Annotated in this window: 51 protein-coding genes and 1 pseudogene (2 of these 52 running past the window's edge); 39 read left to right on the forward strand and 13 right to left on the reverse strand. The window is 57.0% G+C overall.

The annotated features are described in order from the left end of the window. The 3 genes from O3C79_RS08320 to O3C79_RS08330 all read left to right on the forward strand — a co-directional run. Positions 1 to 314, forward strand: the 3' end of a protein-coding gene (locus O3C79_RS08320; protein ID WP_494385549.1) for a site-2 protease family protein. 1,834 nt of this gene lie to the left of the window's left edge; only the last 314 of its 2,148 coding nucleotides appear in the window; its start codon lies off the left edge, out of view; the stop codon is at positions 312 to 314. Between the two features lie 188 nt (positions 315 to 502). After that, entirely contained in the window at positions 503 to 2,131 is a 1,629-nt protein-coding gene (locus O3C79_RS08325) for a hypothetical protein (RefSeq protein ID WP_494385550.1), read from the forward strand. 10 nt (positions 2,132 to 2,141) lie between these two features. Further along, entirely contained in the window at positions 2,142 to 2,969 is an 828-nt protein-coding gene (locus tag O3C79_RS08330; RefSeq protein WP_494385551.1) for an efflux RND transporter periplasmic adaptor subunit, read from the forward strand. A gap of 11 nt (positions 2,970 to 2,980) precedes the next feature. Here the strand turns inward: O3C79_RS08330 and O3C79_RS08335 are convergent, their stop codons facing one another. Beyond that, positions 2,981 to 4,960: a methyl-accepting chemotaxis protein gene (locus O3C79_RS08335; protein ID WP_494385552.1), complete on the reverse strand. Its 1,980-nt coding sequence runs from the start codon at positions 4,958 to 4,960 to the stop codon at positions 2,981 to 2,983. Positions 4,961 to 5,375: 415 nt separating this feature from the next. Here O3C79_RS08335 and O3C79_RS08340 point away from each other — a divergent pair. Then, positions 5,376 to 7,181: pseudogene (locus O3C79_RS08340) on the forward strand (methyl-accepting chemotaxis protein); the annotation flags it as partial. Between the two features lie 93 nt (positions 7,182 to 7,274). Here O3C79_RS08340 and O3C79_RS08345 read toward each other — a convergent pair. Next, positions 7,275 to 9,530 (reverse strand): Orn/Lys/Arg family decarboxylase, encoded by a 2,256-nt coding sequence (locus tag O3C79_RS08345; RefSeq protein WP_494385553.1) that lies wholly within the window; start codon positions 9,528 to 9,530, stop codon positions 7,275 to 7,277. A 167-nt stretch (positions 9,531 to 9,697) separates the two neighbouring features. Here O3C79_RS08345 and O3C79_RS08350 point away from each other — a divergent pair, with 167 nt between their 5' ends. The 9 genes from O3C79_RS08350 to O3C79_RS08390 all read left to right on the forward strand — a co-directional run bounded on the left by O3C79_RS08350 (position 9,698) and on the right by O3C79_RS08390 (position 19,245). Then, positions 9,698 to 10,093, forward strand: coding sequence for a hypothetical protein (locus O3C79_RS08350; protein ID WP_494385554.1), 396 nt, complete (start codon positions 9,698 to 9,700; stop codon positions 10,091 to 10,093). Positions 10,094 to 10,142: 49 nt separating this feature from the next. Next, entirely contained in the window at positions 10,143 to 10,880 is a 738-nt protein-coding gene (locus O3C79_RS08355) for a UTRA domain-containing protein (protein WP_494385555.1), read from the forward strand. A gap of 87 nt (positions 10,881 to 10,967) precedes the next feature. Then, positions 10,968 to 12,200, forward strand: a complete 1,233-nt coding sequence (locus O3C79_RS08360) for an NAD(P)/FAD-dependent oxidoreductase (RefSeq protein ID WP_494385556.1) — start codon at positions 10,968 to 10,970, stop codon at positions 12,198 to 12,200. A gap of 114 nt (positions 12,201 to 12,314) precedes the next feature. Continuing rightward, positions 12,315 to 13,331, forward strand: a complete 1,017-nt coding sequence (locus O3C79_RS08365; protein ID WP_494385557.1) for a putative 2-aminoethylphosphonate ABC transporter substrate-binding protein — start codon at positions 12,315 to 12,317, stop codon at positions 13,329 to 13,331. A gap of 69 nt (positions 13,332 to 13,400) precedes the next feature. Next, positions 13,401 to 14,564 carry a putative 2-aminoethylphosphonate ABC transporter ATP-binding protein gene (locus O3C79_RS08370; RefSeq protein ID WP_494385558.1) on the forward strand — a complete coding sequence of 388 codons (1,164 nt, stop codon included), beginning with the start codon at positions 13,401 to 13,403 and terminating at the stop codon, positions 14,562 to 14,564. Next, positions 14,564 to 16,258, forward strand: coding sequence for a putative 2-aminoethylphosphonate ABC transporter permease subunit (locus O3C79_RS08375; RefSeq protein WP_494385559.1), 1,695 nt, complete (start codon positions 14,564 to 14,566; stop codon positions 16,256 to 16,258). Before O3C79_RS08370 ends, O3C79_RS08375 begins: the two co-directional genes overlap by 1 nt. 90 nt (positions 16,259 to 16,348) lie before the next feature. Continuing rightward, a complete protein-coding gene (locus tag O3C79_RS08380) occupies positions 16,349 to 17,491 on the forward strand; it encodes a 2-aminoethylphosphonate--pyruvate transaminase (protein ID WP_494385560.1) in 1,143 nt (380 codons plus the stop codon). A 36-nt stretch (positions 17,492 to 17,527) separates the two neighbouring features. Next, entirely contained in the window at positions 17,528 to 18,364 is an 837-nt protein-coding gene (gene phnX, locus O3C79_RS08385; protein ID WP_494385561.1) for a phosphonoacetaldehyde hydrolase, read from the forward strand. Further along, complete coding sequence (locus O3C79_RS08390) at positions 18,316 to 19,245, forward strand: EamA family transporter (RefSeq protein ID WP_494385562.1); 930 nt, start codon at positions 18,316 to 18,318, stop codon at positions 19,243 to 19,245. The genes phnX and O3C79_RS08390 overlap by 49 nt, the downstream gene beginning before the upstream one ends. Before the next feature lie 24 nt (positions 19,246 to 19,269). On the opposite strand, the gene O3C79_RS08395 is transcribed toward O3C79_RS08390, so the two are convergent. Further along, a complete protein-coding gene (locus O3C79_RS08395) occupies positions 19,270 to 19,602 on the reverse strand; it encodes a DMT family transporter (RefSeq protein WP_494385563.1) in 333 nt (110 codons plus the stop codon). 105 nt (positions 19,603 to 19,707) lie between these two features. Continuing rightward, positions 19,708 to 20,619: a porin gene (locus O3C79_RS08400; RefSeq protein ID WP_494385564.1), complete on the reverse strand. Its 912-nt coding sequence runs from the start codon at positions 20,617 to 20,619 to the stop codon at positions 19,708 to 19,710. A gap of 563 nt (positions 20,620 to 21,182) precedes the next feature. Here O3C79_RS08400 and O3C79_RS08405 point away from each other — a divergent pair. From O3C79_RS08405 to O3C79_RS08430, 6 genes are all read left to right on the forward strand, one after another. Further along, positions 21,183 to 22,439, forward strand: a complete 1,257-nt coding sequence (locus tag O3C79_RS08405) for an alkaline phosphatase family protein (protein ID WP_494385565.1) — start codon at positions 21,183 to 21,185, stop codon at positions 22,437 to 22,439. A gap of 55 nt (positions 22,440 to 22,494) precedes the next feature. Then, positions 22,495 to 23,970 carry an ABC transporter substrate-binding protein gene (locus tag O3C79_RS08410; protein ID WP_494385566.1) on the forward strand — a complete coding sequence of 492 codons (1,476 nt, stop codon included), beginning with the start codon at positions 22,495 to 22,497 and terminating at the stop codon, positions 23,968 to 23,970. 142 nt (positions 23,971 to 24,112) lie between these two features. Next, the gene (locus O3C79_RS08415; protein ID WP_010323905.1) at positions 24,113 to 25,060 is read left to right on the forward strand and encodes an ABC transporter permease; all 948 of its coding nucleotides are present in this window, start codon (positions 24,113 to 24,115) and stop codon (positions 25,058 to 25,060) included. Between the two features lie 10 nt (positions 25,061 to 25,070). Then, the gene (locus O3C79_RS08420) at positions 25,071 to 25,964 is read left to right on the forward strand and encodes an ABC transporter permease (protein ID WP_494385567.1); all 894 of its coding nucleotides are present in this window, start codon (positions 25,071 to 25,073) and stop codon (positions 25,962 to 25,964) included. Further along, positions 25,961 to 28,021 (forward strand): dipeptide ABC transporter ATP-binding protein, encoded by a 2,061-nt coding sequence (locus tag O3C79_RS08425; RefSeq protein ID WP_494385568.1) that lies wholly within the window; start codon positions 25,961 to 25,963, stop codon positions 28,019 to 28,021. The genes O3C79_RS08420 and O3C79_RS08425 overlap by 4 nt, the downstream gene beginning before the upstream one ends. A gap of 88 nt (positions 28,022 to 28,109) precedes the next feature. Continuing rightward, positions 28,110 to 28,757 (forward strand): HAD family hydrolase, encoded by a 648-nt coding sequence (locus O3C79_RS08430; RefSeq protein ID WP_494385569.1) that lies wholly within the window; start codon positions 28,110 to 28,112, stop codon positions 28,755 to 28,757. Position 28,758: 1 nt separating this feature from the next. On the opposite strand, the gene O3C79_RS08435 is transcribed toward O3C79_RS08430, so the two are convergent. The 3 genes from O3C79_RS08435 to hmgA form a co-directional block, all read right to left on the reverse strand. Beyond that, positions 28,759 to 29,673, reverse strand: coding sequence for a LysR substrate-binding domain-containing protein (locus O3C79_RS08435; protein ID WP_494385570.1), 915 nt, complete (start codon positions 29,671 to 29,673; stop codon positions 28,759 to 28,761). 249 nt (positions 29,674 to 29,922) lie between these two features. After that, positions 29,923 to 31,233, reverse strand: coding sequence for a fumarylacetoacetase (gene fahA / locus O3C79_RS08440; RefSeq protein ID WP_494385571.1), 1,311 nt, complete (start codon positions 31,231 to 31,233; stop codon positions 29,923 to 29,925). Positions 31,234 to 31,237: 4 nt separating this feature from the next. Beyond that, positions 31,238 to 32,536: a homogentisate 1,2-dioxygenase gene (gene hmgA / locus O3C79_RS08445; protein WP_494385572.1), complete on the reverse strand. Its 1,299-nt coding sequence runs from the start codon at positions 32,534 to 32,536 to the stop codon at positions 31,238 to 31,240. A gap of 172 nt (positions 32,537 to 32,708) precedes the next feature. Here hmgA and O3C79_RS08450 point away from each other — a divergent pair, with 172 nt between their 5' ends. Beyond that, complete coding sequence (locus O3C79_RS08450; RefSeq protein ID WP_494385573.1) at positions 32,709 to 33,509, forward strand: IclR family transcriptional regulator; 801 nt, start codon at positions 32,709 to 32,711, stop codon at positions 33,507 to 33,509. Positions 33,510 to 33,540: 31 nt separating this feature from the next. On the opposite strand, the gene maiA is transcribed toward O3C79_RS08450, so the two are convergent. Continuing rightward, positions 33,541 to 34,179, reverse strand: coding sequence for a maleylacetoacetate isomerase (gene maiA / locus O3C79_RS08455; RefSeq protein ID WP_494385574.1), 639 nt, complete (start codon positions 34,177 to 34,179; stop codon positions 33,541 to 33,543). Between the two features lie 264 nt (positions 34,180 to 34,443). On the opposite strand from maiA, the gene O3C79_RS08460 reads away from it, so the two are divergent. Then, positions 34,444 to 36,807: a cytochrome P450/oxidoreductase gene (locus O3C79_RS08460; protein ID WP_494385575.1), complete on the forward strand. Its 2,364-nt coding sequence runs from the start codon at positions 34,444 to 34,446 to the stop codon at positions 36,805 to 36,807. A gap of 128 nt (positions 36,808 to 36,935) precedes the next feature. Then, positions 36,936 to 37,973: a TRAP transporter substrate-binding protein gene (locus tag O3C79_RS08465; RefSeq protein WP_494385576.1), complete on the forward strand. Its 1,038-nt coding sequence runs from the start codon at positions 36,936 to 36,938 to the stop codon at positions 37,971 to 37,973. Positions 37,974 to 38,026: 53 nt separating this feature from the next. Here O3C79_RS08465 and O3C79_RS08470 read toward each other — a convergent pair whose 3' ends face one another. Continuing rightward, positions 38,027 to 38,704, reverse strand: coding sequence for an IclR family transcriptional regulator (locus O3C79_RS08470; RefSeq protein WP_494385577.1), 678 nt, complete (start codon positions 38,702 to 38,704; stop codon positions 38,027 to 38,029). 368 nt (positions 38,705 to 39,072) lie between these two features. Here O3C79_RS08470 and phnG point away from each other — a divergent pair, with 368 nt between their 5' ends. Genes phnG through phnP form a run of 9 tightly spaced genes read left to right on the forward strand, consistent with a single transcriptional unit; the run spans position 39,073 to position 46,246 of the window. Then, positions 39,073 to 39,543, forward strand: coding sequence for a phosphonate C-P lyase system protein PhnG (phnG, locus tag O3C79_RS08475; RefSeq protein ID WP_494385578.1), 471 nt, complete (start codon positions 39,073 to 39,075; stop codon positions 39,541 to 39,543). Then, positions 39,543 to 40,166: a phosphonate C-P lyase system protein PhnH gene (gene phnH / locus O3C79_RS08480; RefSeq protein ID WP_494385579.1), complete on the forward strand. Its 624-nt coding sequence runs from the start codon at positions 39,543 to 39,545 to the stop codon at positions 40,164 to 40,166. Before phnG ends, phnH begins: the two co-directional genes overlap by 1 nt. After that, entirely contained in the window at positions 40,166 to 41,311 is a 1,146-nt protein-coding gene (locus tag O3C79_RS08485; protein WP_494385580.1) for a carbon-phosphorus lyase complex subunit, read from the forward strand. The genes phnH and O3C79_RS08485 overlap by 1 nt, the downstream gene beginning before the upstream one ends. Next, the gene (locus O3C79_RS08490) at positions 41,308 to 42,195 is read left to right on the forward strand and encodes an alpha-D-ribose 1-methylphosphonate 5-phosphate C-P-lyase PhnJ (RefSeq protein WP_494385581.1); all 888 of its coding nucleotides are present in this window, start codon (positions 41,308 to 41,310) and stop codon (positions 42,193 to 42,195) included. Before O3C79_RS08485 ends, O3C79_RS08490 begins: the two co-directional genes overlap by 4 nt. Further along, on the forward strand, positions 42,195 to 43,013 hold the full coding sequence (gene phnK / locus O3C79_RS08495; RefSeq protein WP_494385582.1) for a phosphonate C-P lyase system protein PhnK: 819 nt from the start codon (positions 42,195 to 42,197) through the stop codon (positions 43,011 to 43,013). Before O3C79_RS08490 ends, phnK begins: the two co-directional genes overlap by 1 nt. A gap of 9 nt (positions 43,014 to 43,022) precedes the next feature. After that, positions 43,023 to 43,718: a phosphonate C-P lyase system protein PhnL gene (gene phnL / locus O3C79_RS08500; RefSeq protein ID WP_494385583.1), complete on the forward strand. Its 696-nt coding sequence runs from the start codon at positions 43,023 to 43,025 to the stop codon at positions 43,716 to 43,718. A gap of 40 nt (positions 43,719 to 43,758) precedes the next feature. Next, positions 43,759 to 44,910, forward strand: coding sequence for an alpha-D-ribose 1-methylphosphonate 5-triphosphate diphosphatase (locus O3C79_RS08505; protein WP_494385584.1), 1,152 nt, complete (start codon positions 43,759 to 43,761; stop codon positions 44,908 to 44,910). Continuing rightward, complete coding sequence (phnN, locus tag O3C79_RS08510) at positions 44,910 to 45,497, forward strand: phosphonate metabolism protein/1,5-bisphosphokinase (PRPP-forming) PhnN (protein ID WP_494385585.1); 588 nt, start codon at positions 44,910 to 44,912, stop codon at positions 45,495 to 45,497. The genes O3C79_RS08505 and phnN overlap by 1 nt, the downstream gene beginning before the upstream one ends. Further along, a complete protein-coding gene (gene phnP / locus O3C79_RS08515) occupies positions 45,494 to 46,246 on the forward strand; it encodes a phosphonate metabolism protein PhnP (protein ID WP_494385586.1) in 753 nt (250 codons plus the stop codon). Before phnN ends, phnP begins: the two co-directional genes overlap by 4 nt. On the opposite strand, the gene O3C79_RS08520 is transcribed toward phnP, so the two are convergent. Beyond that, on the reverse strand, positions 46,240 to 46,848 hold the full coding sequence (locus tag O3C79_RS08520) for a glutathione S-transferase family protein (protein WP_494385587.1): 609 nt from the start codon (positions 46,846 to 46,848) through the stop codon (positions 46,240 to 46,242). The genes phnP and O3C79_RS08520 overlap by 7 nt on opposite strands. 52 nt (positions 46,849 to 46,900) lie before the next feature. Next, complete coding sequence (locus tag O3C79_RS08525) at positions 46,901 to 47,116, reverse strand: DUF2798 domain-containing protein (RefSeq protein ID WP_494385588.1); 216 nt, start codon at positions 47,114 to 47,116, stop codon at positions 46,901 to 46,903. 95 nt (positions 47,117 to 47,211) lie between these two features. Between O3C79_RS08525 and O3C79_RS08530 the strand changes: the two genes are divergently transcribed. Then, a complete protein-coding gene (locus tag O3C79_RS08530; protein ID WP_494385589.1) occupies positions 47,212 to 48,120 on the forward strand; it encodes a LysR family transcriptional regulator in 909 nt (302 codons plus the stop codon). 106 nt (positions 48,121 to 48,226) lie between these two features. Here the strand turns inward: O3C79_RS08530 and O3C79_RS08535 are convergent, their stop codons facing one another. Both O3C79_RS08535 and O3C79_RS08540 read right to left on the reverse strand, forming a co-directional pair. Then, positions 48,227 to 49,150 carry a porin gene (locus O3C79_RS08535; protein ID WP_494385590.1) on the reverse strand — a complete coding sequence of 308 codons (924 nt, stop codon included), beginning with the start codon at positions 49,148 to 49,150 and terminating at the stop codon, positions 48,227 to 48,229. A 44-nt stretch (positions 49,151 to 49,194) separates the two neighbouring features. Next, positions 49,195 to 49,857: a YccT family protein gene (locus O3C79_RS08540; RefSeq protein ID WP_494385591.1), complete on the reverse strand. Its 663-nt coding sequence runs from the start codon at positions 49,855 to 49,857 to the stop codon at positions 49,195 to 49,197. A 213-nt stretch (positions 49,858 to 50,070) separates the two neighbouring features. On the opposite strand from O3C79_RS08540, the gene O3C79_RS08545 reads away from it, so the two are divergent. The 7 genes from O3C79_RS08545 to O3C79_RS08575 form a co-directional block, all read left to right on the forward strand. Next, positions 50,071 to 52,245, forward strand: a complete 2,175-nt coding sequence (locus O3C79_RS08545; RefSeq protein ID WP_494385592.1) for an esterase-like activity of phytase family protein — start codon at positions 50,071 to 50,073, stop codon at positions 52,243 to 52,245. A gap of 203 nt (positions 52,246 to 52,448) precedes the next feature. Then, a complete protein-coding gene (locus O3C79_RS08550) occupies positions 52,449 to 52,733 on the forward strand; it encodes a hypothetical protein (RefSeq protein ID WP_494385593.1) in 285 nt (94 codons plus the stop codon). A 100-nt stretch (positions 52,734 to 52,833) separates the two neighbouring features. After that, entirely contained in the window at positions 52,834 to 53,754 is a 921-nt protein-coding gene (locus O3C79_RS08555; RefSeq protein ID WP_494385594.1) for a bestrophin family protein, read from the forward strand. Further along, on the forward strand, positions 53,751 to 54,395 hold the full coding sequence (locus O3C79_RS08560; RefSeq protein ID WP_494385595.1) for a class I SAM-dependent methyltransferase: 645 nt from the start codon (positions 53,751 to 53,753) through the stop codon (positions 54,393 to 54,395). The genes O3C79_RS08555 and O3C79_RS08560 overlap by 4 nt, the downstream gene beginning before the upstream one ends. 197 nt (positions 54,396 to 54,592) lie before the next feature. After that, positions 54,593 to 55,354: an SDR family NAD(P)-dependent oxidoreductase gene (locus O3C79_RS08565; protein ID WP_494385596.1), complete on the forward strand. Its 762-nt coding sequence runs from the start codon at positions 54,593 to 54,595 to the stop codon at positions 55,352 to 55,354. 44 nt (positions 55,355 to 55,398) lie between these two features. After that, on the forward strand, positions 55,399 to 56,550 hold the full coding sequence (locus O3C79_RS08570) for an acyl-CoA dehydrogenase family protein (RefSeq protein WP_494385597.1): 1,152 nt from the start codon (positions 55,399 to 55,401) through the stop codon (positions 56,548 to 56,550). Positions 56,551 to 56,622: 72 nt separating this feature from the next. Next, on the forward strand, positions 56,623 to 57,671 hold the 5' portion of the coding sequence (locus O3C79_RS08575; RefSeq protein ID WP_010323947.1) for a thiolase family protein. 133 nt of this gene lie beyond the right edge of the window; only the first 1,049 of its 1,182 coding nucleotides appear in the window; its start codon is at positions 56,623 to 56,625; the stop codon falls past the right edge of the window.

Below are 57,671 nucleotides of genomic sequence, written 5' to 3' on the forward strand. Positions count from 1 at the left end.
TGATGTCGGATAACCTGCAGCAGGAGTACGGTGCGCGTATGGTGCGTCAGACGCCTGCCGCAACGGACCAGCTGCCATCACCGGTGCTGTCTACTCAGGGTGGAGGACAAGTGGTATTGAGGCCGGATGCCACCGAGGGGGATGCCCGCGCCATGAACACCCTGTTTCATGTCGAGCTGGCTTTCGAGCAAATGCCTGTCAGGCCCAAGGTGGGACAGCGTGTACATGTGAAGTTTCTTCTGGGGTATGAGCCGGTGGGCTACCAGTTGCTGCGGCGTGCCCGTCAGCTGTTTTTGTCACGGTTCCAGTTGTGAGGTGAGTGATGAAGGTGCGCAGTGCCATTCTGTATCCCGAGCGACAGGCATTAGAGCCTCACCCGCCTCTTCTGGAGAGGCTGGGAGCGCTCTGGCAGGGGCGGAGTAAGCAGCTCGTAAACGATAGGGCTGACGTGTCGGTTTTAAAGAATCTCAAGGCATCCGCGGATCAAAAGGGACTTCAAACTTTGTTACTTGAGCAGGCCGATACGCCCGATCAGCGGGCGCAATTGGCATTGCAGGTGCTTTCGCCAGCACTGAATCAGCTGGACCCTGATAGCTCTGTAACCACGCCTGAACTGGCGCTGGCAGAGCAACTGTTGAATGGAGAATGTCTGGCCTGGCCTGGTGTAGAAAGCCGTTGGCGGGTGGCGATCATGGCTGCTGCAGCGCTCACCCTCTCTGGAACGCCTGTTCAGGTAGTGCATGCGACTCAGGCCGGTGCTCAGGAAACCTGGTTACTGGCAGAGCCTTTCTATCGTCAGCTGGAGGTGCAGGCGGGGTTGATCCAGCCACGAATGAGCGCGAGCCAACGCACTGCTCTGTATGCCGACGGGATCACACATGTATCGATCAGTGAACTCATGCTGGATTATCTACGTGATCGTCGTCTCCGAGACGCATACGAAGGCGAGCAAACCCGGCGCATCAAGCGTTGTCTCACTCATTCGGGCATCAGTCGGTCACTGATTCTACCCGGCTTGAATCATGCCATTTTGGTGGATGGCCGTAGCCTGTTGTGTGAGTCGGCAATGACCTCTGTTGTAGCCAGCGATCGCATGGAACTCAATGAAGAAGAAATGCTCACCTATGCACTGGCAGGTATTGCCGGACAGCTGGCCGATTCGCGGGACTACAATCAGGAAAACGGGGCTGTAGAGCTGACGGCCGAAGGGCGGCAGCGCCTGTTGTTATTGAGCGAAACCCTGCCACAGGGCCTGCGTCAGCAGGTCGGCTTGGAACAGCAGATTGTGCTGGCGCTTACCGCATTCAAATGTCTGCAGCCAGAGCAGGATTATCAGTTTCATGATGGGCAGCTGATATTGCGAGAAGGGCTTTTTCCCGGAGGAGAACACGCCGCTTTAAAAGCCTATCTGGCCGTTCGAGAAGGGTATCGGCCAGGACAAAATCTGTCCCTGTCGGGACGCCTGAATTACAGGCGTTTCCTGCAGCGCTACCGCCACCTTTATGCACTGGTTGACCGGGCAGACGATATCGCTGCTGAAATTCAGGAGCACTATCACCTCAGGGTTAAGGCTCACACCAAAACTGATCTACCCCTGCCCTCAGTGATTTATGATACCTCTGCCGAGGCGATTACCCATCTGCTGGAGCAGGTAAAACAGCAAGCGCAGACATCAGGCGTGGTGATCTATGCCGGGCGCACGGCTGATGAGGCACTTCCAGTGTTAGCAGCGCTGGATGAGTCAGGTTTGGCCTTCGATGAAATGAATGAAACCAGCACAGCCAGCCCGCTATCAGATATCGGGGTACTGACTGCCAGCCACGATTGTCTCGACAAACTCAAACAGGGCGTTTTGGTTGATTGGACAGTTTATAGCCTCCAGCCCCTGTTTGTTCGGGACTGCCATTGGTTAGCGGCCTGGGATGCACGACCCTTGTCATTGCTGTCACCGCTGCAAAAAAGCCTGATGAATCCGCGATCGGAGCATAAGGCTGTCAGTGGGTGGTCGCTTCGGTTGCTGAAGTCTGCCTTTCATCGTGAAGCAAAAGAGCAGCGTGCATTAAGGCACTCCATGATGGCCGCCGATGAACACTACCGTCACTTGTTGAGCTTTACCGGCAACGAGGAATAGGAGCTGAGCCATGCTTAGAACAGTCGCAACAGTGTTGGTGCTGATGGGATCCATGTCGTTAATGGCACAGGAGCCGAGTTTCGAGTGCCTGATTGAGCCCTGGGTGGAAGTGCGTCTGGGGGCTGAAACGCAGGGAATACTGCAAGAGGTTGATGTTGAGAGGGGGGATCAGGTTGCCAAGGGACAGCTGGTTGCAAGGTTGGTGACTGATGTTCAGGAAGCGACGCTGGCGCTGGCCAAGGCCAGGGCTGAAAATCGCCTGCCGATTGAAATTGGGCGTGCCCGTGCGCGCTATGAGGCGGTCTCATTGGGACGCAAGCAGGAGCTGCATGGCAAGCAGATGATTTCGGATCAGGAAGTGGATGAGGCCCGCATCACGACCCGTCTGGCGCGGCTGCAAACACAGGATGCCGAGGTGCAGCACCAGTTGCAGCAGTTGGAGTTGGGAAGGGCCGAAGCCCTGGTGCGTCAGCGGGAAATTCGTAGCCCCATTGATGGCCTGGTGGTCGATCGGACACTGGTACCGGGCGAGTATGTCACTGAAGGTGAAAAGGTGGTGGCGCTGGCGCAAATCAATCCGCTACGGGTTGAGGCTTATTTGCCACTGTCCATGATCGGTAAGGTTCATAAAGGCAGCAGCGTGACAATCTATCCATCGCCCCCGGTAGGCGGAGAGTATGCGGCTGTGGTGCATGTGGTCGACCGCGTGGTGGATGCAGCCAGCGGCACTCTTGGGGTAAGCATTCGGCTGGAAAATCCAGACCAGCTGACACTGGCAGGTGTTGGCTGTCGGGTGCGTTTTGAGCCTGCACAAGGGGCTGCTTTGGCAGCCCACTGAGCAGAATGAGGTTAAAGTGAAAAGCGCTGCAGCAAGGCTTGCTGTTCGCGTGCATATTCCAGCAGTTCGCGGCTGCTGCTGGATGCCTGTCGGGCACCTTCGGTGGTTTCCTGAGCGGTATCGTTCAGCCCGTTCAGAGTCTGGCTGACTTCTTCCACAGCATCGGTCTGCTGACGGGCAGCTTCGGTGATTTGGGTACTCAGACTGCCGATATGGGCAATGGCACCGTTCAGTGATTCCAGCGACTGCTTCGACGTATTGGCGTGTTCTACACACTGCTGCGTCTGGCCGTAGCTGGACTTCATCACCGTTACCACACGCGAAATGCTGGTTTGCATATTCTCCACCATGGACTGGATTTGGCCCGTGGAGTTTTGCGTCCGGCTTGCCAGTTCGCGCACTTCATCAGCTACCACGGCAAAGCCTCGGCCGTGCTCACCGGCGCGTGCAGCTTCGATAGCAGCGTTCAGCGCCAACAGGTTGGTTTGTTCGGCGATATCTCGGATGGTGGACAGAATGCTGTCGATCTCGCTGCTGTAACTCGCCAGCTGATCGCTGACACTAACGGCCTGCTGGATGCCTTCTGCCTGGGTGTTAATGCTGGTCAGCGTTGCCTGCAGGTTATCCGTCAGGCTGTGACTCAGGCCCTCACACTCGTGTACGGCACTGAGGGTAGTTTGGCTGTGACTGGCTACCTCCGCCACGCTGCTGGAGATTTCGGTGGCTGCCGAGGCTGTCAGTTGCAGCTGATCGCTCTGGTGTGACATGGCCTGGGTAGTCTGCTCGCTAACGGCAGAGCTCTGGCTGGCAACACTGGCCAGATGCTCGGAGCCGCGCGTAATGGTAGTCACCATCTCCCTCAGCCCGGCAACAACGTCGTTGAGTGACTGGGCCAGCTCGCCGAATTCATCCTTGCGCTGGTCATCAAAGCTGACGCGGAGATCCCCGTCACGCAGGGCAGAGAGCTGCTGGCGAATGGCGCTCAACGGCTTGCGCAGGGCCTGAATGGTCAGCAGGGCAATAATGGAGGCCAGCAAAATGGCAGAGCCGGTCACCACAAGGATGATCAGATTGCTGAAAGACTGGGTCTGCTGGCCCTTGTCCCGTGCTTCGTTAGCGCTGGTTTTTGCGTGGGAAACCAGCGTTTGAGAGGCCTGGGTAAATTCATCCACCAGGGTGGAAAGTGCCTGGAGGGTTTCGCTCAATTGGGCGCGGCTGTCGAAGACGCGGTTGTGCAGGGCAATCACACCCTCATCGCCAAAGAGCATGGATTCCAGGCGTTCTGCCAGAGGTGCAATCTGTTTGGCACGGGGCGAAACCTGGGCAAACTTTTCCAGTACTTCAGGCAGGCTGCCCTGATTGTTGGCGGCATCGGCGTTCAGACGTTCCAGCTCACCATGACGCTGGAAGTTAAACAACATGAAACGGTAGCTGTTGGCCGTGCGTGTAACCTGGCGGATGCGCTGAATACCGTCACTGTTTTCTGAAGACGAGAGGTAGTTGCGTGCCCAGCTGGTAAGCGCATCGTTCTGGGTGAAGAACTGGATGGACTGCTGCGATACCTGCTGGCTTAGCTGACGTTCTTCTTCATGCAGCTGAAAAAGGGTCGATGCCAACTGGTCCAATTCAACCGCTTGCTGCTGCATCTGCTTCAACAGTTTTTGTTCTTCACCCTGCGACTGGAGCTGCGTTGCGAAGCTGTCCAGCTTTTGGGTCAGCACTTTGTAGCTGTCCTGATAGTCGGAACGATAGGATTCGAAGGATGCCTGCTCGCGCTGTGCCAGTGTGCCATAGAGGTTGGTTGTGGCCGTTTTCAAGGCCTCGGTTTGCTCGTAGCTGTTTTCGGTGAGGGGTAAAACCCGGTCCGTGACCAGGCTGAGTCCATTACCCAGGGTGCGGCTGGCATACAAGCCGGCAGCACCAACCAGAATGATGAATAAGACGAGGAGTGCGAATCCGAGCATGATTCGCTGGGTAATATACAGCTTCATGGCAACCCTGCAGTTATTGTTATTAAAGGGTGTTCTTATGGATTAAGGGTATTTGCTTACGCCGGTGGTGTAAATAGCTAATAGACTGTCGCAAGCTTCTATCACTTATGGGGTGGATCAATGATCACGCATTTTTCCCCTTCAAGGCCAGCTTTACACTGGTCATCGCTGTACATGGCGATTATTCTTCGTGATTAAGCTGTTACTTAATTAACCTGGGACAGGTCTGATGTTCAAGTACACACCGGATAAGAGATCAATCCGCTTTCGTATCGGCAAGGCACTGGAAAAAAGCCTCGAAATGATAGGTATGCGCACCCTCGATGCGCAGTTCATGTTTTCCTACATCCTGATTTTCGTACTGACAGCCCTGATTGGTGTATCGGTGTGGATGACCGGCAGCGACGATGCCACCGCGATCAACGTGGCGGGTAAGCAGCGCATGCTGAGTCAACGACTGGCCAAAGAGGCCTTGTTGATTCAGCAGGGCGCAGTGGATACAGGTTTGGCCCAGGCGACCATTCGCAGCTTTGAAACGGCCCATAATGCACTGCTGAACGGAAATGCCGATATGGGGATCAAGGCCGCTTCAGAGGTCGATATTCGCAAACAACTAGAACATGTGGGTACGTTGTGGCGTGACTACCGTGCCACAGTGGAACAGCTGGTGAGCGGTGCCGATGGCAATACGGAAGCTCTGGGGCGCTTGCAGAAACAGTCTCTCTCGGTGCTGACTGAAATGAATAAGGCCGTGGGCATGATGGAACAGCGCTCCATCGCCGAACAGGCTCTATTGCAGCACATATCCCTTGCAGTGACTGCAGTGGTGCTGATCCTGATTGTGATGGGACGCATGTTCGGTTTGACCGTGATGTTCCGTCAGATCAAAAACCTGCGCGACCACCTCAGAATACTGGCGGAAGGCAACTTCTCTGTCCCCATTGAAGTGGATAACCCCAATAATGAGGTGGGCCAGAACTACAGTGCCTATAACGGTATTATCCTGGAAATTGGTGAACTGCTTCACAAGGTAGGCCAGACTTCCGGCCGCATCAGTACCGGTGTCAGCCAGATCAACTCGGCGCTGGGGGATACCGACCGAGGCGTCAGCGATCAGCAGGCGCAGGTGGAGCAGGTTGCAGCCGCCATTACAGAAATGGCCTCTACCGTGCAGGAAGTGGCACAAAGTGCCGCCAATGCGGCCACGTCCGCCGAAGCCGCCAATGAATCGGCGAAGGGCGGTCAGCAGCTGGTGGGGACGGTCAGTGACCAGATCGGCAGTGTGGCCGACCAGGTACGCCAGTCCGGTCAAGTGATCCATGAACTGGCTCAGGGCAGTGAGGAAGTCAGCCAGATCCTGGATGTTATTACCGGCATCGCCGAGCAAACCAACTTGCTGGCACTGAATGCGGCTATTGAGGCGGCGCGTGCAGGTGAGCAGGGGCGTGGCTTTGCGGTGGTGGCGGATGAGGTTCGTACCCTGGCGCAGCGTACCCAGGAGTCCACCAGCAATATTGCCCGTATTGTTGAGCGTCTGCAGCAGCATTCTTCTTCTGCGGTGCACTCCATCGAGACCAGTCAGAAGATGGCCGAAGAGAGTGTGGCTAACGCCGAAGAGGCGCGCAGTGTGATTCTGCGTATTGTTGATGCAGTCTCCGTGATCAACGATATGAACACCCAGATCGCAACGGCTGCAGAAGAGCAGAGCCAGGTGGCCCAGGATATGGACCGTCATATCACCGGCATTGCGGATCAGGCACGCAGAACATCCACCTTCTCGCAGCAGAGTGTTCATGTAACACACAGCATCAACCATCATGTAGATGCCCTGATGGAGGAAGTAAACCGCTTTGAAACCAACGTGCAGGGAGTGGATCTGAGTGCGGCCAAGTCAGCGCACCTGTCCTGGAAAACACGTCTGCGCAGCTACCTGGATGGCAAGGCGACGCTGAGAGAGAGCGAAGCGGTCTCCCACATGGACTGTAAATTCGGCAAGTGGTATTACAGCGAAGGCAAGGAAAAGTATGGTCAGATGAACGAGTTTCGTGCGATTGAGGCGCCACACGAACGCCTGCATGCCAAGGTGCGCGAAGCTATTCAATACCAGAGTGCCAAAGACTTTGCAGCGGCTGAACGTTGCTACGATGAAGTGGCCGCTATCTCCGGCGATATCGTAGACAAATTGACCGAGCTGGAAGACCGTGTGCAGCAAGCTGGCTAGGTCGAGTGGCAGCTTGACCTGAAACGCGTACACAAAAAACGGGTGGCCTTGGCCACCCGTTTTACGTTGAGCATCACCTGTCAGCAGATAGGCTCAGTCCTTGACCACATCCACGAAGTAGGCATCTTTGCCGTTCACATCCCCACGTACCAGTCCGTGTACATCGGTCTCGAAACCGGGGAAACGTGAGTTGAAATCACGGGCAAACTGCAAATAGCGGACGATGGTTCGGTTGAAGCGCTCACCCGGCACAAGCAGCGGGATGCCCGGCGGGTAGGGCGTTACCAGCATGGCGGTAACGCGGCCTTCCAGAGCATCAATGGAGACACGCTCAACTTCGCGGTGCGCCATCTTGGCCCAGGCATCCGCCGGCGTCATGGCAGGCTCAATGTTGGAGAGGTACATCTCGGTGGTGATGCGTGCAACGTCGTACTGCTTGTAAACGTTATGGATCTCGGTACAGAGGTCACGCAGGCCAACCCGCTCGTACTGCGGGTAGTGTTTGGCGAATTCCGGCATTACACGCCAGACTGGCAGGTTATGGTCGTAATCATCCTTGAACTGCTGCAGCTCGGTTACCATGGAATTCCAACGGCCTTTGGTAATGCCGATGGTGAACATGATGAAGAAGGAGTACAGGCCGGTCTTCTCGATGATAATGCCATGCTCGGCCAGGTATTTGCTGACAATGGCCGCAGGGATACCGACTTCATCAAACTCACCCTGAAGGTTGATCCCCGGGGTGATAATGGTGGACTTGATCGGGTCCAGCATGTTGAAGCCGGAGTCGATTTTGCCGAAGCCATGCCAGTCGTCATCATCGTGGATGATCCAGTTATCGCGGTCACCCAGGCCTTCCTCGGCTTGCACATCCGGGCCCCAGACTTTGAACCACCAGTCGTCTGCACCGAACTCTTCATCAACCTTGTGCATGGCACGGCGGAAGTCGATCGCTTCCATCAGCGATTCCTCAACCAGAGCCTTGCCGCCCGGCGGCTCCATCATCGCCGCGGCGACATCACAGGACGCAATGATGGCGTACTGGGGGCTGGTGGAGGAGTGCATCAGGTAGGATTCATTGAACCGATGCGTATCCAGTTTACGGTTGCTGCCGTCCTGCACCAGAATCTGGGATGCCTGTGACAGGCCCGCCAATAGCTTGTGGGTCGACTGAGTAGCAAACACCAGTGTTTCATCGGAGCGCGGGCGTCCCTCACCGATGGCGTGCATGTTGTGGTAGAAATCATGGAAGCTTGCATGCGGTAGCCAGGCTTCATCGAAATGCAGGGTATCAATGGTGTTGCCCAGCATCTCCTTGATGGTTTCCACGTTGTAGACGATGCCGTCGTAGGTACTTTGAGTAATGGTCAGAATACGCGGCTTCTTGTTCTTGGCTTCACGGGCGAAGGGGTTGGCTTCGATTTTCTTACGGATGGTTTCCGGATCGAATTCGCTCTTGGGAATCGGCCCAATGATGCCGTAGTTGTTGCGCGTCGGCATCAGGAATACCGGGATCGCGCCGGTCATGATGATCGAGTGCAGGATTGACTTGTGGCAGTTACGGTCCACTACCACGATATCGCCCGGTGCCACCGTCGAGTGCCAGACCACCTTGTTGGATGTTGAGGTGCCGTTGGTGACGAAGAACAGGTGATCGGCATTGAAGATGCGCGCTGCATTGGCTTCACTGGCCGAAACGGGGCCGGTGTGATCCAGCAGCTGACCCAGCTCTTCTACCGCGTTACATACGTCAGCACGCAACATGTTTTCACCAAAAAACTGGTGGAACATTTGGCCGACAGGGCTTTTCAGAAACGCCACGCCGCCGGAATGACCGGGGCAGTGCCAGGAGTAGGAACTGTCACTGGCATAGTCCATCAGCGCGCTGAAGAACGGCGGCGCCAGGCTTTCCAGATACTTGGTGGCCTCTCGAATAATATGCCGGGCCACAAACTCCGGGGTATCTTCGAACATGTGAATGAAGCCGTGCAGCTCGCGCAGGATATCGTTGGAGATATGGCGTGAGGTGCGGGTCTCGCCGTACAGGAACACGGGAATATCGGCATTGCGCTTGCGTACTTCACCGATGAACTGGCGAATGGATTGCAAAGCCTTGTTTACGTCTTCGTCAGCACCAGAGCCGAACTCCTCGTCATCAATGGATAAAATGAAACAGGAGGCGCGGCTGGCCTGTTGGGCAAATGCGGTCAGGTCACCGTAGCTGGTGAAACCGATCACTTCCATACCCTCACTGCTGATCGCTTCAGCGAGGTTACGGATACCGGAGCCAGAGATGTTTTCGGAGCGGTAATCTTCGTCGATCACGACGACTGGAAAACGAAATTTCATTAACACAGTCCTGCAAATTAGGGCGAGTTCCAAGCACCTTGGAATGGCCGCAATTGTAGCAGTGGCGGGGGGCGTGTAAAGCAAACCCTGCGTTGCCACTGCACTGTATGTCACACGCTTGTCATGGAATAAGCCTAGCCTGACTACACAGTAAAGAATGAAAGAAGATGATGCTACCCAGCAGAACCTATCCATGCCAGACAGCCGAAGAACGCTACGCTCTGCCCGTGAAGGTGGATGCTTCGGGGTGTGTCTGGAGTGGTGGTTCAGAGCTGCCTTGCCCGCTTGATTTGCCGCTGGGCAAGCGTGGATTTCTGCTGTTCGAGCCACAGCATGCGGTATTGCTGCTGGGTCCCTGGGGGCCTGACCCTCGCTCCAATTTGCTGCTCTCAGCTCGGGTGAGTCATGCGGAGCCTCAGGGCCTGTTGCACCTCTGGTTGGGAGCGGGCTTGCCAGAGCTGGTTTTGGAGCGCCGTCCTGAAGCACAATCCATGCTCAGCGCTCGAACCGGCCAGAAAGTCTGGCTGGCGGTATCCTCTCAAGCCCTCGCATTTAGCCTTTGATCCCTTTTCTGTCATGATAGGCCCGGCCTGTTGCCAGAACCTTTGATGCATGAGTGACCCATTGATGTCCCGCGCCGAATACCCCGTTTATCTGCAACTACGTGATCGCCTCTGGACCTGGATTGAGCAGGAACAATTGTGCAGCCAGCAGAAATTGCCATCCGAGCGCGAGTTGTCAGAACGCTTCGGCACGACCCGCGTTACCATCCGTCAGGCTCTGTCACAGCTGGAAGCCGAAGGGCTTATTTTTCGTTCCAACCGCCGTGGCTGGTACATCACGCCGGAGCGTCTGCGTTATGACCCCAGCCGTGATATTGGTTTTAACCACTACGTGACCGAGCAGGGCTTCAGTCCTCGCACAGAAACGCTGTTCAAGGAACTCACGGAAATGCCACCCTGGCTCAGTGAGATTACTGGACTACCTGTCGGGACGCCTATCTACCACGTGTTTCGCCGCCGTTACGTCAATGAACGCGGGCTGCTGGTGGAACATAACTTCATTAATCCCGCCAAGTGTCCGGGCTTATTGGCCGAGAGTACGGATCTGTCGATCTGGAGAATGCTCAAGGAGCAGTACAACCTGGTGCCGGACCATCGTGATATCGAAATCTTCCCGCTGGCGCTGAAAGGTCAGGAAGCCGAGTCGCTGAATGTGAACCAGGGCACCGCCGGCTTGTACATTCAGCGCCTGAGTTATGATCAGGAGGGTGAGTTTCTCGAGCTGGACCGGGAGTACTGGCTGCATGACGCCCTGAAAATTTCGGTTCATGTCGGTAGCCGCCATTAATCACTAACTTTCCCGGCAATAAATCTGTCACTGCACTGTCATTTTACCACTCCATAATCTGGTATATACCAGATTGGAGCAGAGATAATGCAGTTCCCATCCTCAGATTATCTAATTATCGGTGGCGGCATCCTGGGTGCCGCTACCGCCTGGTCATTGGCGCAGCAGGCCCCGGCAGGTACTCGTATTCGCCTGGTCGAGGCTGGACTACTGGCCAGCGCCACCACCAGCCAGGCGGCCGCGCTGCTGACCCGAGTACGACCGGATCCGGCCATGGCCGCACTGGTCGCCGAGACCTTCAGCGCCATTGATCAGCTTGATCAGGTGCTGGAGCAGTCTTTGCCCTTGCGCCAGGTCGGCAGTCTGCACCTGGCGACGGCAGAAACAGGCAAAACTTACCTGCAGGACACTGAGGCTACGGCCGCATCTTTGGGCCTTTCACCTGAACGTCTCGGCCCCGAGCAGATCAAGCAGCGTGCACCCTGGCTGGCACCTGATCAGCATAGCGAAGCGCTGTTTGTGGCAGATGATGGCTATATGGATCCGGTACAGCTGGCACAGGGCTATGTGTCGGCGGCCCGTAGGCTTGGCGTTGAGGTGGTGCAGAACTGCCGTGTCGAGTCCCTGATCATGGAGCAGGGAAAGATTGTGGGTGCTCACACCAGCCAGGGCCCCATGCCGGCAGGCACCCTTATCTGCTGCGCAGGCCCCTGGGCGACAAGGCTGTTGGCAGAGCAGGGTGTTCATCTGGCCATGGCTCCGGTGCGCAGTCATTACTGGATTACTGAAGATAATACAGAGCTTTTTCCCACTGATTCGCCCATGGTCATCCTGCCGGATATTAACGCCTATGCACGCCCGGAAGTGGGCGGGCTGCTGTTTGGTTTGCGTGACCAGCAGGCGGTATACGGTGACCCTGCCAACCTCCCCAAGGATATCCATGGCTATCTGTTCAACTGTGACCCGGATGGCTGGGAGTGCCTGGAAGCGGGTTGGGGGGATCTGGCAGCCGTATTTCCGGCCATCGAGCATCTGGGTGTCGCGCATTACCTGACCGGTGTTTCCAGTTATACCCCGGACGGCAAGCCCCTGATCGATACCACTCATATTCCCGGTCTGTTGGTCGGCACCGGCTGTTCCGGTGGCGGCATCGCGTTGTCGGGCGGTATCGGTCGTTTACTGGCGGAGCTGGCACTGGGGCGCGATACCTTCTGTGATGCTGCGCCGTTCAAGCTGGACCGATTCGGTTCCGTCGATCCCTTCGCTGAAGAATTTCGCGTGCGCTGTGCCCTGGCGCGCAGCCAAAAAAAGTCCGGTTAAAAAACATGCAACATTTCATTCATTGTTCTGCAACAGAGCGCTGTAAGAATTGTTTGGTATAGACCAGTTGAAACACGCACTCTCTACGCATCTATCAAGTAAAAGGACCGCACGATGAAACTGAAAAAGACTCTGCTGGCTGCTGCCGTTGCTCTGACTGCTACCGGTGCCCAGGCTGCAACAGAACTGACTGTTTACACTGCGCTGGAAGCGGATCAGCTCAAGTCCTACGCCAAAGCCTTTGAAAGCGCCAACCCGGATGTGAAGATCCGTTGGGTACGCGACTCCACCGGTATTATCACTGCGCGCCTGCTGGCCGAGAAAGACAACCCTCAGGCCGACGCTGTTCTGGGTCTGGCAGCCACCAGTCTGCTGGTTCTGAAAGGCGAAGGCATGCTGCAGCCGTACAAACCGGCCGGTGTTGAGCAGCTGAGCACTCAGTTCGTCGACAAGGATGACACTCCGTCCTGGATCGGTATGGATGCCTGGGTTGCATCCGTTTGCTACAACCGCATCGAAGCCGAAAAGCACGACCTGCCGATGCCGACCAGCTGGAAAGACCTGACCAAGCCGGTATACCAGGGCCATCTGGTCATGCCGAACCCGAACTCCTCCGGTACCGGTTACCTGGACGTAGCCAGCTGGCTGCAGACCTTCGGTGAAGAAGACGGCTGGAAGTTCATGGACGACCTGCACCAGAACATCGACCGTTACACCCACTCCGGTTCCAAGCCCTGCAAAATGGCCGCCGCCGGTGAAACCCCGATCGGTATCTCCTTCGCCTACCGTGGCGCCAAGCTGATCAACAAGGGCGCGCCGATCGATCTGGCATTCCCGTCTGAAGGCCTGGGCTGGGATATGGAAGCGGCTGCCATCATCAAGGGCAGCGACAAAATGGATGCCGCCAAGACCCTGATGGACTGGGCGGTCACCAAGGATGCCAACACGCTTTATAACGGCAGCTACGCCGTTGTGGCCATGCCGGGTGTTGCCAAGCCGGTACCGAACTACCCGAGCGATATTGCCGATCGCATGATCGACAACGATTTCGAATGGGCTGCCGTAAACCGCTCACGCATTCTCAAGGAATGGCAGCAGCGTTACGACGGCAAGAGCGAACCGAAAAACTAAGCCGCCACGGTTCGTTACACACGGAGGGTTGCGACAGCAGCCCTCCCGCTTTTTTTACGGAGACTGAACATGACGCATTCAACCCACTACCTGCAGATCGAGCATCTGCGCAAGTCCTTTGGCAGCTTTACCGCACTGGATGATATTTCACTGGCGATCAAGGAAGGCGAGTTTGTCTGCTTCCTGGGCCCGTCCGGTTGCGGCAAAACCACCTTGTTGCGAGCCATTGCCGGCCTTGAGTTGCAGGAAGAGGGGCGCATTGTTCAATCTGATCGCGATATTTCCACATTGCCGCCGCAGCAGCGAGATTTCGGCATTGTGTTCCAGTCTTATGCACTCTTTCCCAACCTGACCGTGAGCGAAAACATCGCCTACGGTCTGGCCAATATGAAAATGCCGCGCAGTGAGCGTCAGCAGCGAGTAAAAGCCCTGCTTGAGCAGATCGACCTGCCGGATATCGGCAACAAGTATCCCGGTCAGCTCTCCGGTGGTCAGCAGCAGCGTGTCGCACTGGCGCGTGCATTGGCCACCGAACCGGGTTTGCTGTTGCTGGATGAACCGCTCTCCGCCCTGGATGCACGTGTGCGCCTGCACCTGCGCCAGGAGATCTGTGCCCTGCAACGTAAACTGGGCATCACCACCATTATGGTGACCCATGATCAGGATGAAGCCTTGACCATGGCGGACCGCATTGTGGTCATGGATCATGGTCGCATCGCCCAGATCGGTACACCTGAAGAGATCTACCAAAAGCCGGCCACCGAGTTCGTCGCCCGTTTCGTCGGTAGCATGAACCTGATGCCGGCACGTGTGCTTGGTCCGCGCAGCCTGATGCTGGGCCGTAAGGAGGTGCAGACACCGATGGTTCTGCCGGCCTGTGATGAGGGTACGCTGGGCTTCCGCCCCGAGAGTGTCCAGCTGCTGGATGGCCCCTGGGGCGTGAACCGTGATGAAAACCTGCTGTTTGAAGCGCGTCTGGATCAGATCCAGTTCATGGGACCCTTTGTTCGTCTGGAAATGTGTCTGGATGAAGAGCTGCCCTGCGTTCATGTCGATGTGGCGGTTGAACAGCATGCACAGCTGAACGCCAGCATTGGCCAGTCACTCTGGTTAAGCATTCCGGAAAAGGATCTGAAGTTCTACCCGGCACAGCACCTGAACCAGAGCAAGCCCAGTGTTAGCCGTTCGGCACCGGATATGGGCCTGGCTGCGATGCAGGTGGCAGGAGCCTGATGATGTCGAACACCCTGACAATGGCAGCCCGTCGCAGTTTTGATTCCGAGAGCTGGTTGCAGCGGCTCGTGATCAGCCTGGGCGTCCTGTTTCTGCTGCTTGCCCTGCTGGCGCCGCTGCTCACCATGCTGGTGAAAAGCCTGCAAAATGGTGCCGGCGAGTTTATCGGCCTGCACAATTTTATTGCCTACTTTGATAACCCGGCGCTGACCCAGTCGATTCTGAACTCGATTACCATCGCGCTCTGGACCACCTTTATCGTGGTCTCCATTGCCTTTGTTTTTGCCTACGCACTGACCCGCAGTGATATGGCGGGCAAGAAGACGTTCCGTCTGGTCACCATGCTGCCGCTGTTTGCACCTTCACTACTGCCGGCACTGAGCATGATCTACCTGTTCGGTAACCAGGGCATTCTCAAGGACTGGTTGCCGGTCGAGAGTATCTACGGGCCTGTCGGTATTGTGATCGGCTTGAGCTTCTGGGCCTTCCCGCATGCGCTGATGATCCTGATCACGGCGTTCAGTAACAGCGACGCACGCCTGTACGAAGCCGCCAAATCGATGAAAACACCGCCCTGGCGGGTATTTCTGACCGTGACGCTGCCGTCGGTGCGTTATGGCCTGATCAACACCATCTTCGTGATCTTCACCCTGACCATCACCGACTTCGGTGTCGCCAAGGTGATTGGTGGGCAGTACAACGTGCTGGCTACTGATATCTACAAACAGGTAGTGGGGCAGCAGAACTTCCAGATGGGTGCGGTAGTGAGCGTGGTGCTGCTGTTGCCGGCACTGATCTCCTTTGCCGTGGAACGCCGTGTGCAGCGTCGCCAGTCCGCATTGCTGACCTCCCGTGCGGTGCCCCTGCAACCGCATAAATCGCCGCTGCGTGATGCGCTGCTGACACTGTTCTGTGCTCTGGTATGCGGCTTCCTGCTGCTGGTGATCGGTATGGCAGTCTACGCCTCCTTCATCACCTTCTGGCCCTACAACATGGAGTTGTCACTCAATAACTACCGCTTTGACATGATGGATGGCGGTGGTTGGGCGTCCTATTTCAACTCCCTGCAGATGTCGGCCTGGACAGCGGTGATTGGTACCGCCGTGGTATTCCTGGTGGCGTACATGAACGAAAAGATCAAGCTGATGCCGTTTGCACGTCGTCTGTTGCAGTTGTTGGCCATGCTGCCAATGGCGGTACCGGGCATCGTACTGGGCCTGGCCTATATCTTCTTCTTCAATCACCCCGACAACCCGATGAACGGCATCTACGGCACCATGGCGATTCTGGTGCTCAATACGGTGGTGCATTTCTATACCGTGTGTCACCTGACTGCCACGACCAGCCTGAAGCAGATCGACAACGAGTTCGAGGCGGTATCGGCGTCCCTGAAAGTGCCGTTTTACACCACCTTGCGCCGGGTGACCCTGCCGCTGGCACTGCCATCGGTACTGGATATTTCGGTATACCTGTTTGTGAACGCCATGACCACGGTATCAGCCGTTGTGTTTCTCTACTCATCGGATACGACCCTGGCATCGGTTGCGGTCATGCATATGGATGAGGCAGGGGATATCGCGCCGGCAGCCGCCATGGCGGTACTGCTGATGCTGACTTCACTGGTTGCCAAAGGCCTGCACTGGATGATCAGCCACCAGATTTTGCAACGCACCCAGCGCTGGCGTCAGCGCTGATCAGACGGGGCGCTTCACGGCGCCCATATAACTGACAGACGAAAAAATTTTGCTTTGAAATACTGGTCTATACCAGAAAGAGAGAACGAGATGAAAACTGAACAGCCCTATCTGCTGACTCCCGGACCGATCACCACCACCCTGAGCGTAAAACAGGCGATGCTGCAGGACTGGGGGTCCTGGGACGGTGACTTCCGTGCCATGACGGCGCAGCTGTGCCAGCGTCTGGTCGAGCTGATTGATGGCGAAGACAGCCACGTCTGCGTGCCCATGCAGGGGTCGGGTACCTTCGCCGTGGAAGCGACTCTGGCGACGCTGGTCCCGAAGGACGGCAAGCTGCTGATCCTGATGAATGGTGCCTATGGTCAGCGCATGGGCAAGATCATGGACTACCTTGGCCGTGAATACGTGGCGCTGGACAAGGGTGACTATGAGCCCCCGCGCGCCTCTGAAGTGGAAGCGATACTGGCCGCGGATCCCGCAATCACACATGTGGCTGTGGTTCATTGTGAAACCAGCTCCGGCATCCTCAACCCGGTGGAAGAGCTTGCCGAGGTAGTGGCGCGCCAGGGGCGTCGCCTGATCATCGACTCCATGAGTGCCTTCGGTGCGGTACCGATCAGTTCCAAAAGGGTTCAGTTTGATGCCCTGATTTCGTCGGCCAACAAATGCTTTGAAGGTGTGCCCGGTTTCGGCTTCAGTCTGATCCGTCAGAGCGCGCTGGAAGCGTCCAAGGGGAATGCCCACTCGTTGAGCATGGATCTGCTGGACCAGTGGCAGTACCTGGCCAAGACCGGCCAGTGGCGCTACACGCCGCCGACACACGTGGTGGCGGCATTCCTGCAGGCGCTGAAAGAGCACGCGGAAGAGGGCGGTATTGCCGGTCGCCATGCGCGCTATCAGCGTAACCAGCAACGTCTGGTGGCAGGTATGCGTCAGCTCGGTTTCGAGACCCTGCTCAGTGATGAATGGCTATCACCAATCATCATTACTTTCTTCTCGCCGGGTCATGAAAACTTCGATTTCCAGGCCTTCTACGACCGCATGAAAGCGCGTGGCTTCATCATCTACCCGGGCAAATTGACCGAAGCGGAAAGCTTCCGCCTGGGCTGTATTGGCCAGCTTTACGATGAACAGATTGATGCCGTGCTGGCCGCTGTCGAAGCGGTACTCGCCGAGATGAAGATTGCCGATGGTACACCGGCGCATGCACTGGAAGCCGTGCCGGCCTGATCAACGTCTGACTTACCAGCTAACTGGAGCAACCCGATGACCCCGAAATATCAGTTTGAACGCCGCTATGTCGGCCCCATTGAAGCCGTGATCATGGACTGGGCCGGAACCACCGTGGACTTTGGGTCCATGGCGCCAATCCGAGCCTTCCAGCGCCTTTTCGCCGAAGAAGGCCTGCCGATCAGCGAAGCTGAAGCCCGTGGTCCCATGGGAACCGAGAAGCGTGAACATATCCGTCAGCTGTGTGCTCACCCGCGTATTCGTGATGCCTGGAAAGAGGTGAAAGGGGAGTACCCGACAGCAGCGGATATCGACCGCATGTACGATGACTTCGTACCCCTGCAGATTGATGCCATCGCCCAGACCGCGGATCTGATTCCCGGGCTGACCGAAGCACTGGACTGGATGCGTGCCAACGAGATCCGCATTGGTGGCAACACCGGTTATGCCTCGACCATGATTGAAGGGCTGTTGGCGCGAGCTGCCGAGCAGGGCTACACACCGGACAGCAATGTCTGCGCCACTGAAGTGCCCAAGGGCCGTCCATACCCGCACATGAGCCTGAAAAATGCCATGGACCTGGGCGTGCAGCACCTCTGCGCCTGCATCAAAATCGACGATACCCTGACCGGTATTGAGGAAGGTCTGAATGCGGGCATGTGGACCATAGGCGTTGCTGTCAGCGGTAACGAAGTCGGCATGAGCCTGGAAGATTGGCAGGCGCTGAGCACCGAGGAGCAGGAGCTCCGCCGTACTGCAGCCTACCAGCGCATGATCGGCAGCGGTGCCCACTACGTCATCGACAGCATCGCTGATGTGATCCCGTGTCTGGAAGAGATCGCCGCGCGCCTCGCCATGGGCGAGAAGCCGTGACACCCACTGCCATTGGCTTGATTCTGGTTTCAGCTCTGCTGCATGCGGGCTGGAACCTGATCGGAAAACGCACCGCTCAGACGGTGCGTTTTTATGCCTGGGCCATGGGGCTGGGTATGCTGGTGTTCAGCCCGTTGCTGCTGCTGACCTGGACGGATATCAGCCATTTACCGGCTGACTTCTGGTACCTGCTGTTGGCTTCAGGTTTGTGCCAGACCCTCTATATGACTGGGCTGGCCAAAGCGTATGGCCGTGGCAACCTGAATATTGTGTACCCCCTTGCCCGAGCCTTGCCCGTGTTGATTGTGCCGCTGGTGGTGTTCCTGAGTTATGGGAAGAGCCAGCTCATGACCCAGGATCTGGTCGGGATGGCCTTGATCATGCTGGGGTCGCTGGCCCTGCCGCTGAGCCGTTGGCGAGACTGGCACTGGCGGGACTATTCTACCCCCGCGATTCGCTGGGTCTTGCTGGCCGCCTGTGCGACCGCCGGTTACTCGGTGTTGGACAGTGCCGCGATTCAGCTGATGAAACAGCAGGGCATGAGCGCCTTTGCAGCAGGCAGCAGCTTCGTCGTTCTGCAGGCCGCCGCCTGTCTGCTGTGGATGTTGCCGCTGATCCGCTGGGGCTTTGGCGAGTCGCTGAGAGCCGTGCCTGACTTCGGCTGGACCCTGCTGGCAGGCAGTTTCATCATCGGCACCTACCTGCTGATTCTGGTCAGCATGTCCATGGTGAGCGAAGTCAGTTATGTGGTAGCCCTGCGCCAGGTGAGCATCCCGTTGGGTGTACTGATCGGCGTGTTCTGGCTGCGTGAGAGTATCAGCCTGCCTCGGTTACAGGGGCTGGGTGTTATGTTGCTGGGTCTGGTGTTGGTTTCGCTGTGATGGCAGCAACGGTGGCCAGATTGCTCAGTGCCCGCCCGAGGTGGAAAACAGGTTGATCACCGCCACGCCGGCCAGAATCAACCCCATGCCGATAATCGCTGCCAGATCTAGTTTCTGGCCATAAAGCCACCAGCCTACCAGCGCGATCAGTACGATCCCGATACCGGCCCAGATGGCGTACGCGATCCCGATCGGAATGGCTTTTAGCGTCAGCGACAGGAAGTAGAACGCCAGCAGGTAGCCGAACACGACGACTGCAGAAGGCACGAGGCGAGAGAAACCTTCGCTGGATTTGAGTGCTGAGGTCGCAACGACTTCAGACACGATGGCGATGGATAAGAAGAGCCAGTACTTCATGTTCAGAGGGGCCTTGTTGGGTGTGTGGCTGCGGAATTATACCTTTAGATCTTGGGCGGTAGACATAGAAAGGAGGCGTTAGCCTCCTTGTAAAAACCAGACGGGTTAGAAATTAAAGTTCATACCCAGGTTAATGACATTGGAATCTTCAGTGCCATACAGGCTTCCATCCCAGGCCATGGCTTCAACCCAGATCAGCACGTCTTTATGCAGGTTGCGCTGGAAGGCCAGGATAACGGCATCGAAGTCAGCGTTGGCGTCGTCATCCAGGCTGGAGAGGCCGAGGGTGAACAGGTTCTTGCCGGCAGGCACACCGATAAGAGCATCAAAACCGGAGCCTGTGTCTTCGCGGTCCATCCAGGCACCGTTGATGTAGTAGCCATTGCCGGACCAGGCCGCTGACAGGCCGAAGATATCCTTGTCGTTGGCGGCGTCGGTATAAGCGGCGCCCAGTGTCAGGTTGCCCAGGCTGTAGTTGGCGCCGAGCTGATGCTGACCTTCTTCACCATTATCGTCGTCATCAATTTGCACCAGGGCTTTCAGCTTCAGACCGGCCAGGTCAGGGCTTTCATACAGGGCTGACTGTCCGATACGAGAACCGCCATCCAGGGTGTAGTACACCGGCGCGGAATCCCACCACATGTAATCGCCGTAGTAGCCGACTGCATCATAAAAGGGTGAAGCAACCTTGCCACCTGAGATGGCACCCCAGTCACCGCTCAGGCCCAGATAGCCGTAGCGCATGTCGCCGAGGGTATCGCCTTCGTTGTCCAGGTTTACCGCAACCTCATATTTGGCAAATGCCTTGAGGCCATCACCGAGGTCGCGCTCGCCCTTAAGCCCGATACGGGAGGAGGCATCCTTGTATTCGGTGTCATCAGCGTATTCGGCATGCTCCAGCATAATGCGCAGGCTGCCGTAGAAGTCGACGCCGGTATCGGCGATTTCGACCGCCTGCGCTGTCATTGGAGCCATTACTGCGCTTGCGATTGCCAGGCTGATCAGTTGTTGTTTCATCGTTGTCATTCGCTCGGTTGGTCAAAATGTCGTTTGGAATCCGCGATACCTTGTGTCAGGTATCCGTTGGGAGTCAGGTTGAAAAAAAGCGGCCGCTGGGCCGCTTGAGAATGAAGAGGAGGTCTCGCTTCAGGCCTGACTCGGGGCGCATTCTTGAGCTGGGAAGGCAGGTTTGAAAACGGAGAAAAACGAAATGATGTAATAGAAAAACTCGGCCTTTACTGAATTCACCGAGAAATATGAGGTTCCGCCGTTAAAACAGTACCGGAGGTACAAAAATAAATATTTTCGACATTTTTGTGCAATATTAATTTAATGTTTGAGCGCTAAGCGCTCTGCATAGAGGGATTCGAAAAGGCAGGGAAGAAGCATGGCCAGCAGACATAATCGTTTGATTATTCAGTGACTTATTTGGTGCCCGAATCGTTCGAATAGAGGTGGTATTAGATTTTCTAATCCAAAGCCCTGAAAAACTCCCGCATATTACCGTTTTTTATCATCTTTTTGACACAGCCCATTCCTAACCTTGCCGCATCCAATTTCAAGCACCCGGAAGCAGCATTATGGGCAAACTTATTATGATCATGATCGACGGTATCAGCGCCGATCATTTTGAACACTATCGCAAGCACCTGCCTAACCTGGACCGCTTGGCCAATACGGGCACCCAGCTGTCCGCGTTGCGCCCAGAGATGTGCGGTACCTCCTGCCCCGGACGCACCTCGATGATTGCCGGCGTAGCCCCGGCCGATCACGGCATCTATGGCAACCAGATCTGGAGCGAAGACGGCTTCCGCTGGGCCAACCCCTATGACGTACGGGTCGACACTTTGCCCGCTCTCGCCCGGAAACAAGGGCTGGATGTGGCCAACCTGGGTTATGGCATGGTGCGTCCCGAAGACTGCAGCCTCCATGTTGGCCCCTGGTGGGCAGACGAAATGCTGATGCGCGGCAAGGACGCGACGCCGGAACCGGCCGATGAAGGCTGGCTGCGCGCCGCCGGTACCCATGACCCTGAAGGCCGCCTGGCGGCGCTCAATGCCGAAACGGTGGTAGCGCCCAACCACTCCGAAGCACACAAGCTGCAGCTGGGCATGCTGGCGGATCAGCAACTGCTGGATCTGGCTGCCGGCCTGGCGACTTCCGAGCAGGCACCGGACTTCATCTTGCTGGAGATCGCCATCACCGACTATTACCTGCACAAGTACGGCGCCGATCACGACCTGACCCGCTGGTCACTGCGCACCGCCGACGCCCAGATCGGTACTTTGCTGACGCGACTGGAACAGTCAGGTGTGCTGCAGCATTACAACTTCGCCATCTGCAGCGATCACGGCCACGCGCCTATGCCCAAGGGGCTATATGTAGACCGCCTGCTCGGTGACGGAGTGGTCTGGTCCAGCGAAGGCGCCGTGCTGATGGTTAATCCAAAGAATGAAACCGAAGCCAAGCATGTCACCGATGTCCTGATCGGCGAAGGCATGGAGCCCTGGTCGACTGACTTCATGCCCGCCGAGTTGCGCGACCAACTGCTCGCCTTTGTCGTGCCGGAAGGCTCCGAGATCAGCTTCGAGGCTGCGGTTCCCGGCACCGAGGGCCTCTACGGCCCCTCCAAGTATGTCTCCAACCACGGCATGCGCCCGGGCTCCGAGGCCGACGACCGCTTCTGTATTTTCAGCGGCCCCGATATCCCGCAGCAGAAATTGGGCGTCGCGGATTGCATCCGTTTTGCGCCAACCCTGGCCGACATACTCGGCATTGAAACACCCTGGGCCGCACGCTCGCTGTTGAGCGGTGCAGCTGAAACCAGCGCGGCCTGAGTCGCGCTTCGATCAACCCTGAAATTCATTTGATTCACACAAGCAGGACACCCTGATGAAACAGCTGATGACCTCTCTGGTAATGGCCTCCGCTCTGGCCAGCACTGTCGCGACCGCCGGCACCATCCGTCTCGGTCATGATGTCGGCTACGCCGGCGCCGAGTCACTGGACCCGATCTCGCCGAGCCGCTTCTTCGAAGCCAACCAGATGTTGTACTCCCGCCTGATCCGTCAGGGTCAGGACGGTCAGCCGAGCCCGGAACTGGCCACCGAGTGGTCCGCCTCAGCCGATGCCAAGACCTGGACCCTCACCCTGCGCAAGGGCGTCAAGTTCCATGATGGCTCCGACCTGACCGCCGCAGACGTCAAGTACACCCTGGAACGTATAAATGATCCCGAGATCGATTCGCCGGTGGCTGCGGTGCTCGGCATTATCAGCGAGGTCAATGTACTGGATGACCAGCGTTTCGAGATCAAACTGTCCGCACCCCATGCCGACCTGCCGTTGCTGCTGATGGACTACCGCGTCCGCATCATCCCGGAAGGCAGTGGTGACAACATCGCCAAGACAGGTATCGGCTCCGGCCCGTTCATGCTGGAAGAGCTGGACTCTGAAGGCACTACCGTACTGGTGGCTAATCCCTATTACTGGGAAGGGGCACCCGCTGCCGACGGCGCCGAGTTGATCGGTATCCCTGATTCCCAGGCCCGAGTGCAGGCGCTGATGGCTGGTCAGGTGGACCTGGAGCAGAGCATCACTGCTCAGCAGAAACGCCTGTTCCAGAACAATCCGCAGTTCAAGCTGCAGACCATCGCCACCGGTGAATGGCGCGGTTTGGCTTTCCGCACAGACATGGCCCCGCTGGATGATCCCAGGGTGCGCAAGGCGCTTCGTATGGTGGTTGATCGCCAGGAGATGATGACACTGGTATCCGGCGCTGAAGCAGGCGTCATCACCTGCGACCATCCCGTCTGGTCCGGTGACCAGTACCGTACCGAGATCGACTGCGCTCAGGATATCGAAGGCGCCAAAAAGCTGCTGGCCGAGGCCGGTTTCCCGAACGGCGTCGAAGTGACGATCAGCGCCGCCGACAACGAGCCGGAATGGATCCACATGATCGAGGTGTACCAGCAGCAGGCCGCCAAGGCCGGCATCAAGGTCAACCTGAACATGGTGCCGTCCGATGGGTACTGGAGCGATGTCTGGATGAAGCACCCGGCCTCCGCCTCCCGCTGGTCACAGCGCCCGGCTGACCAGATTCTGAATGAAGCCTTCCGCTCCGGTTCCGCCTGGAACGAAACCTTCTTCGATAATCCTGCGTTTGACCAGGCGCTCGACGATGCCCGTTCCGAGCTGGACTTTGAACAGCGCAAGGCGTTGTACGCCAAGCTGCAGACCATTCTGTGGGAAGAGGGCGGAGAGCTGATTCCCTATCACCTGAACCAGACCCGCGCACTGCGCAGCAATGTGACTGGCCTGGATCCGGTGGAGCAGTTCTCCATCCGCTGGCACAAGGTGGACGTGGAATAAGCCGCCACTGACACACCTGCGGGTTCCGCTCGACACGAGCAGCCCGCAGGTTTTTATGTCGGGCCCTCTGCAAACCAGCTTCCGCACTTGCCGTTTTGCAGAGGGCTTCCGACGTACCGCACAATCAAGCGACACACGACCTATGCTGAAACTGATTCTGCAGCGGCTTGCCATGGCCCTGTTCACCCTGTTGACCGTCTGTGTACTGGTCTTCTCCATCACCGAGGCGCTGCCCGGCGATGTTTGTACCGCTTACCTTGGGCGTGATGCTCAAGGTACCCGGCTGGAAAACTGCCGTCAGGCTCGCAACCTCGATCAACCGGCGCTGCAGCGCTTTGCCGATTGGGGCACGGGCGTGTTGCAGGGCAGTCTTGGCACCTCGCTCAAGCGCGACAAGCCGATCAACGACCTGGTTGCTACCCGCATGCGCAACACCGCCGTGCTGGCGCTGGGCGCTGCCGTCATCGGCATTCCGCTGGCGATTTTCCTGGGTGTCATCGCGGCGCTGCGGCGGGACCGTGCCGCCGATGTGCTGATCTCCGGCGGGTCCATCTTCGCCATGACTATCCCCGAATTCGTCACCGCCACGGTACTGGTGTTGATCTTCTCGATCCAGCTGCAGTGGTTCCCGGCGGTCACAACGGTGCGCCATAACGCACCGGTGAGCGAGCTGCTACCCAATATCGTGCTGCCGATGATCACCCTGGCGCTGGTGATGATGGCGCACATCCTGCGCATGGTGCGCTCGGCCATGATCGATGTGATGGCCAGTGATTTCGTGCAGATGGCCCGACTCAAGGGGGTGCCCTTCTGGCGCATCGTCTGCCTGCATGCATTGCCATCGGCGATGTTGCCGACCATCAACATTATCGCACTGACCGTGGCCTGGCTGCTCGGCGGTGCGGTGATCATCGAGCAGGTATTCAACTATCCCGGCATCGGCACCCTGATGATCCGCGCCATCTACGACCGCGACCTGCCGCTGGTACAGGCGATCGCACTGATCCTGGCCACGGTCTACGTGCTGTGCAACCTGCTCGCCGACCTGTCGTCACTGGCGCTGAACCCGCGCCTGCGAACGGCCCGCTAGGAGAAACCTGATGACTGCAATCACAATGGATATGAACACGCAGGTTGCCAAACCGGGGTCCCGCTGGCGCCAGGTCTGGAGCAACCTGCGTCACTCGCCCTCAGGCATGATCGGGTTGAGCATGCTGACTCTACACCTGTTGATGGCGCTGCTGGCCCCCTGGCTGGCCCCTTATGACTGGACCCTGCAGGATGGCTATCAAATTCTGCAGCCACCCAGTGAGGCGTTCTGGTTTGGTACCGACCATATGGGTCGAGATCTGCTCAGCCGTACGATGATGGGTGGGCGCGAAGCCATTACCGTAACCCTGCTGGGTACTTTGCTGGCCGTGGGCTGGGGTGGTCTGGTTGGCATGACACTGGGCTTTGTCGGCGGTCGCATGGATGCCTGGGTGATGCGCTTTATCGATGCGCTGTTGGCCATCCCCTGGCTGTTGTTCCTGCTGCTGGTGATCGCATTGATGGGGCAGCAGACCTGGACCCTGGTGCTGACCCTCGGCTTCTTCTTCGGCATCGCCGTGGTGCGCGTGGTGCGTGGCGCCACGCTGGAATACGTTCCGCGTGACTTTGTAATTGCCGCCCGTACCCGCGGCGAGTCTCGCCTGACCATCGTGGTACGTGAATTACTGCCCAACGTGCTCGATGCACTACTGGTGGAAGCGGCCATGCGCTGGGCCTGGATGCTACTGGCATTCAGCTCGCTTTCCTTCCTAGGTTTCGGCGTGGTGCCGCCGACGCCGGACTGGGGCCTGATGATCGCCGACAGCCGCGGCATGATCTCCATCGCTCCCTGGGCGGTGATTTTCCCGGCATTGGCCCTGTCCACGCTGATTATCAGCATCAACCTGACCGCAGATGCACTGGCCAAGGCGATTGGTCTCGATCGCGCCAAGGCTCCCGTATGAGTGAACCCCAGACCATGAACACGAAAATGACACCCATGCTTGAAGTAGACACCTTCAGTCTCGGATACACCAACGCAGAAGGGCGGCTGGTTAGCGTGCTGCGCAATGTCAGCCTGAAGGTCGCGCCTGGTGAAGCGCTGGGATTAGTCGGTGAGTCCGGCTGTGGCAAAAGTACCCTGGCGCTGGCCATGATGGCCTTCCTGCGTTCCGGTTCTCAGGTACAGAATGGCGCTATCCGTTTCCATGATCAGGACCTCTTTGCACTCAAGCCGCAGTCACTACAGTCGCTGCGCGGCGGCCGCATCGGTTTGATTCCACAGAACGCCGGTCAGTCACTGACGCCGACGCTGAAGATCTATGCCCAGCTCTATGAGGCGCTGAAACTGCATTCCGGGTTGCCCAGTAGCCAGTGGCGCCAGCGTGCCATCGAATTGCTGCGGCAGGTGCGACTGCCCGCGCCCGAGTCCATGCTGGAGCGCTACCCGCACCAGCTCTCCGGTGGCCAGCAACAGCGCGTGGCCGTGGCTATGGCACTGGCGGGTCAGCCGGAGCTGCTGATTCTGGATGAGCCCACCACAGGCCTGGACGTGACGACCCAGGCGCATATCCTGGAGCTGTTGCGCACCCTGCGTCAGGAGCTGGGCATGGCGATGGTGTTCGTCAGTCACGATCTCGGCGCAGTCGCTCGCATGAGCGACCGTATCGCGGTGATGTATGCCGGTGAGGTGATTGAGCTGGGCTGCAGTCGTGAGGTGCTGCTGCAACCGACTCACCCCTATACCCGGGCATTGCTCAACGCCATCCCGCGTCTCGATGCCGAAGGCCTGCCGCCGTCGCTGCCGGGCTACCCGCCCAAGGTGGGCTCGATCACTCAGGGCTGCGCCTTTGCCAGCCGCTGTTCTCATGCGCAGCCGATTTGCAGTGAGCAGAATGCACCCATGACGGCGTTGGCCGGCCATCAGGTTCGCTGTCATCTGTTGGGGCATCTTGAGCAGACTGAGGCTGCGTCTAATGTGGTGTCATTGCCGGTACAGAGCACGGATGAACCCCTGTTGCTGCTGGAGCAGGTGCAGATCAGTTACCACCGTCCGGGGTTGATTGACGCCTGGCTGCAGCGACCGGCACCGGTAGCCACGGTTGATGGTGTCGACCTGCAGCTGAACAGGGGTGAAACGCTGGCACTGGTGGGCGAATCTGGCAGCGGAAAGTCCACCATCATGCGCGCCATCAGCGGCATTCATCCGGCCCGAAGTGGCCAGATCCGGCTCAAGCAGGATGACCTGAACCAACCAGTTGAGCAGCGCAGCAAGGCGCTGACACGCCGGGTGCAGATGATCTTCCAGAACCCCGATGCCTCGCTGAACCCGCGCCACACGGTGTTCGAAATTCTGCAGCAGCCACTTCGCCTCTACTTCGGCCTCAACCATGATGCCTGTCGCGACAAGGCCGCTGAGCTGTTGGCGCTGGTTCGCCTGGCACCACATTATCTGGACCGCATGCCGGGCCAGCTCTCGGGTGGTGAAAAGCAGCGCGTGGCGATTGCCCGTTGTTTCGCCGGCGAACCGGACCTGATTCTCTGCGACGAGGTGACCTCGGCGCTGGATGTCTCAGTACAGGCGGCGGTGCTGAAACTGCTCAAGGAGCTGCAGCAACAGCGTGGCGTGACCTATCTGTTCATCGCCCATGATCTGGCAGTGGTTAAGGCGATTGCTGATCAGGTGGCGGTGCTTTATCAAGGCCGGCTCTGTCAGGTTGGGCCGGTGAGTGAAGTATTCACCGGTCATCACCATCCTTATACGCGGACGCTGATGAATGCGGTGCTGGAACCGGACCCCGATCATCAGCCCGTTATTGCGGGTGATGACAGCCCCGAACAGCATCCGCCTGCGCGCGGCTGTGCCTACCAGCGTCGCTGTCCATTGGCGGAACCCCGCTGCAAGGAACAGCTGCCGCCCTGGCAGGCCCATCAGGGTAACCGCATTCGCTGCCATCTGGAGCTGGGTGCGCTGGCCACATTGATTGACCGGCCGCAGCTGATTAAGGCCGCTAATGCCTGATCCCTCACTGTCCGAACAAGCCCGGCCAGCTCAGCTGCCGGGCCAAACCCGCTATTCAAAGCCCCCTGTAAACGTAAAGGAAACCTCCATGCCTTTGGCTATCTACGACCTGGATGAAACCCTGATCAATGCTGACTGCTCACTGTTGTGGCTGCAGTTCTTGATCGACCTTGGCCTGACCGACCCTGTGATCATGGACGATGCCAAACACCTGGACTGCCTCTACCATCAGGGCCAGCTGGACATGCATGATTATGTAGCGCTGCAGTTACGCCCACATCTTGGCCAGACATTAGCCGAAGCGACTCAGGAAGTGGATCTGTTTATCCGGGAATACGTACAGCCCCTTATCCGTCCATCCGCAGTGGAAAATATCCGCCGTCATAAAGCCTGTGGTGATCGCTGTCTGGTGATCTCGGCCTCAATCGATTTTCTGGTCGAGCCCATTGCGGCCCACCTGGGTATCGACGAGGCTATTGGTGTTCGTATTGAGCTGGAAAATGACCGTATTACCGGTCGGGCTGACGGGCCTATCTGTTATCAAGAGGGAAAGGTGTTGCATCTGAATCGCTGGCTGGAGCAGCAGGGCGAAAACACCGAAGGCAGCTGGTTCTACTCCGATTCCCATAACGACCTGCCGCTGCTGGAGCAGGTCGATAATCCCGTGGGCGTCAGCCCTGATGCAAAATTGGCCGCAGTGTGCACAGAACGCGGTTGGGCACGAGTGAACTGGTAAGTCAGCGCCGAATATACTGCTCCTCCCGCTCCAGCGTCGCCTGCAGCCAATCGCGGAAGGCGATCACCTTGGGTGAGGGCGGTTTGTTGGGCAGTACCAGGTAATGCGCCCCCGAGGCCTTGAGGGTGAAAGGGTGCGCCTGAACCAGCTTGCCGTCATCGATCAGGGGCTTGAGATTAAAACTGCGGGCCAGCAGCAGGCCGATTCCGTTGCAGGCAGCGTCAAAGGCGGCGGTACTGGTATCGCATTCCAGTACGGGCATGGGCATCAGGTTGGCCAGGCCTTGCTGGCGGAACCATTGCTGCCAGTTTTCCTTTTCACCAATGATGGTGATTAGCGGCACCTGCAGAATCTTCATGGCATCTTCGGTGACCGGGTAGCGCTCCAGAAAATCGGGGCTGCCGACTACCACCAGGTGTTCCCGCGTCATACGCTCCACCTGCATGCCACTCCAGTTGCCGTAGCCGTTGGAGATTTCGATATCCGCTTCTTCCACTTCATCCTGCGATGGCCAGACCGCTGACATCAGGCGCAGGCGAATGCCCGGATGCTGCTCATAGAAACTGGTGAGGCGGGGCATCAGCCATCGCTGCAGAAAGCTGCTGCCACATTTTACCGTCAGCAAAGCACGGTGGTCTGAGCCAAACAATTCATTGGTGCCGGACTGGAGAATGTTGAACGCTTCCACCAGCACCGGCAGGTAGGCGCGGGCGGCATCGGTCAATTCAAGTTTGCGCGGTTTGCGGATAAACAGCTGCGTATCGAGATATTCCTCCAGCAGTTTGACCTGCTGGCTGATGGCGCCCTGGGTGACATACAGCTCTTCAGCAGCGCGGGTGAGGCTGCGCAGACGGGCAGCGGCTTCAAAGCACTTCAAGGCTTTCAGTGGGGGGAGGGGTCTTGGATTGTGTTTCATAGGGTACTCGATCAAGCAGGTCTGTCCGCCATGAATTGAGCAGGTGGCGGGCAGTAGACAAGTACTTATAGCAGCCAAATATGTCGTGGCTGTTGCAGGGTTGAAACAGCGTTCAAAGGTAACATGAATCGAGGGTGGGACGTCGTTGGCGCGTTGCTTAAGGCAAAGTCTGCCTTTGCGGATGGACATCGTCAGGGGGGGGCACTGAGGTGCCCCAGATTTTGGGGTACCTCAGTGAACATCTACGACTCAAACAGCCGGTTTGATAATGCCGCGGCATTCACCAAAGCCGATGGACGGATAACCGTCCTTGCAGCAGCGTCCGGTCAGGATGACTTCGTCCCCATCTTCCAGGAAGGTGCGTGATTCGCCTGAAGGCAGCTCAATGGATGACTTTCCGCCTTCGGTCAGTTCCAGCATGCTGCCAAGCTGGCTGGGCTCCGGGCCGGAAATAGTGCCAGACCCCAACAGGTCTCCGGGCCTGAGGTTGCAGCCACCCACGGTGTGGTGAGCGATCATCTGGGCTACGCTCCAGTACATGTTCAAACTGTTGCTGACTGAGATGCTCACAGGCGCCATGCCTTCGTTGCGCATTTTCTCGGTACACAACAGTACTTCAAGCTGAATGTCGAAGGCGCCCAGTTGCTGGTCTTTCTGGTCCAGTAGATAGGGCAAAGGCTGAGGGTCGCCTTCAGGGCGAGCCGGTTGTGCAGTCCGGAAGGGCTCCAGTGCTTCTGCCGTAATAACCCAGGGGGACAGCGTGCTGGCGAAGTTTTTCGCCAGGAACGGGCCCAGCGGTTGATATTCCCAAGCCTGAATATCACGCGCCGACCAGTCATTCAGCAGGCACAGGCCGGCAAAATGCTCAGGCGCATCGCTGATGGGGATAGGCTGTCCCATCTCATTTCCCGTACCAATCCAGATACCCAGTTCCAGTTCAAAGTCCAGCCGTTTGCTTGGCCCAAACTGGGGTGCGTCGGCGCCTGGCGGGCAGGTTTGTCCCCTGGGGCGCGTAATATCGGTGCCAGTATTGACGATGGATGAGGCACGTCCGTGGTAACCGATAGGCACGTGCTTGTAGTTGGGGAGCAGGGGGTTATCAGGCCGGAACAGTTTGCCTACATTGTTGGCGTGATGAATACCGACGTAAAAGTCGGTGTAGTCGCCAATGGACGCGGGCAGGTGCATGGTGCATTTGTCCTGCGGGTGAAGCAGGCTTGCCTGCGACTGCTCGATACGGGGTTTGTCAGTACTGCCGTCCTGCAGCAGGTTCGTCAGTGCGGCTCTAAATGCCTTGCGTGTTGCTGCGCTTAACGAAAAGAAGTGGTTCAGGCTCGCTTCACTGGCAGCCTTGGCGGCTGTAGACGCTTCTCCTTCAAGCAGCCCCAGCTCAACGGCTGCCTTGATATCCAATACCTGATCGCCGATGGCAACGCCGCCGCGCGGGGTATCGCCGTTGAGGCTGAAAATGCCCAGCGGCAGGTTCTGGAGCGGGAAATCGGGGTGTCCATTTGCTGAATTGATCCAGCTGGTTGTAGTTGTAGTCGTTGGGTTACTCATTAAATCAGACTCCTGTCGGGTCAAAGGTTTTCGCCATACCGGACCAGCACTGATCATAGCCCTGCTGCAGCAAGGGAGAGTCCAGCGCAAATTCGGTGGGACGCAGTACCTGACCGCTTTCAAACATGAAAGCCATAGTGTTTTCGTAGCGTTGCGGTTTGAGCTCGGCTTCGATCGCCTGTTTGGTGCTGGCGTTATCCGGGCCGTGTGCGCTCATACAGTTATGCAGGGAGGCGCCACCGGGCAGGAAGCCGCCTGCCTTGGCATCGTACTCGCCTTCAATCAGCCCCATGAATTCGTTCATCAAATTGCGGTGGAACCAGGGCGGGCGGAAGGTGTTTTCAGCCACCATCCAGCGTGGCGGGAAAATCACGAAATCAACGTTAGCTTGTCCCGGTACAGCGCCTGGAGAGGTCAGTACAGTAAAGATGGACGGGTCCGGATGATCGTAGCTGACCGTGTTCATGGTGTTGAAATGGCGCAGGTCATAGCGGTAGGGCACGTGGTTACCGTGCCAGGCGACTACGTTAAACGGCGAATGATCCAGCTGTGTTGACCAGAGTTCACCACAGAACTTCTGCACCAGTTCAGTCTCATTCTCGCTATCTTCATAGGCCGCAACGGGGGCTTCAAAGTCCCGCGGGTTAGCCAGACCATTGCTGCCAATCGGTCCCAAATCCGGGATACGCAGTGGCGTGCCGTGGTTTTCGCACATATAGCCACGTGCCGAGCTGCCGGTCAGCTCAACGCGGAACTTGATGCCTCTGGGAATCACGGCGACTTGAAGCGGAGCGACCTCAAGAAGACCCATCTCCGTGGTGATTAGAAGGGTGCCCGATTCCGGCACGATCAGGCATTCACCATCCGCATTGAAAAACGCTCGCTGCATGGATCGACTGGCGGCGTACACATAGATGCTGATACCCGATGCCTGCTCCGGGTGTGCTGTGGCTGCCAGGCAGGACAGGCCTTCCAGGAAATCCTTACCCTCGGCAGGAATCTCAGGCGGACTCCAACGTAATCGGTTGGGATTTACCGGGCCCGGTGCGCTACCTGCGATCTGTTGTGCAAGACGAGTGAACTGGCCGTGGCTGGCAGAAGGCTTGATTCGGTACATCCAGGTGCGTCGCATTTCGGCGCGAGGCACAGTGAAAGCAGTACCGGACAGTTGTTCTGCATAAAGACCATAAGGGGCCTTCTGGGGCGAGTTCTGTGCCAGGGGCAGGGCGCCAGGCAGGGCTTCACTGCTGAAATGATTGCCGAAACCACTCAAATAGCTGAGTTCTGAAGTTCTGGGTTCCATCGTTGTCTCGCTTTTTTTTATTAATGCGTAAACATATTACGTTAAGCGTAATTACATGGTGGCTTCGGGTCAAGGGGCGTGGAATGCTTTAGAATTGGTGCGCGGTTTGTTTGCTCGGCCAGACGATTCCACCGATTGATGAAGACTCGTAGACAGTTAGAGAGGACACACATTGGCAGTAGAAGTTGAAGAGAAGTCCGGGAGTGCTCCGCGCCGGCAGAAAGTACAGTCAGCCCAGATTGCTACCGATATTTTGAAAGGCCTGGCAGATCTGAGCCCATCAACATCCCTGTCAAAGCTGGCACAGCATTTGGGTATGCCCGCCAGTAAGGTGCATCGTTACCTGCAAGCCTTGATCGCCAGTGATTTCGCAGAGCAGGATCCTGCGACCGGGCATTACTGCCTTGGGCGGGAGGCATTGTTCGTGGGGATGGCAGCCGTGCGCAGTCTGGATGTGGCCAGAGAAGCCTTGCCTAAGCTCATTGAGCTGCGTGATGAGTTCAATGAAACCTGTTTCCTGGCGCTGTGGGGTAATCAGGGCCCGTCGGTAATTCATGTCGAGAAACCGGCACGTGCAATTACCGTTGTTACTCAAGTAGGGTCAGTGTTGCCCTTGCTCAGTTCCTCCACCGGGCTTGTATTCAGTGCATACCTGCCCAAGGCTGATACGCAGCCGTTGCTGGAGCAGGAGCTGGAGACACCGATGGCGCCCGGTGCAGATGAGTTGGAACAGCAGTTAACACACATCCGCTCGCAAGGCATGCATGCCGTTCATGGCTTGTTGATGTCAGGGGTTAACGCACTGTCTGCGCCGATTTTTTCTGCAGGTAACACTCTGGCGGGTGTAATCACAATGGTAGGGGCAGAGCCCAGCTTTAATGCCGAGCTGACAGGACCTCATGCAATAAAGTTGCAGGCAGCCGCCAATGCTATTACGCAACGCATGAATGGAGAAATGCCCGGCAGCCCCTAGCCACAGGCTGCCGTATGACATCTGTTTGGAGTTATACCGGCTGAGGCTTGTCCGCCTGAGCGTCAGGGTGCGCAGCCACAAAAGCGGGATGTGTCTGCGCCAATGTCTCCACACGTAAAATACGTGGCAGCGCGGTCAGGTCTACATTGAACCTGCGTGCTGCGTACAACTGCGGCAACAGGTATACATCCGCAAGCCCAGGCTCACCAAAACAGAACCCCTGGTCCTCTATTAGCTGTTCTACTGCAAACAGCCCCTCACCAATCCACTTCGCCAGCCACTGTGAAATCTGTTCTTCGGACAGATTCAGTGCGCGTAGCTGGTTCAAAACTGCCATGTTGTGTAATGGCTGGATATCGCAGCCAATCAGTGCTGCCACTGCTCTGCGCTTGGCGCGTTCGACCTTGTCTTCAGGCAGTAAAGCCGGGTTTGGGTACTGCTCTTCCAGAAACTCAATAATGGCTGGTGATTGCGTAATGATGTCATCACTGTCGGTCACCAGAGCCGGCACTCTGCCTTGTGGGTTCAGCGCACGGTATGCCGGCTGCAGGTGCTCTCCGCCATTGCCAATCAGGTTCACGGGAAGCTGCCGGTAATCCAGCTTTTTGAGTGCCAGGGCAATTCTGACTCGATAGGAAGAGGTTGAACGGTAGTAGGTATAGAGATCCATAAGGGGCAGATCCTGTCGGAATAAATATCACATGTTGTAATTAATTTACGTATAGTGGAATATCCTGTTTTATTGATGAGTGTCAAGTCGACTCGGAATCCGGGTGCCTGGGATAGAAGGTCAGCTCCAATCTCATCAGGTGAAACAGTGGCGATCAGGCTTTCTCAGCTGCGTTGACTCACTGGAACGGGCGGGTTTAGTATGCCTTTTGTTCGATAATAAGAATAAAGTGATCGATAAAAGTAAAATAATAAGGGTGTACCCATGCAAAAAGACACTGATCACACTCAGGCAGCTGAAATGCCTGCCGGTGTTTGCCCGTTCGCCAAAGCTGCAATGTCCTCCCGGTTCACCGACCCTAAAGGCTGCCCGGTTTCGTCTGATGCTGAGGCCTTTGATCCGTTTGCGGCTTCCTATCAGGCAGACCCGGCCGAAGTTTTGCGCTGGTCGCGTGATGCTGAGCCGGTGTTTTTCAGCCCCAAACTGGGCTACTGGGTGGTAACTCGTTACGAAGATGTTAAGGCCGTCTTTCGGGATAACAGGGTCTTTTCGCCCGCCAACGCACTGGAAAAAATTACGCCGTTCTCCAGCGAAGCCGATGCCATTTTGAAGCAACACAACTACGGCATGGCACGTACCCTGGTAAACGAAGACGAACCCGCGCACCTGGAGCGCAGGCGTGCGCTGATGTTTTCGTTCAGCCCTGAAGAGCTGTTGCACCATGAGCCCATGGTGCGCCGTTTGACGCGAGAATATGTGGACCGCTTCGTCAACAAGGGGAGCGCGGACCTCGTCAACGAGATGCTGTGGGAGATCCCGCTCACGGTGGCGCTGCATTTTCTCGGTGTTCCTGAAGAGGATATGGGGAAGCTGCGTGAGTACTCCATTGCCCACACCGTGAATACTTGGGGACGACCCACACCCGATCAGCAGCTGAAAGTGGCCGATTCAGTGGGCAAATTCTGGAACTATGCGGGCAAGGTGCTGGAAAAGATGCGGGAAGACCCATCCGGCAACGGGTGGATGGAATATGCGATCCGGCGCCAAAAGGAGCTGCCCGAAGTCATAACCGACTCCTATCTGCATTCGATGATGATGGCGGGCATCGTAGCGGCGCATGAGACAACTGCGCATGCCACGGCCAATGCCCTGCGCTTGTTGCTGGAAGATAAAACGACCTGGGATCGCATCTGTCAGGATGCATCGCTGATTCCGCAGGCGGTTGAAGAGTGTCTAAGACACTCGGGTTCTATTGTTGCCTGGCGTCGTGTTGCGCTTGAAGATACAGAAGTAGGGGGTGTCAGTATTCCCAAAGGCGGGAAACTGCTGATCGTGAACTCTTCGGCAAACCATGATGAACGTTATTTTGAAGACCCGGACAGCATCGATATCTTCCGTGACAACGCATCAGAGCACCTGAGTTTCGGCTATGGCAGCCATCAATGCCTTGGCAAAAACCTGGCACGCATGGAGATGTGTATTTTTTTTGAAGAACTGACTAAACGGCTGCCGCATATGCAACTGGTGCCTGATCAGGACTTCAAGTATCTGCCTAACATCGCTTTCCGAGGCCCTGAAAACCTGTTTGTAGAATGGGATGCCAGCCTGAATCCTGAAAAGACAAATCCCGAGATTCTGGCGACACATGAGGCGATCAAAATCGGGTCGCCATCAAAGGAGGATATTTACCGTTCCGTCATCGTTGACCAGGTCAGCCATGAAGCAGACAACGTTATCGGTATCAGCTTCAAGAATCAGGACGGCAGTGAATTTCCAAGATGGTCACCGGGTGCACATATTGATGTGATGGTGGGTGAATATACCCGTAAGTATTCATTATGTGGTTATAACACTGACCGTAAAACCCTCGATATTGCTGTTTTACGAGAGGAGGGTGGCCGAGGCGGTTCCAAGTATATTCATGATAGCCTCAAAAAAGGCGACGCCCTTAAAATAAAAGGACCGAAAAGCAATTTCAGGCTGGATGAAAAAGCCGAGCGCTATATTCTGATTGCCGGCGGTATAGGGATTACGCCGGTTTTAACCATGGCAGATAGGTTGGCTGAACTGGGTAAGGACTATTGCCTGCACTACGCGGGTGCTGCCCGTGCCTCCATGGCATTTCTGAACCGTATTGAGCAGGATCATGCCGGGCGATTTGAGCTCTATCCGAAAGCGGAAGCCAAGCGTGCTGATCTACAGTCTCTGGTAGCAACGGCTGATGCGAATACCCGTATTTATGTCTGTGGCCCGGACCGCATGATAGAAGCGTTGGAGCAGCTGTGTGAGCCTCTGTCCGACAACATTCTTCACTTCGAGCACTTTACTGCCAAGCATGAAACCTTCGATACCAGCAATGACACAGCCTTTGAGCTTGTGCTGGCCAACTCAGGCATGGTCGTGACGGTTGAGCCCGGTCAGACCGCGCTTGGTGCTCTCAAAGCTGCGGGGGTGGACGTTGAAAGTGATTGTGAAGAAGGGCTGTGCGGCAACTGTGAAGTTGAAGTGCTTGAAGGTGATATCGACCATCGAGATAACGTCTTGGCCCGCTCTGAAAAAGCTGAAAACAAACGCATGGTGACATGCTGTTCACGGGCTAAATCACGATCAATAAAGATTGCACTATGAGTGTATTCAGGAGGTTTTTATAAAAAGGATCGTTTTTGAATAGGAACCCGATGAGTAACTGCTAAACAGTATCTGATCAATAAGCATCCTATGCTGTAGATTTTGTGTGAAAAACAGGAGCAATAATAATGATAAAAATGAAACTGGCTAAAAATATCGCGGCAATGGGCCTTGGCCTTGCCATGTCTGCTGCTGCATCGGCAGAGACGGTAATGAATGTATTTACCTGGCTGCCGCCAACACATGCACAAAATGCCACCGTTTGGCCGACATGGGCCAAGTGGGTTGAAGACGCGACTGAAGGACGTGTGAAAGTTAATATTGAGCGCACGTCGAATAACCCGGGTCAGTTGTTTCAGCTGGTTGAAGACGGGGTCGCGGATGCTGCCTTTACGTTTCATGGCTTTGTTCCAGGGCGATTCCCCTTACAGCAGATAGTAGAGCTGCCGGGTTTGGGGGTAAATGCCGAAGCGGCTTCAGTTGCACACTGGCGCGTATATGAAAAGTATCTGAAACCGGCTGGTGAACATGAAGGTCTGGTGCCCATTGCGTTCTTCTCGCACGGCCCGGGTGTCATTCAGACTAACTTCCCGGTGAATTCTCTGGCGGATCTTGAGGGCAAAAAGATTCGTATTGGCGGCGGCGTGCAGTCAGACATTGGTGAGCGTCTTGATATTACTCCCGTGTCGGCGCCCGGAAATAAAGTGTATGAACTACTCCAGCAGGGCGTAACCGACGGTGTATTCATGCCGTTGAGTGAGCAGAAAGCTCAGCGTTTGGCAGAGGTTGCCCCTAACGTAACAGTACTTCCTGGCGGCATGTATATGGGGAGCTTTGTCATGTTCATGAACCCCGATTTCCTGGAAGGGTTGAGCCAGCAGGACCGTGAGGCGATCATGAGTGTGTCGGGCGAAAAACTGTCTGCTATGGCAGGGAAAGCCTGGGATGCGGCTGATACGGATGCGCTGGCATATGCTCAGGCACAGGGTGGCAATATAACGCTGCTCAAGAAAACGGATGCCATTACCACGGACTTTGCTGACAAGGTGAAAGGCCTTGATGAAGAGTGGATTGAGTCAGTTAAAGACTCGGGAGTGGATGCCCGAGCGGCATTGGATGAATTGCGCGCTATCGCAAAAGAGTACTACGAAGCGCACAACTCCTGAGTCCAACGTAGCAGGGGGAGGGGCAGGTTGTCTCTCCCGCCTGTTCAGCACCCTCAAATGCCAAGCTGTTCGGCGAGCTGCCTGGCCGTATGTTGAACAGCCTCAATTGCGTTTTTTGTATCCAGGTTGTCCATTGCCACGACACCAATAGAGCACTCCAGCAAGGGTTCGCTGTTGCGGGTTTTAACCGGGCTGGCAACGCCTACAGCACCTGCCTGCAAGTGCCCACGCGTCAGACTGTAGCCATCCTTGCGTGCCTGAGTAACAATTTCCGGCTCATCAGCACTGGGCTCGCGATTGGAAAGGATCGCGATTCCGGCAGCACCCTGGCTGAGAGGGTGTTGGCTACCCACGCGATACCCCACGCGTAAAATCCCCGCATCACTCTCCTCTACCATGATCACACAGCCTTTATCCCCCTGGGCTACACAGACAAAAGCAGTAGCGGCGGCTTTACGTGCCAGAACCTCCAGTAGCGGCTGGGCTCGGGATCTGAGTTGCGGGAGAAAACGGTGTGAATACATCAGGGCTGCTGCACCCAGATGGATGTGTCCTGACTCTGATCGGACAACCAGACCATGATCTTCCAGAGTGGCAATGATGCGGTAGGCAATTGCCCGGTTAATCTCCAACTCCTCTGCGAGCTTAGCCACTGTTATCCCGTGCTCGGCTTTGGAAATCAGCTCGAGTGCATTGATGCCTCTGTCCAGAGTTTGGAGTGTGTTCTTCATTGTGTGATGTCTTTCGGAAAATGTAGCTAGGATGATAACAGCTCGGATGTACGGAGTTGTAATGCAATGAATCACTGCTGAGTATGTGCTATTCGCGGATGAGTATTCGGGGCGCAAGTGAGCATTTCCAAGTGTGCAATGCAGTAGCAAATCGATATGGCAGAAATGTGTCAGTATTCGCCGCAAAAAAACTTTTGAGCGCTCCCAACACCTGCCTTAGAGCCCCAGACCACACCTGATCAGGCGTCTAAGCCATGCATTAGAATTTCTCGGTCATTCGCACAGAAACCCTCCATTTTTATCCGCCAGCTCCCTCCGCAGAATAGCGCCATCCAAGTCATCCAAACCTATTTGAATGGATCGCCAACATGTCTGTTGAACAACAGCAGGAAACCCCAGAAACCCGTGCTCGCCAGCACTGGATGGGTGTACTGGCCAAGTCCAGTGTCGAGGCGCTGCAACAGCGCTGGCAGGCACTTTCGCTGGAGCCTGAATATCAATTTATCCGCAAGCCGGAAACCGGTCTGACCATGCTGCGTGGCCGTGTCGGCGGCAGCGGTCAGCCGTTCAATATGGGCGAAATGACGCTGACGCGCTGTGCTGTACGTCTGGCCAGCGGCACTCTTGGTGTCAGTTATGTATCCGGTCGCAACAGTCAGCATGCCATTACCGCGGCACTTGCTGATGCCCTGTTGCAGGAACGGAGTACCCAAAGCCTGCTGCAGCGTGAGCTGATCGAGCCCTTGCAGGCCGATCTCAAGGCCGAGCGTCAGCAGCGTGCGGCCCAGGCCAACAGCACCCGCGTTGATTTCTTCACACTGGTACGAGGAGAAGACTGATGGCTGTCAGCAGTAACGAACTGATCGCCGGCTTCGCCGATCCGGTCCAGGCATCCCAGCAGGTGTTCCGTGCCGCGCTCAAGGCGATGAGCGAACCGGGTACGTTGATGCAGATCGATTATCTGGAACAGGCGCCCAAGGGGCTGGACCTGTCCACCTGGCAGCTGGCACTGAGCCTGCTCGACCCCGATACCCGGGTCTGGCTCAGCCCTGCTTTGGCAGCGAGTGATGCGGTAATCAGCAACCTGCGCTTTCACTGCCAGTGTCCACTGGTGGATAACCCTTGTGATGCTGACTTTGCCATCGCCCTGCACAGCGAACTGCCGCTGCTGGCCGAGCTGAACTGGGGTACGTCGGAATACCCGGACCGTTCCACCACGCTGATGGTACAGGTGCCGGCGTTAAGCGAAGAGGCACACTGGAGCCTGAGCGGCCCCGGTATCGAGCACACCCGCACACTGCGCATCGCCGGCCTGGGCGAGCCCTTCCGCAGTGACCTGATCCGCAGCCGCCAGCGTTTTCCGCTGGGTATCGACACTTTCTGGTGCTGCGACAACCGGCTGACTGCGCTGCCACGCACCACGGCAATTGAGCCACTTAACACAGAACAGGAGGCCTGCTGATGTACGTAGCCGTAAAGGGCGGTGAAAAGGCGATCGACAACGCCCATGCCCTGATGCGCACTCAGCGCCGTGGCGACAGCGCCATTGCCGAACTGAGTGTTGACCAGATTCGCCAGCAGCTGCCGCTGGCCGTGGACCGGGTGATGAACGAAGGCTCGGTGTACGACCCGGAACTGGCCGCGCTGGCACTGAAACAGGCCAGTGGCGATGCGGTGGAAGCGATTTTCCTGCTGCGTGCCTACCGCACCACGCTGCCGCGTTTTGGTTACAGCGAGCCGCTGGATACCGAACAGATGCAGATCGAACGCCGCATCTCCGGAACCTTCAAGGACCTGCCGGGCGGCCAGATTCTGGGCTCCACCTATGACTACACTCACCGTCTGCTGGATTTCAGTCTGCTGGCGGCGGGCGAAGCGGAAGTGGCGCCGGAAGAAGCCAATGCCCTGTCTGAAGCGCTGGCCGCCGGCAACAGCTGCCCGCGGGTGCTGGAACTGCTCAACAAGGAAGGCCTGATCGAACAGAGCCGTGAAGCAGGTCAGGGCGGCTCTTTTCAGCAGGACAAGGCACCCCGTGACCTGACCCGCGAACCGGTCAACTACCCGGCCGAGCGCGCCGTGCGTCTGCAGAACCTGATCCGCGGTGACGAGGGCTTCCTGCTGTCACTGAGTTACGCCTCCATGCGCGGCTACGGTGACAGCCACCCCTTCTCCGGCGAGATGCGCACCGGTCGCGTCAGTGTCGAGATGGTGCCGGAAGAGCTGGGCTTCCCGATCGAAATCGGTGAAGTACTGCTGACCGAGAGCGAGATGGTCAACCAGTTCCACGGCTCCAAGGATCTGCCGCCGCAGTTTACTCGCGGCTACGGCATCGCCTTTGGTCGTGCCGAACGCAAGGCGATGTCGGTGGCGCTGGTGGAACGTGCCCTGCGGGCCGAGGAGCTGGGCGAAGAGGTGCTCTACCCGACGCAGGATCAGGAGTTCGTGCTGTCCCACACCGACTGCGTCTCCGCCAACGGCTTCGTGTCGCACCTGAAGCTGCCGCACTACGTCGACTTCCAGTCCGAGCTGGAGATGATCCGCCGCCTGCGCAAGGAACAGAGCCGGGCGACTCAGAGCAAGACTACCAACGAGGAGGCCGACGCATGAGCACCGCCACCGGCTACAACTTTGCCTATCTGGACGAACAGTCCAAGCGCATGATCCGTCGCGCCATCCTCAAGGGCGTGGCCATTCCCGGCTACCAGGTGCCTTTTGGTGGCCGCGAAATGCCGCTGCCCCACGGCTGGGGTACTGGCGGCATGCAGGTTACCGCCAGCGTGATCGGTGAGGCCGACAGGCTGAAAGTGATCGACCAGGGCGCCGACGACACTACCAACGCGGTCAGCATCCGTCGCTTCTTCGCCCACACCGCAGGTGTGGAGACCACCGAGCAGACCGCCGAAGCGACGCTGATCCAGACCCGTCACCGTATCCCGGAACGGCCGCTGCAGGCGGATCAGATCCTGATCTATCAGGTGCCGATCCCCGAGCCGTTGCGTTTTATCGAGCCGCGCGAGAGTGAGACGCGCAAGATGCACGCGCTCAGCGAGTACGGCGCCATGCAGGTGAAACTGTACGAAGACGTGGCCCGGTTCGGCCATATCGCCACCAGCTACGACTACCCGGTGATGGTGAACAACCGCTACATGATGGATCCGTCGCCGATCCCCAAATTCGACAACCCGAAGATGAGCATGATGCCGGCGCTGCAGCTGTTCGGCGCCGGTTTCGAGAAGCGTATCTACGCTGTGCCGCCGTTTACACAGGTGGAAAGCCTGGACTTCGATGATCATCCGTTCGAGGTGCAGAGCTGGGACGAAGCCTGCGCCATCTGTGGTTCTGACCATAGCTTCCTCGATGAAGTAATTACCGACGACAACGGCAGCAAGATGTTTGTCTGCTCCGATACCGATTATTGCCGCGAGCGCGTTGAGCAGGGTTTTGTTGGCACGGCTGCTGATCTGCCTATTGCTGAAGTGGAGACCAAATAATGAATACCGCAGTAGACCTGCTGACTTCAACCAGCGAATGGCAGGATATCGCGCCGCTGCTGAGCGTGCGTGAACTGAACAAGTTCTACGCCCCGGGCAAGGGCTGTGGCGATATCAACTTCGACCTCTATCCGGGTGAAGTGCTGGGCATCGTCGGCGAATCCGGCTCCGGCAAGTCGACCCTGCTCAGCTGCCTGTCGGCACGGCTAACACCGGATTCCGGCAACGTTATCTACAACAGCGAACAGTTCGGCGAGATGGACCTGTACGCCTGCGAAGAATCCATGCGTCGTGTGTTGATGCGCTCCGAGTGGGGCATCGTGCACCAGCATGCCCGTGATGGCCTGCGCATGAACGTCAGCGCCGGTGCCAATATCGGCGAGCGGCTGATGGCAGTGGGCGAGCGTCACTATGGCGACATCCGCGCCAAGGCCGAAGAGTGGCTGACCGCAGTGGAGATCGATACCGGCCGTATCGATGATCGCCCCAGCCAGTTCTCCGGTGGCATGCAGCAGCGTCTGCAGATCGCCCGAAACCTGGTCACTCACCCCAATCTGATCTTTATGGATGAGCCCACCGGCGGGCTGGATGTGTCCGTGCAGGCCAAGCTGCTCGACCTGCTGCGCAACCTGGTGTCCCGTCTGGGGCTGTCGGTGATTATCGTCACCCACGACCTGGCCGTTGCCCGCCTGCTGGCGCACCGGTTAATGGTGATGCGTCGCGGTGAAGTGGTGGAAACCGGTCTGACCGATCAGGTTCTGGACGATCCTCAGCACCCCTACACCCAGTTGCTGGTGTCATCCATTCTGCAGAACTAGGAGCCTGTCATGACTGCAAACCAACTGATGATCGATGTGTCCGGGGTGGAGAAAGCCTTCACCCTGCACAATCAGGGCGGCGCCAGTTTTGGCGTGCTCGACAATGCCAGTCTGCAGGTGCAGGCCGGAGAATGTGTGGTGCTGCACGGCCAGTCCGGTGCCGGCAAAAGTACCTTCCTCAAGGCGCTGTATGCCAACTACTCCGTGGATGGCGGCGAGATTCGTCTGCGTGATGGCGAGCAGATGGTGGAGATCACTTCGGCGCTACCGCGCCGCATTATCGCCCTGCGTCGCCAGGCGTTGGGCTATGTGTCCCAGTTTCTGCGCGTAATTCCTCGTGTTTCCACGCTGGAGGTGGTGATGCAGCCGCTGCTGGACCTGGGCGTGGATGCCGCCATCTGCGAAGCCAAGGCGAAGGACCTGCTGCAGCGTCTTAACGTGCCGGAGCGGCTCTGGTCGCTGGCACCGGGCACTTTCTCAGGCGGTGAACAACAGCGCGTCAATATCGCCCGCGGCTTTATCGTCGATTACCCGATCCTGCTGCTGGACGAGCCAACCGCCTCGCTGGATGCCGCCAACCGCAAGGTCGTGGTGGAGCTGATCCGTGAAGCCAAGGATCGGGGTGCTGCCATCGTTGGCATCTTCCACGACGAAGATGTACGTGAAGCGGTCGCTGATCGCCTCGTTGACATCAAAGCGATTTGAACAGATAGCGCGATCTGATACACAGACTGGATAGATAAAGATGAAAGAACAGATTCTGACCAACGCCCGCCTGATCCTGCGTGACGAAGTGATCACCGGCACCCTGGTTGTTCGCGACGGCGAGATTGCCGAGATCAATCAGGAGATCAGCCAGCTGCCTCAGGCCGATAATCTGGATGGTGAATACCTGATGCCCGGCCTGGTGGAGCTGCACACCGACAACCAGGAAAAATACTTCACCCCGCGCCCGAAAGTAGACTGGCCGGCGCACATGGCGATGGCCACCCATGATGCCCAGCTGATCGCGGCGGGTATCACCACTTCTTTCGACTCGGTGGCGCTGGGCGATATCATCGGCGAGAGCACCCGCGTCGAGAAACTGGATGCGATGATCAAGGCGATCATCGAATCCGAGCGCGTCGGTCTCAACCGCGCCAACCATCTGCTGCACCTGCGCTGTGAAGTCAGCTATCCGGGCCTGATGGAGCTGTTCGAGCGTTACATCGGCGAAGATCTGGTCAAACTGATCTCGGTCATGGACCACGCGCCCGGCCAGCGTCAGTTCCCGCCGGAGAACATTCCCAAGTACCGCGAGTATTACATGATCAAGTACGGCCTCAGCGATGATCAGATGGATGATTTCATCAAGCTGCAGCAGGCCAACAGTGCACAGTATGCTGATCCTTTCCGCCGCCGCATCTGTGAGGTGTGCCATGACCGCGGCATCGCCATCGCCAGTCATGACGATGCCACACTGGCTCATGCGCAGGAGTCGGCTGATCTGGGCATGCAGGTGGCGGAGTTCCCGACCACGCTGGAAGCAGCCAAAGCCTCCCATGAGCTGGGCCTGAAGGTGTTGATGGGCGCACCCAATATCGTGCGCGGCGGTTCTCATTCCGGCAACATAGCCGCCAAGGATCTGGCCAGCGCCGGTGTGCTGGATATCCTCAGTTCCGACTATTATCCCTCGGCACTGGTGCAGGCGGCCTTTATGGTGGCTAACATGGAAGACAACGAATACGACCTGGCGCGTGCCATTGGGTTGGTGACTGCCAATCCGGCACAGGCGGCCAATCTGCATGATCGTGGTGAGCTGAAAGCAGGCCTGCGAGCCGACCTGGTTCAGGTGAACAGCCACTCGGTGATGCCATTGGTCGAGCGGGTCTGGTGTAAGGGCAAGCGGGTGTTCTGATGATCAGAGGCACACTTTTTTATCTGGTCGGAGCCTCGGGCTCCGGCAAGGATTCACTGCTGGAAGGCTGTCGTCGGCAATTACCGGCGCAGCTGCGCTGCTGTGTGGCACACCGCTATATCACCCGTGCAGCGGATGTGGGCGGTGAAAACCATATCCACCTGAGTGAAGCGGAGTTTCATCTGCGCGAGGAGCTGGGGCTTTTTGCCATGAACTGGTATTCACACGGCTATCATTACGCCATTGGCAATGAGATTGATACCTGGCTGGATTCCGGCGTGAATGTGTTGGTCAACGGCTCCCGTGAATACTTGCCCCATGCCATGACCATGTATGACGAGCTGGTGCCGGTGCTGGTCGATGTGAATCCGGACAAGCTGCGGCAGCGCTTGATCAAGCGAGGTCGGGAAACCGCAGAGGAGATCGAATGCCGTCTGGCACGCCATGCAGAGATGGTGGCGCACATGCCCGACTGCACCCTGCATGTCAGCAATGATTGCAAGCTGGAGGAGGGCGTGGCGGCACTGCTCGATGTGGTCAGGCAGAATAGCCTTCAATCGATTGATGTATCCATGGATGTGGTATGAAACTAACCTTTCTTGGCACCGGTGATGTACGCCAGGTACCGGTCTACGGTTGTCGCTGTGGCGCTTGTGATGCGGCGCGTGAAGATGATCGACTGCGCCGTCGTCCCTGCAGTGCTCTGCTGGAGTCGGATGACAAACGCGTATTGATCGATGGCGGGTTAACTGATCTGGCGGAGCGTTTTGCGCCGGGGGATCTCAATGCCATTCTGCTCACCCACTACCATGTCGATCATGTGCAGGGACTGTTTCATCTGCGCTGGGGGCTGAATGACAGTATTCCGGTATACGGCCCGGATGATCGGGATGGCTGTGCCGACCTGCTAAAGCACCCCGGTATTCTGGACTTTCGCGCACCGCTGGTGCCCTTTGTGGCGCTGATTATGGGCGATGTTCAGATCACGCCCTTACCACTGCGTCACTCCAAACCCACGTTTGGTTATCTGTTTGAACGCAATGGACGGCGTCTTGCCTATCTGACCGATACGGTGGGCCTGCCGCCTGAAACCGAGGCGTTTCTGAAGCAGTACGAAGATCTGGAAGTGGTGATCGACTGTAGCCAGCCCCCATGTGCGGAGCCTCCACGTAACCACAATGACCTGAGCCTGGTACTGGGAATTCATCAGCGACTGCAGCCCAGACGCACCTGGTTAACCCATCTGGGCCATGAGATGGACGTCTGGCGGCAGCAACACAGCTTGCCGGATGCAGTCTGTGTTGCGCGGGATAATCTTGAGCTGATGCTTTACTGAACGGAAGGGCGCTGGCTCATCTTGTCATGCCAGCGTTTGAGGTTGGGCAGGCTGTCATCGACTTCGAGCTCCAGGCGGCCAAGAAAACCGCACAGCACCCAGAGGGTAATGTCGACGATGCTGAAGCGGTCGCCGGCGACCCAATCGGTTTTACCCAGCTGCTTGTCGACCACCGGCAGGAACTGCGCCAGGCGCTCGCGCGATTCCTCACCCCAGGCTTTTACACAGTTTTCACGGTCACTGAAAAAGCCGGACAGGTTACGGAAGGCCTGAAACGCCGGCACTACGCCCTGCAGTTCAACAATGCGGTGCCACATTTCAACCTGTGCCTGCTCCAGCGGGGTCTCGCCAAACAACGCCTTGTCGTTGGGTGTGCTGGCATCAAAGTAACGGCAGATCGCCACACTTTCACAAATGTGAGTGCCATCATCCAGTTGCAGCACCGGAATCAGGCCGTTGGGGGCCTTGTCCATAAAGGCTTCACTGCGGTTTTCAGCGCCGCGAATATCCACGTCTTCACGTTCCACTTCGATGCCAAGTTCGTTGAGAAAAATGGCAACGCGTCGTGCGCTGGGAGTAGCGGAATTTTCCAGTAATTTCATGTTGGGCCTCATGCTTGTTGTTATGGAGTGAGAAAAGCCGACCTTCAGAGTATTACGACTGGCCCGACAAACGAAGTGACAACTTGTGCACCGTCGGTCCGAACAGGAAGGAGATCACGGCGGCAACGGGCCAGGCCAGGCTGAAAGCGCGCATCCACTGGGTCAGGTACAGCTCAGTAAAGCCCAGGTTAAGCCAGGTGACATACCCGGTCATCAGAAACGCCAGAACGAATGACATCAGTGCGGTAAACCAGAGGCGTTGCTTCATGGGCGTGTTCTCCTTGAGTGAATCGAATGTGCGTAAGTGTATATAATTGTCTAAACGTCAAATAGATATGTAATTCTCAATCTATAATTTCAAAAATGAAATCAAGCTACGATGATCTAGCCCTGTTCGTACAGATTGTACGGCTCCGCAGCCTGCAAGCAGCAGCGGACTACCTTGGGCTGCCTGCTGCCACCGTGACGCGCCGGCTGAAGCGCCTTGAGGCAAGTCTCGGTTTTCAGCTGGTTCGCCGTTCTGCCCGGCACTTCAGCCTGACCGGTGAAGGGGAGGTGTATTACGCCAGCTATGCGGCTCTGTTCGACGAGCTGGAACAGGTGTCGGCGCAGTTAAGCCGTGATGCTCAGGAGATGAGTGGGCCGCTGCGGGTGTCGGCTCCCACGAATCTGGCCACGGGTCTGTTAAGCCCCATGTGGACCGAGTTCATGAAAGCCCACCCGGAAGTCAGGCTGGAGCTAATGCTGAGCAACCGCACCGAAGACATGTTGCAGCAACGGATCGATATCGCCCTGCGTATCGGGCCGCAAACCAACTCTGGCCTGTATCAAAAGAAACTGGGCTGGGTGCGCACCCGCCTTGTGGCATCACCTGAGTATCTGGCCGAGGCAGGGGAGCCGGTGGAGCTGGAACAGTTGCAGCAGCATCGCCTGGCCGTGTTCAAACAGTTGGGGCGCTGGCGTCTTCAGCACCAGTCCAGTGGCCGACAAGTGACGCTCCATCCCTCGGCGACGTCCACCGTCGATGATCTGACGCTGGTAAAACAGTTTGTCTGTGATGGCCTTGGGATCTCGCTACTGCCTGCCAATGAGATACAGCAGCCGCTACAGGAAGGGCGGCTCAAAATTGTACTGCCGGAATGGTCAGGACCCGAGCGGGATATCTATGCGGTCTGGCCGGATGGGCGTTTGCTCAACGTGCGAGCACGCCGCTTGCGGGATTTCATGCAGGACTATATCGGCCGCCAGCCGGTGCTTCAGGGCCGTTGCTGAGCGCATTAGACCGGACATAAAAAAGCCGACCCCGAGGGGCCGGCTGGAAAACTCTGCAACCGTTCAGACTGAAGGGGGTAAAGCCTGAACGGCCCCAGCTAATCCCTTAGAACTTGACGCGCATACCTGCCAGGTAACCCATGTCAGAATCGTCTTCGTCAGTGTCTGCGATTTCAGCAAACAGGCTAACGTTTTTCTGAGTAGCGAACTTGTAGGTTACATTTGCGTACCATTCTGTTACGTCGTCACCGGATTCCGGATCAGTGTTCACAACGCCAACAGCGACTTTGGTGGTTTTGCCTGCTTTGAAAGCAGCTGCCAGGTTGTACTGGTCAGCGATATCGTCTGTGGTGCTCCAGTCAGCTGCGAATTCAGCGAAACCAGCGTCAAACTCAGCGCTCAGACCCCAGGTATCGATGTCATCAGCACCGATGCTCGGAGTAGCGTTCTGGTAAGCAGCGCCGATGTTCAGAGCAGCTACGTCGAAAGATGCGAATACGTCGAAGTACTCGCCGTTTTCGCTGGACTCACCTTCAGCATCCATTTCGTAGGAAGCGATGAAAGTAGCGCTGTCCATTTCAACGTCAACACGGATAGTGTCGTCGCCGGAAGTGCCCATAGCGTCGAAACGGTCTTCGTCGCTGGCCAGCTCGTAAGCTTTCTCAACACCGAACTCGTCAGATGCGAAGTTCTGCTTACCGAAAGATACGGAAGTGTTGCCGAAAGCCATACCAACGTAAGCTTCTTCCAGCTTGCTGCCGTCCTGCTTGTCTTCAGCAGCATCCTTGAAACCGAAATCGACACGACCGAAGGCTTTCATGTCGTTGCCCAGGTCGTAGCTGACGTAGTTTTTCAGCTCCAGATCGTCGAATTCGATCTCAGCGTTCTGGTCATTGCCAACGTCCTGACGCAGCTGAACCTGCAGGTCGCCGTTCAGCTTGTAAGTGAAACCATTGCCTTCATAGATAGTGGCAGCACTGGCAGAGCCAGCAGCTACAGATACTGCAACAGCCAGAAGAAGCTTTTTCATGAGCGAGACTCCGTTATTCAAAGGTCTATTCAGTGATTGATTATTTAAAGGCTGGTTTTAATCCAGCTCTTAAATTTATTACGAGTAGGTTCATCAGCCTGCTGATACCAGTACTGCAACATTTCCCCGATCATTTTCTGATCAGCATTAATTGCAGGTTCTGCTGATTTTTTAACCACAGGCTGTTCATTAAACTGATGACGTTCAACCTGTAATGCGGGCATGGCAGCTGCCACTCCGGACTGGTTAAATTTCATCAGCTCCGCGGTATAGTCGCGGGCCAGTTGAAAGCCTTCTTTTTTCAGAATGCCCGACTGGTAAGGAAGGGTGCGTCCTTGCGAATCAACCAGCATCCACTGCGGTGATTGGTTGAATTTCTTAAGATCATAGTGGTTGGTGATCTTAGGTGTCTGAAGCTTGATTTCGGTATCTTTTGCTTCAAAAAGAAGCACATAGGATTCGCTTGTTTCCAGGATTGAATCGTCGGAAGACTCTTCAATTTCAGCGGTATACTCAACAACGATCTGGTTTTTTCCGTTTTCCAGACGCAGGCTGCCGGTGCTGTCAAACAGGCTGCTACGTTCAACAGCCTTGCCATTTACAGCGAGAATATCGGTGCCCTGGTTCAGCTTGATGGTTACATCCCCAAACACCACTGAAGGGATAAAACAGGTCAGTAGCGCTATTTTTTTGGAGAATGATTGCATGTTTTTTGTACCGAAATTTTTCTGTGTTTTTTCAATTCCGGTGCATGTTATTTTTCAAATGTTACATGGAGGTTTAAGTTATATTAAGGTTTGGTATTCTTCCGGTAATATAAATTAAACACCTGTTTGTTAATCGGTTGTTTTATAACCAGACTGTCATAAATCGCCTCTAGAGTTTTGTCTTCACCTAAATACATCTGGAGGTATACCCGTATGGATTCTCGCCTGCTGCGCGCATCCTGCCTGGCCATGGCGGTCGCCGCTGCGACTTCGGCCCACGCCAACAGCTTTAACCGTATTCAAAGCTTCTCGACAGCAGACAACCTGCCTGCATCCAATATGGAGCAGGAAACCTCTGCCGAGATCATTACCGCTACTGCCAGTGGTAATACCCTGATCTACAGTGACAGCCCGCGTGAGGGTATCGGTTTTATCGATATCCGTGATGCCCAGCAGCCCAAGCCCGCAGGCTTTATGCCGCTCAAGGGTGAGCCGACCTCTGTCAGTGCGGTTGGCGAGAATGCAGTTGTCGGTGTGAATACCTCCGAGAGCTACACGGCGCCTTCAGGCTTCCTGGCGCTGGTCAATTCAACGCAGAAGAAAGTGGTGAGCCAATGTGACTTGGGCGGCCAGCCGGACTCGGTTGCTGTTTCCAAGCAGGGCGACATGGTTGCAGTCGCGATTGAAAACGAGCGCGATGAAGACCTGAACGACGGTGTCATTCCGCAGCTGCCTGCCGGTGATCTGGTGCTGGTGCCGCTGAAGCAGGGCCAGCTGGTCTGCTCCGGCCTCAAGCGTGTGGACCTGACCGGTCTGGCCGAGATTGCACCTTCCGACCCTGAACCGGAATTCGTCGATTTCAATCAGAAGGGTGAAGTTGTCGTCACGCTGCAGGAGAACAACCACCTGGTGATCGTCGATGCCAAAACCGGTAAGGTGAGCAATCACTTCTCCGCCGGCACAGTCGACCTCAAGCAGATTGATGTAAAGAAAGACGGTGCACTCAACTTCACCGGCGAGCTTAACAACGTGCTGCGCGAGCCGGACGCTGTTAAATGGCTGGATAACAACCGCTTTGTCATCGCCAATGAAGGTGACTACAACGGTGGTTCACGCGGCTTCAGCATCTTCCATAAAAACGGCAAGCTGCTGTTTGAATCCGGTGCCGCCTTTGAGCACGAAGTCGTACGTGCCGGCCATTACCCGGACAAGCGTTCCGGCAAGAAAGGTGCCGAGCCGGAAGGTCTGGAAGTAGGCCGTTTCGGTGACGACACCTATATCTTCGTCATGTCCGAGCGTGGCTCCGTAATCGGTGTTTACCGCGATACCGGTGCTGCTCCCGAGTTCATGCAGCTGCTGCCGTCCGGCATGGCACCGGAATCCGCTGTTGCCATTCCGGCGCGCAACCTGCTGGTCAGCGCCAACGAAAAAGACCTGATCGAAGATGGCGGTGTACGTGCCCACGTCATGCTGTTCAGCCTTACCAAGGACACACCGGCATACCCGCAGCTGGTATCCGGCAATGAAGCGGCCACTGGCGCACCCATTGGCTGGGGCGCGCTCTCGGGCCTGACCGCTGACCCGAGCAAGCCCAACGTGCTTTATGCTGTAAACGACAGCTTCTATAAGAACCAGCCCCGCATTTTCACCATCGACGCCAGCGCTCACCCGGCGCGCATTACGGCTGCCCTGAACATTACCCGTGATGGCCAGCCGGCCAAGAAGCTGGATCTGGAAGGTGTGGCAGCTGATGGCAAGGGCGGTTTCTGGCTGGCCTCTGAAGGTAACGCCAAGAAGGAAGTGCCGCACGCCATTTACCATGTAAATGCCGCCGGTGAAATCGACGAGACTCTGGCATTCCCGGATGAACTGCTGCAGCACCAGATTCGCTTTGGTGCCGAAGGCATTGCACTGGATGGCGACAATCTCTGGATTGTGATGCAGCGTCCCTGGAAAGACGATGGCGAACAGCAGGTGAAACTGCTTAAGCATAATCTGAAGACAGGGGAATGGACGGCTGCGCATTACCCGCTGGATGCAACTGAAAAAGGCTGGGTTGGGCTGTCCGAGATCGAAATCCACAATGGCAAAACCTACATTCTGGAGCGCGACAACCAGATCGGTGCCAATGCCGCCATCAAGCGGCTCTACTCAGTTGAACTGAATGGCCTGCAAACCGCAGAGCTGGGCTCTACACTGCCGCTGGTGCAGAAGACGCTGGTACGTGATTTGATTCCCGAACTGGAGTCTCTGAACGGCTATGTGACCGATAAAGTGGAAGGATTTGCCATAGATCAGAACGGAAATGGATTTTTTGTCACCGACAATGACGGAGTTGACGACAGTTCTGGCGAAACAATGTGGGTCAAAATGGGGCAAATTCGCTGAAAATGACCCCTTAACGTCGTAAAAGTACAAGGGAGGCACAGAAAGCCTCCCTTTTTTGTTGTCAAATGCGTGCGTTTAGAACGGCTGTTTGGGTTTGCAATTGGAATGTGTAGGTTTTTGAGACACTGGTTGAAAAATAGCCGGCTCACTAAAATCACATCGTCTAATTTTTGTTCAAAAAGTGAACACCTGAGGAGTTGAAAATGAAAGCTCGCAGACGTGAGTCAGTGGCTGAAATCAAACGCCGCCTTTTTCATTATAACTTGATCTCTCTGGCCGCAACCGCCGTGATCGCAGTCGCCATCTATGCATTGGCGACGGGCAATGGCGGCAACATCCATCCCTGGCTGAGCGATCAGTCAATAGCGATGGATCTGCTGATGGCGGCCGGCGTACTTGAACTGCTGGTGATGGCGCGTATCTCGCGACTCAAGCGGCTCAAGCACGGCGTTCTGAATCGACGTGTGGTGTCTCGCGCCCGCGCCTGATCTCTGCCTCTGGTGCCTGTGCTTTGGCAGGGCCAGACTTTCATCTTCCGGGCGGCTGTGACACCATTCTCCCCTTCTGCCGTCCGGAGATCTTTTCCCCATGATCGTACGCAACCGTCCCGGTGCGCTCGGTTTGATGCTGGCCTGGAAGGGCTCGGTATTCCCGCATATTCTGCCCCATATTCTGTTGTCCGGACTCTTCGCCATTGTGGTGACCTGGGTAACCCGTCATCACTACCTTGATGGCATCGTTGAATACACACTCTTGCCCTTTACCCTTATGGGCATTGCGCTGTCGATCCTGCTCAGCGTGCGCAACACCGCGACCTATGACCGCTGGTGGGAAGCGCGCAAACAGTGGGGCCAGATGGTGGTCGAAATGCGCAGCCTGGCCCGCACCAGTGGCATCTACCTGAATTCTGAGCGTCGCCGCAGTCTGTTAATGCTGGCACTGGCCCATACACACCTGCTACGCGGCCAGTTACGTGAAGAAGATGTGCGTGCGGACCTGCCGGAAGGCTTGAATCAGGTGCTGCCACAGGACGAACTGGACGCCATATTAAGCGCCCGTAACCCCGCTGCGCAGATGCTGCAGTATGCCGGTGACTTGGTTGCCGATGCGTACAAAGCAGGGGAGATCGATAGCGTTGCCGCTGCGGCGCTGGATAAGCACCTGAACAGTCTTGCCGGTGTCCAGGCCGCCTCCGAGCGTATTGCACAAACGCCTTTGCCCTTCGCCTATACACTGCTGGCGCATCGCACAGCCTACTTTTATTGCTACCTGCTGCCCTTTGGCCTGGTGGGAGCTGCTGGCTGGTTTACGCCTGTCTTTACCGGCATCGTTGCCTACACCTTCTTTGGTCTGGACCGCCTGTCTGAGCAGCTGGAGTTTCCCTTCGGACGCCATACCAATGACCTGCCGCTGGATGCGATCTGCCGCATTCATGAAATCAGCGTCGCCGAAGCCCTGGGGGACCCGGCACCAGAATTGCTGCAACCGGTGGAGTTTCAACTGCAATGAGCACAGATCTTTTCTGCCCGCTGTGCAGTTCGACTGCGCTCTATGCCATTGCCTGTAAAGCGAAGACCTACTATCGCTGCGAAGCCTGCAAAATGGTCCATCTGGAACCTTCACAGCGCTTGTCGGATGCGGATGAAAAGGCCGTATACGATGACCATGAAAACGCCATCGATGACCCGGGCTATCGCCGCTTTCTGTCTCGTGCGTTTGATGAGGTGCTGGCGCGTAAACCACCCCCGGCCAAAGGGCTGGATTTCGGCTGCGGACCCGGCCCGGCGCTGGTGGCCATGGCGCGAGAGGCCGGTTATGACATGGCGCAGTATGACAAGTACTTCCACCCCGACACCTCGGTGCTGACAGGGCCGTATGACTTCATTACCAGCACCGAGGTGGTGGAGCATCTGGCCGAGCCGCTTCCCGTACTGGACCAGCTCTGGTCATTGCTCGCCCCTGAAGGCGTGCTGGTACTGCAAACCAAACGGGTGCTGGACGATGAGCGCTTTCGCAGCTGGCACTACCGCAACGACCCGACCCACATCACCTTCTTTGCCGAAGAGAGCTTCAGCTGGCTGGGCGAGCGCTGGGGCAGTGTGCCCGAGTATCCGCATAAGGATGTTGTGTGTTTTCAGAAAAACGCCTGACTCCCTTTAACCTTGGCCTCGATACCATCGCTCTTGCCGTGCTGACGGTACCCCGCGTGAAAAAGATGCGATTTTTTGCCAAATTTGCTGCCGAATATTGTCATGGTGAGTAAACGTTAGCTACTTCACACTAAGGTTATTCCCTTATAAGCGCTGTCGTATACACGGCAGCCAAATGAATAACAAAGGTGTGAGTCATGGATTTCAAAAACGTACCTGCAATCGTAACCGGTGGTGCTTCTGGTCTGGGTGAGGGCGCTGCCCGTGCGCTGGCGGCAGCCGGTGCCAAGGTTGCCATCTTCGATCTGAATGAAGAGCGTGGCCGCGAGATCGCTGCTGAACTGGGCGGTATCTTTGTACGTTGTGACGTGTCCTCTGCCGAGAGTGCTGAAGCGGCATTTGCTACTGCACGTGAAGTGCATGGCGCCTGCGGTATCGCCGTGAACTGCGCCGGTATCGCTCCGGCGGGCAAGATCGTCGGCAAGGAAGGCCCCATGCCGCTGGAGAACTTTGACAAGGTTATCCAGGTCAACCTGGTAGGCAGCTTCAACATCCTGCGTCTGGCCGCTGCCGACATGGCAACTCGCGAACCGAACGCCGATGGCGAGCGTGGTGTGGTGATTTCTACTGCCTCCATTGCGGCCTACGAAGGTCAGATCGGTCAGGTCGCGTACAGCGCGTCCAAGGGCGGTGTGGTGTCCATGACGCTGCAGGCCGCACGTGAGCTGGCCCGTCAGGGCGTTCGTGTGAACACCATCGCACCGGGCCTGTTCCTGACGCCGATGATGTCCGGCTTCCCGCAGGAAGTGCAGGACAGCCTGGCCGCCACTCTGCCGTTCCCGCAGCGTCTGGGTCATCCGGACGAGTACGGCATGCTGGTTGAACAGATCGTGAAGAACCCGCTGCTCAACGGCGAGACTATCCGTCTGGACTGTGCCCTGCGCATGGCACCCAAGTAAGCCGACGGACGAGTAAGACGTACGAGTAAAAGAAGGTGAGCGAGATGAATGCAGCTGTAATCGACCAGGAAGAACTGGAACTCTTTCGTGAAATGGTGCTGCGCGCACTGGAGCGCGAAGTGGAACCGCACTACGAACAGTGGGAAAAGGACGAGATCACCCCGCGTGAACTCTGGCGCACCCTGGGCGAAGCCGGCCTGCTTTGCGTCGACGCCCCCGAAGCCCACGGCGGCTGCGGTGTGCCCTTTGAATACTCCGTGATGCTGGTCACCGAGATGGCGCGTCTGGGCTACGGTGCCCTGGCCACCAATGTGATGGTGCACTCCGATATCGTGGCGCCCTATGTCGCCCATCTCGGCAACGAAGAGCAGAAAGACCGCTGGCTGCCGGGCATGGTCTCCGGTGACGTGGTCGGCGCCATCGCCATGACTGAGCCGGGTGCCGGAAGTGACCTGGCGGCGCTACGCACCACCGCCGTACTGGATGGCGACGAGTACGTGATCAACGGCTCCAAGACCTTCATCACCAACGGCCAGCACGCCGACATGGTGATCGTTGCCGCCAAGACCGATCCGGCGGCCGGTGCCAAGGGCGTCAGCCTGTTCCTGGTCGACACCACACTGCCGGGTTACAGCAAGGGCCGTAATCTGGAGAAGATTGGCCAGCACTCCGGCGATACCTCCGAACTCTTCTTCGAGAACCTGCGCGTACCCAAGTCGGCGCTGCTGGGCGAAGAGGGCAAGGGCTTCGTGTACCTGATGAAGGAACTGCCCCGTGAACGTCTGGTGATTGGCGCCATTGGTGTCGGCGCGGCCCGCGGCTCGCTGGATATGACCATCCAGTATGCCGACGAACGTACCCTGTTCGGTCAGAAGCTTAAGGAGTTGCAGAACACCCGTTTCCGCATCGCCGAGATGGAAACCGACTACCGCATCAACAAGGCCTTTATCGACCAGTGCATCGCCGAGTACTCACGTGGCGAGCTGGATGCGGCCACCGCCTCCATGGCCAAGTACACCGCCACCGAGATGCAGTGCCGCGTGGCTGATGGCTGCCTGCAGCTGTTTGGCGGCTACGGCTACACCACTGAATACCCGATCTCCCGCGCCTTTATCGACGCCCGTGTACAGCGCATCTACGGCGGCACCTCTGAGGTAATGAAAGAAGTGATCGCGCGTTCAGTACTGGGACGCTAACCGGGCGACGCTAATCAGTCGGATTGAAACGAATAACGCTTTACAAGAAAAAGACTTAACAGGAGCAACAGGATGTCAGACAACAGCATTGTGATTCTGGGCGCGGCCCGTACTCCCATGGGCGGCATGATGGGCTCCCTGAGCGACGTGCGCTCACCGGACCTGGGTGCCGTGGCGATTGAAGCGGCCATCGAGCGTGCCGGCCTGCAGCCGAACGATATCGACGAAGTGATCATGGGCTGCGTACTGCCCGGCGCACTGGGCCAGGCTCCGGCGCGTCAGGCCTCTCGCAAGGCTGGCATCCCCGATGCAGCTGGCGCGACCACCATCAACAAGATGTGCGGTTCCGGCATGAAAGCCGTGATGCAGGCGCACGACCAGATCAAGGCCGGCAGCGCAGACATCATGATCGCCGGCGGCATGGAAAACATGAGCCAGGCACCTTACATGCTGCCCAAGGCTCGTGCCGGCATGCGCATGGGCCACGGTCAGGTGATCGACTCCATGTTCTTCGACGGCCTGGAAGACGCCTACGAAGGCGGCCTGATGGGTGTATTCGCCCAGCGTTCCGCTGATGACTTCAACATCACCCGTGAAGCCATGGACAATTTCGCCATCGGCTCCCTGAACAAATCCCTGGCCGCTATCGAAAACGGCTGGTTCAAGGACGAGATTGCACCGGTCACCATCAAGGGCCGCAAGGGCGACACCGTTGTAGATACCGACGAACAGCCGGGCAACGCCCGTCCAGACAAGATCCCGCAGCTGAAGCCGGCGTTCAAGAAAGACGGCACCGTAACCGCCGCCAACTCCAGCTCCATCAGCGATGGTGGTTCTGCACTGGTACTGGCCACCCAAGCCGAAGCCGACAAGCGCGGTGTTAAACCGGTTGCCCGCATCGTGGCGCACTCCACCCATGCCCAGCTGCCGGCTGAATTCACCATCGCCCCGATTGGCGCCATCCAGAAGGTGCTGGACAAGGCAGGCTGGAGCAAGGACGACGTGGATCTGTACGAGATCAACGAAGCCTTCGCTGTGGTCTCCCTGCTGGCGATCAACGAACTGGGCCTGGATGCCGACAAGGTCAACGTCTACGGCGGCGCCTGCGCCCTGGGACACCC

It is taken from the genome of Marinobacterium sp. NO-S09 (assembly GCF_059179545.1).

Bases quoted from the DNA above. Each gene is read 5' to 3' on its own strand.
- O3C79_RS08525 (WP_494385588.1), bottom strand. From the start codon at position 47,116: ATGAAGCAACGCCTCTGGTTTACCGCACTGATGTCATTCGTTCTGGCG.
- O3C79_RS08470 (WP_494385577.1), bottom strand. From the start codon at position 38,704: ATGAAGAACACACTCCAAACTCTGGACAGAGGCATCAATGCACTCGAG.
- O3C79_RS08570 (WP_494385597.1), top strand. From the start codon at position 55,399: ATGAATGCAGCTGTAATCGACCAGGAAGAACTGGAACTCTTTCGTGAA.
- phnP (WP_494385586.1), top strand. From the start codon at position 45,494: ATGAAACTAACCTTTCTTGGCACCGGTGATGTACGCCAGGTACCGGTC.
- O3C79_RS08520 (WP_494385587.1), bottom strand. From the start codon at position 46,848: ATGAAATTACTGGAAAATTCCGCTACTCCCAGCGCACGACGCGTTGCC.
- O3C79_RS08565 (WP_494385596.1), top strand. From the start codon at position 54,593: ATGGATTTCAAAAACGTACCTGCAATCGTAACCGGTGGTGCTTCTGGT.
- O3C79_RS08505 (WP_494385584.1), top strand. From the start codon at position 43,759: ATGAAAGAACAGATTCTGACCAACGCCCGCCTGATCCTGCGTGACGAA.
- O3C79_RS08355 (WP_494385555.1), top strand. From the start codon at position 10,143: ATGAGTGACCCATTGATGTCCCGCGCCGAATACCCCGTTTATCTGCAA.
- O3C79_RS08375 (WP_494385559.1), top strand. From the start codon at position 14,564: ATGATGTCGAACACCCTGACAATGGCAGCCCGTCGCAGTTTTGATTCC.
- O3C79_RS08460 (WP_494385575.1), top strand. From the start codon at position 34,444: ATGCAAAAAGACACTGATCACACTCAGGCAGCTGAAATGCCTGCCGGT.
- O3C79_RS08560 (WP_494385595.1), top strand. From the start codon at position 53,751: ATGAGCACAGATCTTTTCTGCCCGCTGTGCAGTTCGACTGCGCTCTAT.
- phnN (WP_494385585.1), top strand. From the start codon at position 44,910: ATGATCAGAGGCACACTTTTTTATCTGGTCGGAGCCTCGGGCTCCGGC.
- O3C79_RS08530 (WP_494385589.1), top strand. From the start codon at position 47,212: ATGAAATCAAGCTACGATGATCTAGCCCTGTTCGTACAGATTGTACGG.
- phnK (WP_494385582.1), top strand. From the start codon at position 42,195: ATGAATACCGCAGTAGACCTGCTGACTTCAACCAGCGAATGGCAGGAT.
- fahA (WP_494385571.1), bottom strand. From the start codon at position 31,233: ATGAGTAACCCAACGACTACAACTACAACCAGCTGGATCAATTCAGCA.
- O3C79_RS08430 (WP_494385569.1), top strand. From the start codon at position 28,110: ATGCCTTTGGCTATCTACGACCTGGATGAAACCCTGATCAATGCTGAC.
- O3C79_RS08540 (WP_494385591.1), bottom strand. From the start codon at position 49,857: ATGCAATCATTCTCCAAAAAAATAGCGCTACTGACCTGTTTTATCCCT.
- phnL (WP_494385583.1), top strand. From the start codon at position 43,023: ATGACTGCAAACCAACTGATGATCGATGTGTCCGGGGTGGAGAAAGCC.
- O3C79_RS08410 (WP_494385566.1), top strand. From the start codon at position 22,495: ATGAAACAGCTGATGACCTCTCTGGTAATGGCCTCCGCTCTGGCCAGC.
- phnG (WP_494385578.1), top strand. From the start codon at position 39,073: ATGTCTGTTGAACAACAGCAGGAAACCCCAGAAACCCGTGCTCGCCAG.
- O3C79_RS08395 (WP_494385563.1), bottom strand. From the start codon at position 19,602: ATGAAGTACTGGCTCTTCTTATCCATCGCCATCGTGTCTGAAGTCGTT.
- O3C79_RS08420 (WP_494385567.1), top strand. From the start codon at position 25,071: ATGACTGCAATCACAATGGATATGAACACGCAGGTTGCCAAACCGGGG.
- O3C79_RS08545 (WP_494385592.1), top strand. From the start codon at position 50,071: ATGGATTCTCGCCTGCTGCGCGCATCCTGCCTGGCCATGGCGGTCGCC.
- phnX (WP_494385561.1), top strand. From the start codon at position 17,528: ATGACCCCGAAATATCAGTTTGAACGCCGCTATGTCGGCCCCATTGAA.
- O3C79_RS08490 (WP_494385581.1), top strand. From the start codon at position 41,308: ATGAGCACCGCCACCGGCTACAACTTTGCCTATCTGGACGAACAGTCC.
- O3C79_RS08380 (WP_494385560.1), top strand. From the start codon at position 16,349: ATGAAAACTGAACAGCCCTATCTGCTGACTCCCGGACCGATCACCACC.
- O3C79_RS08425 (WP_494385568.1), top strand. From the start codon at position 25,961: ATGAGTGAACCCCAGACCATGAACACGAAAATGACACCCATGCTTGAA.
- O3C79_RS08370 (WP_494385558.1), top strand. From the start codon at position 13,401: ATGACGCATTCAACCCACTACCTGCAGATCGAGCATCTGCGCAAGTCC.
- O3C79_RS08485 (WP_494385580.1), top strand. From the start codon at position 40,166: ATGTACGTAGCCGTAAAGGGCGGTGAAAAGGCGATCGACAACGCCCAT.
- O3C79_RS08415 (WP_010323905.1), top strand. From the start codon at position 24,113: ATGCTGAAACTGATTCTGCAGCGGCTTGCCATGGCCCTGTTCACCCTG.
- O3C79_RS08400 (WP_494385564.1), bottom strand. From the start codon at position 20,619: ATGAAACAACAACTGATCAGCCTGGCAATCGCAAGCGCAGTAATGGCT.
- O3C79_RS08335 (WP_494385552.1), bottom strand. From the start codon at position 4,960: ATGAAGCTGTATATTACCCAGCGAATCATGCTCGGATTCGCACTCCTC.
- O3C79_RS08435 (WP_494385570.1), bottom strand. From the start codon at position 29,673: ATGAAACACAATCCAAGACCCCTCCCCCCACTGAAAGCCTTGAAGTGC.
- hmgA (WP_494385572.1), bottom strand. From the start codon at position 32,536: ATGGAACCCAGAACTTCAGAACTCAGCTATTTGAGTGGTTTCGGCAAT.
- O3C79_RS08350 (WP_494385554.1), top strand. From the start codon at position 9,698: ATGATGCTACCCAGCAGAACCTATCCATGCCAGACAGCCGAAGAACGC.
- maiA (WP_494385574.1), bottom strand. From the start codon at position 34,179: ATGGATCTCTATACCTACTACCGTTCAACCTCTTCCTATCGAGTCAGA.
- O3C79_RS08465 (WP_494385576.1), top strand. From the start codon at position 36,936: ATGATAAAAATGAAACTGGCTAAAAATATCGCGGCAATGGGCCTTGGC.
- O3C79_RS08360 (WP_494385556.1), top strand. From the start codon at position 10,968: ATGCAGTTCCCATCCTCAGATTATCTAATTATCGGTGGCGGCATCCTG.
- O3C79_RS08405 (WP_494385565.1), top strand. From the start codon at position 21,183: ATGGGCAAACTTATTATGATCATGATCGACGGTATCAGCGCCGATCAT.
- O3C79_RS08345 (WP_494385553.1), bottom strand. From the start codon at position 9,530: ATGAAATTTCGTTTTCCAGTCGTCGTGATCGACGAAGATTACCGCTCC.
- O3C79_RS08535 (WP_494385590.1), bottom strand. From the start codon at position 49,150: ATGAAAAAGCTTCTTCTGGCTGTTGCAGTATCTGTAGCTGCTGGCTCT.
- O3C79_RS08330 (WP_494385551.1), top strand. From the start codon at position 2,142: ATGCTTAGAACAGTCGCAACAGTGTTGGTGCTGATGGGATCCATGTCG.
- phnH (WP_494385579.1), top strand. From the start codon at position 39,543: ATGGCTGTCAGCAGTAACGAACTGATCGCCGGCTTCGCCGATCCGGTC.
- O3C79_RS08365 (WP_494385557.1), top strand. From the start codon at position 12,315: ATGAAACTGAAAAAGACTCTGCTGGCTGCTGCCGTTGCTCTGACTGCT.
- O3C79_RS08550 (WP_494385593.1), top strand. From the start codon at position 52,449: ATGAAAGCTCGCAGACGTGAGTCAGTGGCTGAAATCAAACGCCGCCTT.
- O3C79_RS08555 (WP_494385594.1), top strand. From the start codon at position 52,834: ATGATCGTACGCAACCGTCCCGGTGCGCTCGGTTTGATGCTGGCCTGG.